This is a genomic window from Flavobacterium fontis (assembly GCF_900129405.1).
GTDB lineage: Bacteria > Bacteroidota > Bacteroidia > Flavobacteriales > Flavobacteriaceae > Flavobacterium > Flavobacterium fontis.
Genome location: NZ_FQVQ01000004.1, coordinates 173,015 through 230,685, shown reverse-complemented (window position 1 = coordinate 230,685; position 57,671 = coordinate 173,015). Strand labels below are relative to the sequence as shown.

Here is a 57,671-nt window from a genome sequence, read left to right as displayed (position 1 = left end):
TCATGATTGAATACACCCAAAGACCAAAAATGAGACATAGTAAAAATCCCAAAATGAGGGAAGTATACACTTGGTATAACACATTGTCGCCTTGTCGAGAGACCAAATATATGTTCCAATTGCCTTCGGGGACGGTTTGTTTGATTAAGAATTTGTTCTTTGTTATTTCTTTTGGATTATAATGAAATACCTCTTTGCCCGTGCGCGGGTCTGTTTTTGAAAATTGAAAGAAGTATTTGGTATCATCAATGTCGGCAATTCCCGATTCCCGTATGAGAGTTTCCATGCGAATGACCACGGCAGAAAATCCCCAAAAGACATTCTTTTTATATACGGGCAAACGTCCCACGATTCCGATTCCCCCTTGGCGGAGCGGAAGCGGACCGGCAAAATAAAAGTTGCGATTTTTCATCGATTGCAAAGCTTCTTGCCGCACTTCGGGTGAATGCAGTATGTCATAGTTCATTGCAGGTTCGTTGCCTTTCATGGGGTAGATGTATCGAATGACTCCACCGGGTACGAGTTGCACTGCATCGACGGCGGGATTGGATTCGATCAATTGCTTTCCCACTTTTTCAAAGTCCTCGGGATTACCTTGATCATTGATTGTAAAAGCCAAGGTAAGGGTAGTTGTATAGCTGTTTTTATACATCTGCGCGATATTGCGCTGGACAACATTAAGAATATTGGACATTTCCCGTTGTTCGTTTTCGCGAATGATTTTATAGCGAAGGGAAATGGCAAAATAGACGAAAGGCACTAAAAAAAAGAAGGCCAAAATCCCTGCTAAACGCGGTTGCTGTCCCAACCATGATGCTATCTTTTTCAAATCCTCGGGTTGTTTTCGGGTTATCGATTAAGTTTTCTAAAGCTAAATGTACGAAAAATAGGGCTGAATGGTTACTTTTTTTTTATTCATCTTTAAAAATAAGTCGTTTATCGATATTTTGCATACGTACATTTACGTGTTTTTTTCGCGTATTTTCGTGGCCAATAAAACGATGGATATGAACGATGGGGAGCAGGATATGCGCATTTATTGTTTGGAGGGAATGGGGGCTTTGCCAGGGGTTTCTGTCGAAACAATTTTGGCCCAATGGGCTTTGGATTTTGGGTTGACCAGTATTCACGGACCGTGTGAGAGTATGGAAATGATGGAATCGTATTGGCACCATTGGGTGCGCGAAGATCGGCAGAGCGGAAGGTATCCCGCGCTGTATTTTGTGGTTGGGGGTCACGGCTCGGTGCTCGAAGTCGATGGATATCAGTACGATTTGTATGAATTGGCCGATGCCTTTGAAGGCAAGTTAACGGGCAAGCGGTTGCACTTTGCCAATACGAAGCAGTTGGTATTGGACGAAGAAACGGCACAGTATGTACTTGATGTTACCGGGGCCCAATCGATTTCAGGTTATGCCCATCGTGTTCCTTTGTTGAGTTTTGACTTAGACGGTTTGTTTTTTGCCTTATCCCAACAGTATGCGTCGGTGGTTGAACTGACCGAAGTCCTCCATGAAAAACAGTATGCGGCCTGTAAAATGTTGGGGTTTACATTGTATTATTAAGTCTTCTACACCCCATAAAAGCAATCATGGGTTGAACTAGGGACTTCTCTTAATAAAAAGAAGGTTTTAGCGACCTCCCACCGGCCCGGGTGGAAGCGGCATCCCCCGATTCCTATCGGGGATACAGCGGACGACCGGAAGTTGCCGGCCAAAAACTTATTTTCCGATACAGAAATTCGCAAAAATATTACCTAACAACTCATCGTTTGTTACTTCGCCTGTGATTTCGCCCAAGAAGTACAAGGCTTCCCGGATGTCGATCGCTACCAAATCGGAGGAAACTCCGGTATCCATGCCCCATTGGACTTTCTGTAAGGCTTCCAATGCTTTTAGTAGGGCGTCGTAGTGCCGTGTATTGGTTACGATGGTTTCGTTGTTGCGAAGGGCGCCTGTTTGCACCAGTGAAAACAAAATTTGTTTTAACCGTACCACGCCTTCTTGTTGCTTGGCCGAGAGTCCGATGACCTGTACTTGCATTGATTCGAGTACGCGCAACAAGCTTTCGGTAGTCGCCTCGTCAAGCAAATCGATTTTGTTGAACACCACTACCAATTGCTTTTGGGGATACTGATTTTTGATTTTCTCCAAGGCTTGGCGGTAGTTTGTGGGGTCTTGTTGAAACGCCACGCTGTCGAGTAAGTACAAAACAACTTGGGCTTGGGTAATCTTTTCAAACGTTTTTTGAATCCCCATTTGCTCCACATAATCTTGGGTTTGGCGTATGCCCGCGGTGTCTATGAATCGGAAGCCAATGCCGTCAATCACGAGCTCGTCCTCAATCGTATCGCGCGTAGTACCCGCAATAGCAGAAACGATGGCGCGCTCTTCGTTGAGTAACGCGTTGAGCAACGTTGATTTCCCCACATTGGGTTCGCCCACAATTGCTACGGGAATGCCGTTTTTGAGTACATTTCCCACGGCAAAAGAGTCGATCAATCGTTTTAAAACCAAGATAATACGGGCAACGAGTTGGTTGAATTGGGTTCGGTCTGCAAACTCCACATCCTCTTCGGCAAAGTCCAATTCCAGTTCGATCAACGATGCAAAATTGAGTAACTCTTGGCGTAAGTGTTGTATTTCACTACTAAAACCGCCGCGCATTTGTTGCAGGGCAATTTGATGAGCGGCTTCATTGTCGGAAGCGATGAGATCAGCTACGGCTTCGGCTTGGGATAGGTCGAGTTTACCGTGTAAAAAAGCCCGGAGCGTAAATTCACCCGGTTGCGCCATACGGCACCCGTTGCGCAAAAAAAGTTGGATAATTTGTTGCTGAATAAACGTCGACCCGTGGCAGTTGATTTCCACCACATCTTCGCCGGTGTAGGAGTGGGGATTGCGGTAGAGTGCCACCAAGACTTGATCGATAACCTTGCCGTGGTCAATGAGCGTGCCGAGATGAAGGGTGTGCGACTTTTGAGCGCTTAGTTTTTTTCCTTTGATGGAAACAAACACGGCTTCGGCTTGCGCTATAGCTTGGGGACCCGACAAACGAATAATCGCGACTGCACCAGCTCCAGCGGGTGTAGCTAACGCGACAATAGTATCAACATGCATGAGGTAAACGTTTTGGGGCAAAGATACCAATTTCTGAAACGCAAAGAGGGGCGTTATTACAGCCTCCTTCAGTAAAAGAATACCATGATCTCTGGGGCTTTCACGATAAAATATTTTTTAAGGTTCGTAGGCCTTCGAGAGGGAATTTGTATTTTTACCCGAAATAGCCTTTATGAACGTTATTGCAGTAATTCCAGCGCGCTATGCGTCTACGCGATTTCCTGCCAAATTGGTGCAGGATTTGTGTGGTAAACCCGTTATTGTGCGCACCTATGAAGCGGCACTACAAACCCAACTTTTTGATGAAGTTTTTGTGGTAACCGACGCCGACGAAATTGAAGCCGCGGTAAAAGCCCACGGGGGTAAAGTAATTCGAAGTCAACGGCACCACGAAAGTGGAAGTGATCGAATTGCTGAAGCGGTGGTCGATTTGAAAGCCGATATCGTGGTGAATGTACAAGGCGACGAACCCTTTATGGCACGGGAACCTTTGGAGGCCTTATTGCAAGCTTTTCGTGAGGATGTTGACCAACAGATAGATTTGGGATCTTTAATGGTTGCCATAACCGATACCACGGAAATTGAAAATCCAAATGTCGTAAAGGTGGTCACCGACCGAATGGGGTATGCGTTGTATTTTTCCCGATCGGTAATACCCTATCCTAGGGAGCGTGCTGAAGGACTAAGGTACATGCGTCATATTGGAGTGTATGCCTTTCGCAAACAAGCGTTATTGGATTTTGCGCAATGGCCGATGCAACCGTTGGAAGCTACCGAAAAATTGGAGCAGTTACGGTATTTGGAATTTGGGAAGCGTATAAAAATGGTCGAAACCTCGCATGTAGGCATTGGTATTGATACGCCTGAAGATTTGGAGCAAGCGCGGCTGATGTTTTCGCGACAGTAATTTTGAATCCAAACTTTTAAAAATCACATTTAAAGTAATGGGGGGGGCTTGTCACCTCTTTATTCACTCTCTTCATTGTCAAAATACCCTTTGCTTTTCACTTTGGTAGAGAAAAAGTTCAGGAAGAGTAAGACAAACGATAAGAAGAACATGGCTTGAATGCTCACTAAGATTTTTCCGTAGGTGGTCATGGGATAGTAATCTCCAAATCCGATAGAATTGGCGCTCACCAAGCTAAAATACACCGCATCAAACCAGTGGGTAAAAGGTTTGTTCATATTATCGCCCAAGGTATAGAGTACGCCAAACGCCACCACAATTTCGATATAATTAAAAAACAAAAGAAGCATTGAGCGTTTGTAGGAACGTGGCCGCACAAATAAATCGGAGGCAAAAATGAGTGTGGGTATGTAGAAGACCGTTTCCAAAAGCATATAAATCATTAGGATTAATAGAATTTGGTGGTGTTGCCAACCGTATATTAAAATGGTCCACGGTAAGGCCATTTTCGCCAACACATAAACGTCCATGGCTAAATCTTGGTATTCATGTCCGATTTTACAAGCTAAGTATTTGATGTAAACGCCTGGAAACAACAATTGCGACGAAGAGAGAAAGAGCCGTACTATTTTTTCAATCCCGTTATCGTATTGATGGTCATTATTCCAAATCGCTCTAATGTTCAAAATGCGCCGTTGGATAGGATTAAATTTGGGACGATCACGGTAGGTAAATTTGCCTACTAATAGTTTTTTTACCACACTCATCACGCTAATTTTTTAATGGTAAACAATTCGTTATGTTCCTCGACTTTGGGGTACATGCGTACAGAGTAATTGTCAGAAAACTTTTGACGGTACAATGCATTGCGCTTTGAATCTTCTGGAGATAAGACCATGGTGTTGAACAAAATGAACCCATCGATATTAAGGAGTCGGTTGATGTGTTGCATAAAAAAATCTTCAAAAAGAAAAGGCGGCATTTGCGTATCCTGAAAGATATCAATGATAATCAAATCGTATTTTTTTTGGGAACGCAACACAAACGAAAATGCATCTTCGACAATGAGTTCTAATTGCGCATAGCGGTCGATTTTAAAATAGTCTTTGGCGACTTGCAACACCTCGGCATCGAGTTCAACGCCCGTTATCTTCCCTCGAAATCGAATTTCTTCCACTAGCGTAGCAATAACACTGCCACCTGCTACGCCCAATACCAGTACTTCTTGAAAGTTCCGAATACGTTCGAATCCGATATATTTTAGCCCTTTTCGTAAAATGCGTTGCAGACTTCCAAAAGAATAGTTGGTTTGTGCACTGTCTAATACTAATTGCCCGTTATTCCATGTTACTTCAAGACTTTTGCTCAACGTCGACTTGCGTTTAACAACAGGGATCGGAAAAAAATAGCTTAGGTATTTGGCTAGCATTGGGTTAGGTTTAGTCCGTATTATGTTCTAAATTTACAGCAAATTAATGGGATGCGAAAACGACTTTACGAATTTATTTTTTTTCGTGTAATGCGATGGCGTTTGGTGGGTGCTTTTGACCCGGCCATTACCAAATGTGTGATTGCTGTGATGCCGCATACGTGCAATTTCGATTTTTTCATCGGTCTCTTGGTGCGGGGAATTGTCAATCAAAAAATGAATTTTGTTGGTAAAAAAGAGTTGTTTGTCTTTCCCTTTGGGTATTATTTTAGAGCCATTGGAGGAGCCCCTTTGGATCGGAGTGGGGGAAAAAATTTGGTTGATGCCATCGTTGATATTTTTAATGCGCGGGAGGTGTTTCGACTGGGAATCGCTCCAGAAGGAACGCGCAAACACGTCGATACTTTACGCACGGGGTTTTATTTTATTGCCCACAAAGCCCAAGTTCCTATCATCCCCGTAGCTTTTGATTTTGGCAAAAAAGAGGTTCGCATAGGAGCACCCTTTTATCCGACAGGGGAGGTCGATAACGATATGCCTACCTTTCTAGCGTTTTACAAAGGAGTGCAAGGACGCTATCCTGAACGACAATTTTCAGGTTTATAAAACCCTATCTTCTCGTTTTTCGTAAATAAGGGAAAACAACTTCAAACCTTATTATTTATGAAAAACAAATTTCTTTTGTTGGCCTTCGTAAGTGCTTTTTATGCCTGTAGTGACAACGATTCCCCAACAGCTCCTGCCGCCACTCCTGAATTACGTTTAGTTACCTCTAGTAATACTTCTGGCAAAGTAAGCTATACCGATTTATTAGCCAGTACCCCCAATCCGATTTCGTTTACCATTGGTTCGCTGGATACTGATGGTGTCTACTACGACAGTACTCGTGACGAAATTTTGGTAGCTTCTCGTTCCCAAAACAAACTGGAAATATATGGTGGAATACAAAATGCCCTTACTGCTAATGCTACCTCACTTTCGCTTAGCTTGGCATCGGCGTCAGAGTTTACCAATGCGCGGGAAGTAGCCGTATCTGGTGATAAAATTGTCGTGACCCAAGACCAAAGTCCGAGCAATGCCAATACCAACAAACTTCTCGTATACCAACGTACGGGAGCTTCGTTGAGTTTGCTTCATGCCTACACCGTAAACTTTAAAACTTGGGGGATCGCGATTGAAGGGAGCACCTTGTATGCCGTTGCCGATTTGACAGGAGATCTTTTGGTTTTTGAAAATTTCTTCAACCTGCCTTCAGGTTCAATTATGCCTACCAAACGAGTAACCATCGCTGGATTGGTTCGCACGCATGGTATTGCTTATGCGGCTAGTGACGATCGCATGGTATTGACCGATGTGGGTGCTGCCGCTTCCGACAGTGATGGTGGTTTAATTGTGATCAATAATTTTAGTAGTGTGATTGCAGCGACTCCCAATGGCGGCACCATCGCCTTGACCAATCAAGTACGCGTCTATGGTTCGTTATCAACCCTTGGAAATCCAGTTGATGTGGCTTATGATGTGGTTTCTCAACGTATTTATGTCGCAGAGCGTGCCAATATGGGTGGTCGTTTGCTCACTTTTGGATTACCCAGTACGACAGCCGATGCAGCTCCCGTTGCGGCTCGACTAGAACCCGGAATAAGCAGCGTTTATCTACATCGCAAATAGTTTGTTTTTTGTTTCATTTGACAGTGAAGGAAAGCTCCCGTCGCCTCTGGCACGGGGCTTTTTTTTTGGTACCTTTGTACGTATAATTTCCGCTATGGATTACCTTGCTTTATTTCAAATCTATAAACAACATTCGCTTTTTGGTCGCTATGTTCCCTTGGCGGCGGTTGAACGTGTGGCACAAGAACTTGGACTGTCTTTAAACGTCAAAGGCTATTCTGTACAGCAAAGACCTCTGTATCATCTCGAAATAGGGAGCGGAAATTACAAGGTGTTGCTGTGGTCTCAAATGCATGGAAATGAGAGTACCACAACCAAAGCTTTGTTTGATTTCATCGCGTTTCTTGGCAGTGAAGCACCCGAAGCAAAACGCTTGTGTGCTCATTTTCGTTTTTGCATTTTACCCTTAGTGAATCCCGATGGGGCAGAAGTATACACCCGGGTGAATGCCAATGGTGTCGATTTAAATCGCGATGCGGTGGCACTAACCCAACCTGAAAGTCGCTTTCTTCGGGAGGTTTTTGAAGCATTTCAACCCGATTTAGCCTACAATCTTCACGACCAGCGAACTATTTTTGGAGCAGGGGATAGTGGATTGCCGGCTACGGTTTCCTTTTTGGCTCCTGCCTATGATGAAGAGCGTTCGGTCAATGAGGTTCGAACCCGTGCCATGCAAATAATTGTAGCAATGAATGCCGAGTTGCAGCGTCATATTCCCAATCAGGTAGGGCGTTTTGATGATGCGTTTAATTTGAATTGTATCGGTGACTATTTTACCCATCGCGGCGTGCCTACGGTTCTTTTTGAGGCTGGACACTATCCAAACGATTATCATCGTGAATTTACGCGAAAAATGATTTTTATCGCTTTACTTTCAGGTTTAAAGCACGTTTACGAAAACGATGTAGTTAGCAACAAAATCGACCTTTATTTACAAATTCCTCAAAATAACAGCGTTTTTTATGATTTTATTTATAAAAATATTAAAATAAATTATGATGGTAAGGAAATAATTACGAATTTTGCGGCACAATACCGTGAAGAGTTAATCGACGGAAAAATTCACTTGAACGCTTACATTAGTGCGGTGGGCGATCTAGAAGGAAAACGAGGACATTACAACTTTAATGCGCATAAAATGTCGTATTCCGATGGAAAAGAGGATATTCCGAAAATTGATGAAAAAGCGGATTTCTGTTTAGGAAAAACGATAAATTTTGTTAATGGTATAAAAATATAACATTGTTTTTTCGTTTTTACTGAATAAAATGTATTAATTTGCAATCGTATAAATAAACATTATAAACACGCTGCTATGAGTAAGTTTCGTTTGGATGAAGTGGATCATCAAATTCTCGACATGTTAATTGATAATACCCGTGTACCTTTTACGGATATCGCCAAGAAATTGTTGATTTCCGCGGGAACAGTCCACGTACGGGTTAAGAAAATGGAAGATGCTGGTATCATTATGGGCTCTTCACTTACTTTGGATTATGAAAAATTGGGGTATTCCTTTATCGCTTATGTTGGGGTATTTTTGAACAATACTTCGCAAACCAAATTTGTTTTGGAGCGAATTAATGAAATTCCCTTTGTTACTGTGGCGCATGTGACTACCGGAAAGTTTAATATTTTCTGTAAAATTCGTGCCCGCGACACCAAACATGCTAAAGACGTCATTTTCATGATTGACGATATTGAAGGCGTATACCGTACTGAAACCATGATTTCATTGGAAGAAAGTATTAACGATAAAAAACGCTTGATGCACACGATCTTTAAAGATATTTAAGCATTTAAATGTTATTTGATTTTATGAAAACCTCAAGATTTACTTGGGGTTTTTTTGTGTAATTTAACGCAAAAGCTATGTACACTTCACCGCAATCGGAACAATTTCACCAACAGGTTAGATCCAAATACCATTTGTATAACAGTGTTTTTATCACCTTGCCTTTTGATGCTATTGATAATACAGGGGCCTTGTTGCCTTTGTTTAGCGAGGCTTGTGCCAAAGGGCTGCAACAACAAATGACACCTATTGCTATTGTGACCTCCTTTGCGGCCAAGTATTTAGAGCGTTCTGATGCCGAAACGGTGGTTCCGCTCTTGTTTCGGTTTATTCAATACGTTGAACGGCAAATTGTTCTTTTTGATGCTATTGAAGACGCCGCTTTTTCTTCCCTAAATAATCTCGAAGGGACAGGGTCGTTGCGTGAAATTAAAGAGCGTTGTGATACTGCCGAGCGGCAACAACAGCTGCAAGAATTTTTGCAACGATTTCGCGTGCGTACGGTGTTGACAGCACATCCCACTCAGTTTTACCCTGGGGCTGTATTAGGCATTATTACCGATTTGACCGAAGCATTGCGGCAAAATGATTTACACCAAATCGAGCAGTTGCTCGCGCAATTGGGTAAAACCCGTTTTATAAAAAAAGAAAAGCCCACTCCTTATGATGAAGCAGTGAGTTTACTATGGTATTTGGAAAATGTATTTTATAGTACCACTGGGTTGATTTTGCAAAATCTTTATGCCACATCTCATGAAACCGACCTTCAACGACAGCCCGTTATTCAATTGGGATTTTGGCCTGGGGGTGATCGCGATGGAAATCCGTTTGTCACGCCCGAAATCACATTGCAAGTAGCACAACGATTACGTACCTCCATTTTGAAATGCTATTATAACGATATCCGAAAATTGAAGCGTAAGTTGACATTTACAGAGGTAGATGTTATTATCGCCAAAATTGAACAACAGTTGTACCGTTCTGTTTTTTATTCACAGGGGGAATTATATATCAACTTACCGGAGTTAATCGCCGATTTGCAGGCTATAAAATCCGTATTAATCGAAAAACACCAAGCCCTATATCTCGATGAAGTGCAAATGCTTTTGTGGAAAGTGCAAACGTTTGGCTTTCATTTCGCTTCCCTCGATATTCGTCAAAACAGCGCCATACACAATCAAGTCGTAGATGCCGTAGTGCGACATTTGGGGCAAAATGCATATGCAGAAGGAGATGAAAAATTTAAAATTGATCAACTTGCTGCGGTGCGAGGAAAAGTGCACTCGTCTGATTTTGAGAGTCCAATTGTTATGCAAACTTTGGCTTCCATTGAAGCTATGCAAACTATTCAAAATCAAAATGGTGAGTTAGGTTGCAATCGCTATATTATCAGCAATAACGAGTCGGCATTGAATGTGCTTGAAACCCTTGCTATGTTCCGTTGGGTGGGCTGGGAAAACCCATCGGTTGATATTGTTCCTTTGTTTGAATCGGTAGACGACTTGCAACAGGCCGCTTCAATAATGGAACAGTTGTATCTGCATCCAGAGTATCAGGTGCACTTGGAACGTCGACATAAAACACAAACCGTGATGTTAGGGTTTTCCGATGGCACCAAAGACGGTGGTTACTTGATGGCCAATTGGTCTATTTTTAAAGCCAAAGAAGCCATCACGGGGATGTCTCGAAAATACGGGATCGAAGTTATTTTCTTTGACGGTCGGGGTGGACCTCCAGCTCGGGGAGGTGGGAAAACTCATAAATTCTACGCTTCGTTGGGTTCAGGAATTGAGCATAAAGAAATTCAACTTACCGTGCAAGGACAAACCATTAGTTCCAATTTTGGAACCCTTGATTCGTGTCGTTTTAATTTAGAAAATTTGTTAAGTGCGGGTATATCCAATGGGTTGTTTGCCCAAAAACAAAATGATTTAACGGACACCGATAAAGCTATCATCGATGAATTAGCTCAATTGGGATATGAAAAGTACCTGGCTTTCAAAAACCATCCGCAGTTTATTCCCTATTTGGAGCAACGCAGTACGTTGAATTATTATGCCAAAACGAATATCGGAAGCCGACCTGCTAAAAGAAAAGCAGCTGCGCAATTGGATTTTTCCGATTTACGAGCGATACCTTTTGTCGGGTCATGGAGTCAGATGAAGCAAAATGTTCCTGGGTTTTTTGGCGTAGGTACTGCCTTGCATGCCTTTGAAAAAGCCGGCCGTTGGGATGAAGTGCAAACGCTGTACAAACATTCTTTATTTTTCCGTACCTTATTGGAAAACAGTATGATGGCTTTGGCAAAGTCATTTTTCCCTTTAACACAGTATTTGCAACATGATCCAATATTTGGTCCCTTTTGGGAACTCATTTATGAAGAGTTTTTATTGACCAAAAAATTGCTTTTAAAAATTGCCGGTCATCAAGAGTTGATGGAAAACTACCCCGAAGGCATTGCTTCTATAAAAATGCGTGAAGAAATTGTTTTACCCTTGTTGGTCATTCAGCAATATGGCTTAATGCAAATACAACAAATTAGAGAAGGAAAAGGGGAGGTGACTTGGTTGGAAATCTATGAAAAATTAGTCATTCGCTCGTTGTTTGGCAACACGAATGCCAGTCGTAACTCGGCTTAATGTATTAATTTGTAAAAATTTAAAGTATTGATAATAAGGATTTTAAAAAATAATTTTTGTTAAAGTTTTAAAAACCTCTTGTGTATTCCAAAAAACCTTTTGAAGTTTGCAGTGTTGAAAAACGAAAAAATCAAATTCATATTCTAATGAAAAAATTAATGTGTCAAATGTGTCGTATGATGTGGGAAACTTCCCCGCAGAGGACATGTATGGCATAACTTGAAAAAGAAATTATAACGCTCAAGTATACCGAAAGCCTCTGCCAACGCAGGGGCTTTTTTTATGCCTAACCTGAAACCTTAAACTTTAAACCTGAAACTTTACACAATGTCAACCACCGCAAAACATAACAACCACCGCCGTATGATGCACATGATGATGTGTTGTTGTGCTATGCTTTGTTGCCAAAGGTGATCCTTATGTTATTCCTATATAGTGTTCAGGTCCTTTTGGTTACAAATCAAAAGGACCTTTTTTTTGGAGTCGTAAGTCAAAAAAGTCGATAAGTCGTAAGTCAATACACAAATTCTAATCACTAGTCACTAGTCACTAATCACCAATCACTAGTCACTAATCACTAATCACCAATCACTAGTCACCAATCACCAGTCACTAATCACCAGTCACTAATCACTAATCACTAATCCCTAAAATTCATAAAAATGAGTACAACAAAATTTGCCACCAAAGCCCTTCATGCCGGACACGATGTTCAACAAACTTCAGGAACACGCGCCGTGCCGATCTACCAAACCACTTCCTACGTGTTTAACAATGCCGATCATGCAGCCAATCTGTTTAGCTTGAGTGAAGCAGGGTACATTTATACCCGACTCAACAATCCCACCAACGATGTGTTGGAACAACGCTTAGCCCAACTCGAGGGCGGCATTGGAGCCGTGGTAACCGCCTCAGGAACCGCAGCACTCGCCACAGCCTTGTTAGTATTGCTAAAAGCAGGCGACCATATTGTGGCTTCCAACAGCCTCTATGGAGGAACCTACAACTTACTCAACGTGACCTTGCCGCGTTTGGGAATCACCACCACATTTGTCGATCCTTCTGACCCTACAAATTTTACCCAAGCCACCCAAGAAAACACCCGCGTATTCTTTGCCGAAAGTCTCGGGAATCCCAAATTGGATGTCCTCGATCTAGAAGCCATCGCCCAAGAAGCTCAAGCGTTCAAAGTGCCCTTCATCGTGGATAATACGGTCGCTTCTCCCTATTTACTTAACCCTATTCAATACGGGGCCAACATTGTGATTCATTCCCTTACCAAATACATCACTGGAAACGGAACCTCATTGGGCGGAGTAATCATCGATGCCGGAACATTTGACTGGAGTAATGGAAAATTCCCTGAGTTCACCGAACCCGCAGCGGGTTACCACGGTTTAAAATACTACGAAGCCCTTGGAGCCGCTGCCTTTATTGCCAAAGTGCGTATCGAAGGATTACGCGATTTTGGCGCCGCCTTGAGTCCGTTTAATGCCTTCCAAACCTTGCAAGGACTCGAAACCTTAGAAGTGCGTATCCTCAAACACAGTCAGAACGCCTTGGCTTTGGCCGAGTGGTTGAGCGAACAAGAAGCTGTAGCCTGGGTCAACTATCCCGGATTGAAAACATCCAAGTATTATGACTTGGCTCAAAAATATTTACCCCAAGGGCAGAGTGGCATTGTGACATTCGGACTCAAGGGCGGATTCGAAGCGGCGAAAAAAGTCGCCAACGAATCCCAATTATTCTCTCTGCTGGCCAACATCGGCGATACGAAGTCGCTAATTATTCATCCAGCCAGTACTACGCACCAACAATTAACACCCGAGCAGCAAGAAAGCACGGGAGTAACTCCTGACCTCATTCGTCTCTCAGTAGGCCTCGAGGCTATTGATGATTTAAAAGCGGATTTGGCTACCGTTTTCGCGGCTTTACCCGTCGAAAAAACAGTCTAGGTTTTAGTTTGTATGTGGAACCCCCCGGATGCGCCACATTCGGGGAGCTTTCCACAGTTTTTTGGAGCTATTTCCCGCTTTCGCCTTTATCACTTCGCTAGCGCTACGTGGATATCGGCTCTATCGGGGCTAGGGATAAAGTGCTTCTATGAAAAGCGATTCAACAACAAAAACTGCTATAACAACACGAGAAAAAATGAAAAAATTAGCCAAAATAGAACTTTACCAATTCCTCTTGGAAAACGGAAAAACCACTCCTTTTTTGCCCTTGTACTTCGAAACCTTTGGTCAGTCCCTCGGTTCGGCGCCCGTTGTCGTAGTCAATCATGCACTTACCGGCAACTCCACCGTAACCGGGGAAAAAGGGTGGTGGAACGAACTCATCGGAATTGGGAAAGTAATCGATTTGGAACACTACACCGTCATTGCGTTTAATATTCCCGGCAACGGCTACGACGGAATTTTAGGTAACCTGATTTCCAATTACCAAGATTTTACCGTTCGGGATATCGCCCGCATGTTTTGGCAAGGATTGCACGAACTCCGGGTTCAAGAAGTTTTTGCTATTATCGGTGGAAGTCTCGGTGGCGCGATTGCATGGGAAATGGCAGTTTTGCAACCGACTTCAATACAGTATTTGATTCCGATAGCGACCGACTGGAAAGCCACCGATTGGGTGATTGCGAACGTACATGTTCAAGAACAAATTTTGCAACATTCGACTCAACCCATACAAGACGCCCGTCAACATGCGATGTTGCTCTATCGGACCCCAATGTCCATCAATGCGCGTTTCAAACGAGCAGTAGTGTTTCCTGGCGTGTTTGCCGTTGAACGATGGCTAAGCAATCACGGGGAAAAATTACGCGATCGCTTTCGATTATCGGCCTATCGATTGATGAATCATTTACTAAAAACCCACGATATTACGCGTCAACGGGGGACTTTTGCCGAAGTGATCCAATCCATTCAGGCGTCAATACATGTTGTTGGGGTTGATTCGGATTTGTTTTTTACCGCTGTTGAAAATCGTCAAACCGTTCAAGACGCACAAGGTTTTCACGCTCAAATACAGTATTATGAAATCCAATCTCCACATGGTCATGATGCGTTTTTCATCGAGTTCGATCAGTTAATTTCTTTTTTACAACCGGTGTTTCACACCCATAAACAACTTCACTATGTCAACATTCAGAATTAATATCGTACTATTTGGAATCGGTAATGTGGGGAGTACTTTAATTCATCAAGTACTTCAAGCGCAAGATTTTTTTGAAAAGTACCATCAAATTGAATTGCGATTTCCCATTATCACCAATTCAACCCTAGCTTTTTTTGAAAAAGAGGGCATCAAAAATCAGTGGGAAGCCAATTTTACAACCTCAGCCATTCCTTACCAATTGGAGGATATTATTGACTATGTTCATACGCAAGAATTAGAAAATTTAATCGCTGTAGATGCCACGGCGAGTGAGGATATTATTAAAAATTATATTCCATTAATTCAGTCAGGATTTCATATCGTGGCGGCCAACAAAAAAGCCAATACCTTGCATTTTGATTTTTACGAAGCGTTGCGATTGCATCTCAAGCGATTTGATCGTAAGTTTTTGTATGAAACCAACGTGGGAGCGGGGTTGCCCGTTGTAAATACCTTGCGCGATTTGTTTGAAGCGGGTGAAAAGGTGCACCGTATTCGTGGAGTGTTTTCAGGAACGCTCAGTTACTTGTTCAATCGTTTTGGGGAAGTAGCGGTCCCTTTTTCCTCTTTAATAAAAGAAGCCGAGGAACTTGGGTATACCGAACCCGATTCAAGAGAGGATTTGTCGGGAAATGATGTTGCACGAAAACTATTGATTTTAGCCCGAGAATTGGGTTCTAAGGCTGAGTTGCAAGAGGTGGAAGTCGAGTCATTATTGCCGCCAGTGTTGCAAACCTCCCTTTCTTTGGCCGAGTATAAAAGTCAGCAACAGGAATTCAATCAACCGTTTCATATTGCCAAAATCACCCAAGCGGACAATCATGTTTTACGGTATGTAGGCGAGTGGGATGTGGTGCGGGATACCTTGGCCGTGAAGTTGATATCGGTTCCCCAAAATTCGGCTTTAGGGCAATTAAAAGGAGCAGATAATTTGATCGAAATTTACACCGCTTCATATGGAACACAACCTCTTGTGATTCAAGGCGCTGGTGCAGGAAAAGCAGTAACAGCGCGCGGGGTCTTATCGGATATACTTCGCATTGCTAAACTAGAAAAAGAAAAACGAACCCGTTGGGCTGATTGGGCGAGCTAGATAAAATTATTATCTTTGACAGAAACCCCTTGCTATGCGAATAAACGCTGTTGATCGTTCAGAGTACGCTGATTTTTATGCAGGCTACCTCGCCCAAGTAGCTACTGAATATACACTGGTAGAAGAATTGGAAATTTCCCTTCATCGGTTAATTCATTTTGTACGGGATATTCCCATGGATAAATTTGATTACCGTTATGCCGAGGGAAAGTGGACAATTAAAGACATTTTACAACATCTTTTGGATTCTGAGCGGGTCTTTGCCTATCGTGCTTTGTGTATTGCACGCCACGATCAAACGGCTTTTCCTGGTTTTGATGAAGATTTTTATGTAGCCAATGCCGAGGCCAACCGCCGAAGTATACAGGATTTGTTGACGGAATTTACAGCTTTACGGCAAGCGAACTTGTGTTTGTTTAAATCCTTTTCCCAAGAAGTAATGCAACGAATGGGAACCGCTTCCGGTCATCCCGTATCCGTTCGAGCCCTAGGTTTTATGATCATTGGTCATCAAAACCATCATCTTAACGTGTTTCAGCAGCGCTACCTCAAGGAGTAATTTTAAATTGTATTATTTTAAATTATAAATGAAGCATAATAAAAAATCCCGAGTGCTGATTACTCGGGATTTCATTTATAATTTAAAATTTATAATTAAAATTTGAACTACTCGTCTTCCTCTTCGTCGTCATAACTTTCAGAAGCTTCAAAATCGTCATCCTCATCGTCATCTTCATCGTCATCCGAGCCGCCTTTGTCTTTTAACAAATCAACATCCTCATCGTCATCCTCACCAGCGATGTCGTCATCATCCAAATCGACACCTTTTACAGGGGCAATGGGTTCAATTACAGCATCCAAATCTTCTTCTTCATCTTCAAATTTTTCCATACGAGAAGCCAATTTGGTACTCACTTTTACCAAATAAATAGTGTCTTCTGTACGAACTTCTACGGCTTCAATCAATTCGTTTTGGGCATTTCGAAAACGAATGATATCAGAATCATCATATCCATCAGGAAATTTTTCGACCAAAAGGTTCAAAATATCGCTGGTTAGTTTGGCGTAATCAACAATAACTCGTCTCATAAGTAGGTTTTATAAATCTAACAGGTAAGCAAAGATAAGCGGTGCAACAATAGTAGCATCAGATTCTACAATAAATTTAGGAGTTGTGATATCCAATTTCCCCCAAGTGATTTTTTCATTCGGCACAGCTCCAGAATAGGAACCGTAACTCGTCGTTGAGTCAGAAATCTGGCAGAAATAACTCCAGAAGGGTACGTCGTGCATTTCCATGTCTTGATACAACATCGGAACAACACAAATAGGGAAGTCACCCGCTATACCACCTCCAATTTGGAAGAAACCAACCCCTTTTCCAGCACAGTTTTTAGTATACCAATCGGCCAACCACATCATATATTCGACCCCACTTTTCATGGTAGTTGGTTTAAATTCTCCTTTTATACAATATGAAGCAAAAATGTTCCCCATAGTGCTATCTTCCCATCCGGGGACAACAATCGGTAGGTTTTTTTCAGCTGCAGCAACCATCCATGAATTCTTTGGGTCAATTTCATAGTATTGCTCCAAATCCCCCGATAAAATCATTTGGTACATGAATTCATGCGGAAAATAACGTTCATTATTTTTGTCGGCTTTGTTCCAAATGTCAAACAAATGGGACTGTAAGCGGCGAAAAGCTTCTTCCTCAGGAATACAAGTATCTGTGACTCGGTTGTAGTGGTTTTCCAATAAATCCCACTCCTCTTGGGGAGACAAATCCCGGTAGTTGGGGACACGTTTGTACGAATTGTGCGCCACTAAGTTCATGATGTCTTCCTCCAAATTGGCTCCGGTACATGAAATGATGTGCACTTTATCTTGACGGATCATTTCGGCTAATGATTTACCTAATTCTGCGGTACTCATCGCTCCCGCCAAGGTGATCATCATTTTTCCGTTTTCCAACAAATGGGCTTCATACCCCTTGGCAGCGTCAACTAAAGCTGCGGCATTAAAATGCAAGAAGTTGTTTTCAATAAACTGACTAATAGGCCCTTTACTCATAGTATTGCTGTTCTAGGTGTGATGGTTTGCTTGGGGTCAAAGAAAAACTATTTTTTTAAAACTTCAAACGAAAATTTATTTTTTATCGTACCCCAGTATTTTCAACACATCATCGGAGGTTTGTTGGGGTGAAAAGACCTCTGTGGCAATGATGCCATTTTCATCCCGATCGATCAGAATATGTTTGGGTTGCGGAATCAAACAGTGGTGTAAACCGCCAAAACCACCAATCGTCTCTTGGTATGCGCCCGTATTGAAGAAACCAATGTACAGCGGCTTTTCCTTATTGTATTTGGGTAAATATACCGCGTTCATGTGTTGTTCGGAGTTATAATAATCGTCGCTATCGCAGGTCATTCCTCCCAATAATACACGTTCGTATGTATCATTCCAACGGTTGACGGCCAACATCACAAAGCGTTTGTTGATGGCCCAAGTATCGGGTAGGGTGGTAATAAACGAGCTGTCAATCATGTTCCAATTTTCCCGGTCGTTTTGTTTCTTTTGGTAGAGGACTTGGTAAATTGCACCTCCGCTTTCGCCTACGGTAAAGGAACCAAATTCGGTGAAAATATGGGGTACTTCTACCTCAGCATCGTCACAGGCAATTTTGATTTGATTCAAAATTTCGTCAACCATATATTGGTAGTCGTACTCGAAAGCCAGCGAATTCTTAATCGGGAATCCACCGCCAATATTCAAGCTGTCAAGGGTAGGACATTCTTTTTTAAGTGCAATATACACTTTCATACACTTGAGCAATTCATTCCAATAGTAGGCCGTATCGCGAATGCCGGTATTGATAAAGAAGTGTAGCATTTTTAACTCCACTTTTTTATTTTCCTGAATTTGCTTACGGTAAAAAGGAACAATATCCTTGTATCCAATGCCGAGACGCGAGGTGTAGAACTCAAATTTTGGTTCTTCTTCGGCGGCAATGCGAATCCCTATTTTGAATTTTCCTTTGATTTGCTCTTGCAACAAATCCAATTCCTCATAATTGTCTATGACAGGAATTGTTTTATTATGACCGTTGTTGATCAAGCGCGCAATATTTTCCACATACGCATCACGCTTGAATCCGTTGCACACTACATAAGTGTTTTTGTTGATTTTGCCATTTTCCAAAAGCTTTTCTACAATATTAATATCAATGGCAGAAGACGTTTCGATATGAATGTTGTTTTTGAACGCTTCATTCATGATGAATTCGAAGTGCGAACTTTTGGTACAATAACAATAGTAGTATTTTCCTTCGTACCCAATTTTTTCCATGCCTTTACGAAACCAACCTTTGGCTTTGTTAATGTTGCTGGAAATTTGAGGCAGGTAGGTGAATTTAAGCGGAGTGCCGTATTCCTCTACCAACTTCATCAAGTCGATGTTGTGAAAAAGAAGGGTGTCTTTGTTCAGTGTAAACTCTTCTTGTGGAAAATAAAAGGTTTGGTTTATTAAGTCGAAATATTTAGTATTCATTTTACCGTTTGAAAAAAATTAAATTAAAAACAAATGCAAATGCTTAGTAAACGTTTTTAATTTTTCAAACGCGTAAATTTTCATAGACAATCGATAGGTCCATGGTGTAATCAGAAAGTTGAATGTGGAAAAAACAGTCGAATTTGGGAATAAAAAAGGAAGCAACGGCACCTTGAGGTATCGATTTACATAGGTCGATACGGTGCGAATTTACTGTGGCTTTAACATTTTTATTCATCCCCGCAAATGTAAAAAATAATAAAATCGATTTACAATTATTTTTACAAAAAAATATTAGTTGTTTAAGAAGTCGAAAGCCGCTGTAATTAATTCGTTTTCAACCGTTTCGTGAAGGCGCGTTTTACCGATTCCTTCCAGCAAGGCAAACTGAATTTGACCGTATTCATTTTTCTTGTCGTGAATCAAATACTCACGTATATATTGTTGGTCTTCCTCTGTGATAGTGAAAGGAGGAAAAATAGTTTGTAACCCCGTTTTTATCGCTTGTAAATCAGCTGCTGTAAGGTACCCTTTTTGGTGCGAAATAAAAGCCTCCATAAGCATTCCGAGCGCAATGGCTTCTCCGTGCAATAGGGGCGTGTCTGAATTTAAAAAATGACTTTCAATAGCATGTCCCAACGTGTGCCCAAAATTGAGTGCTTTGCGAATTCCATTTTCGGTCGGATCTTGTGAAACGATTTCATTTTTAATAGCGACCGAACGATGAATCAAAGCGTCCAAGTCGTTTACATCCAAATCGCTCAAATGACTCAATTGTGTCCAATAGTGGGCATCGTGAATCAAGCCGTGTTTGAACATTTCTGCCAAGCCTGATCGCATTTGTCGTGCGGGAAGCGTTTGTAAATACGTGCTGTCAATCAGAAGAAGTTTGGGATTGTGGATGACACCCACTTGATTTTTGAGTAACCCTAAATCTACCCCATTTTTCCCGCCAATCGAAGCATCGACCATACCCAATAAGGTTGTGGGAATATGAATGAAGTCAATCCCTCGTTTGAACGTCGCCGCTACAAATCCCCCTAAATCGGTGATCACACCACCTCCCAAATTGATTAACAAGGATTTCCGGTCGGCACCCATTTCGGTGAGAAGGGTCCATAATTCAACACAAGTTTGTATCGTTTTCATCGATTCTCCCGGTTCGATTTCTATAATTTCAACCGGCGCTGTCGTTTCTAATAGCGATAAAAAGTGAGGTGCACAGTATTCATGGCTGTGAGCGTCAGTCAATACAAATACGGTTGAATATTTTTTTTGGGCAATGTATTGATTCAGCGCGGAATATCCCGCAGCATTAAATTCAATGGGATACCCATTAGCCATGATTGCTTGCATTATTGTCAATTTTGAGTCCAAAAATACACCATTTTTTGGTTTTTTTTCACTTAGAAATTGATACATTTGTGTACTTTCAAACCACTATGGAAAAGATATTTAACAATACAGAAGTTGCCTTCAGTTTGAAGACCGACACCGAATTGGATCGGGCTTATTTTTTGTTTAAAATGATCGCTAGTGAACCCTTAGTTCGCATTGGAACAGCGGTTACCAATTTTGCCATCAAGGCTCATTTGCCGGTAGAAGGATTGATTCGCGCGACGGTTTTTGATCATTTCTGCGGCGGCACTACCGAAGTTGATTGCCTTTCTGTGGTCGACAAAATGTTTACCAAAGGCGTTTCATCCGTATTGGATTATTCTGTCGAGGGAAAAGAGGAAGAAGCTCAATTTGATGCCGCGTTGAACATGACGTTGAAAACCGTTGATTTCGCCAAAGAACGCCAAGCTATTCCATTTGCCGTATTTAAACCTACGGGTTTGGGTCGTATCGCTTTGTATGAAAAAGTGGGGTTAAAACATCCGCTCACCGAAGCTGAACGTGCTGAATGGAGTCGCGTGCAAGAGCGATTCGATATCATTTGTAAAACGGCCCATGAGAAAGATGTCGCCTTATTGATTGACGCCGAAGAAAGTTGGATGCAAGATGCCGCCGATGCGATTGTCGAAGAAATGATGCGTCGCTATAACCAAAAGAAAGCCATCGTCTTCAATACCTTGCAATTATACCGCTGGGATCGTATGGACTATTTAAAACAATTGCATGCCAAAGCAGAAACTGATGGGTTTTACATTGGAATGAAGTTGGTGCGAGGCGCCTACATGGAAAAAGAAAACGATCGAGCGCAACAGCACGGCTATCCAACGCCAATTTGTAGGGATAAAGCGGCTACCGATGCCAATTATGATACTGCTGTAGACTATATGATGACGCATTTGGAGCGTATGGCGATTTTTGCTGGAACCCACAATGAAGAAAGTTCGTATAAACTCATGGCCTGTATGGAACAAAAAGGGATTGCCAAAAATGATCCTCGTATTTGGTTTGGTCAATTGTATGGCATGAGTGATAATATCAGTTACAATCTGGCAGCACACGGGTATAATGTGGCAAAATATCTGCCTTTTGGCCCCGTTCGCGACGTGATGCCCTATTTGATTCGTCGTGCTGAAGAGAATACCTCAGTGGCGGGACAAACAAGTCGGGAGTTGAATCTGTTGAAGACCGAACGTGAACGCCGAAAATTAGATAAATAACATACGATTAGATAAAGCGGTTTTTTTAAGCCGCTTTTTTTGTTTTCCATCGTTGTAAAAAAGGAGTATTCCCCGATAACGGATAGACATAAAAACGGCGGCAAATCTCCCATAAAGGCGAGTTTTCTACAGGGTCAATAATCACTCCGATCTTGTCTTTGTAATACGAATGAATAAAAACCATTTGATTGCCCTTGCGGTAAATAAATCCAACGTGTAGGTCGCCAAATCCGATGAAATGAATGCCTTCGGGAATTTTTTCGGCGAGTAGTTTTTTTCCTGAATCCACATCAGAAAAAGATAGGGTAAGAATAGCGTCTTTTTCACTCAAATAGCGCGCCTCATCTTCGGGACCCAATTGTGCCATTCGATAGCGATTGCTTACCACACCTGCATCACGAAGCACTGTGGCAACAAAATAGCTACATGCTACCGGTTGCGTTCCGGGTTGCTCGGGATGACCTTCAAAAGACCAAGGTGTTCCAATCCAATGCGGAATGAGGTGCTGCACCATTATGGCCGTAAAAACCCGAGAGGTTTCGTTGTTGGAGTCCGAAGGACGTAGCCCCTTTCTCATGTCTTGCACCACTTTCTTTTGTTGCGAATAGCTCCCTTCAGCGGACTTTGGAAAAAGCAAGGTGTCAGTTACGGGAGTTTCCTTGGCTACCGTTATTGGCGTTGTGGGCGTATTTTGGCAGCTTATCCACAACGGCAGGCATAAAAGTAAAAGTCGGAATTGCATCGTTGGTTTATGTATAGAAACTCCGACTTTACCATTTTAGTATTACAAACGGAAGTTCATCGCCAAGATTACCCGATGTTCTTGTTTACGCAAATCGGCTTTCCAGTCCGCTGTAATTGGGTCTGTGGTAAATCCAGTGGGCGAAGTTGTACCACCACGGCCCGCAAAATAAGGCACATTGGACTGACGGTAGTTGTATTCCAAGCGGAAAGTCACAACATCGGAAGGCATCCAATCCAAAGTGGCACTGGTTTGAAACATTCGTAATTTTTCGCCATTGGCCATTGCTAACTCATAACCATTGGGCATAGTACTATTACTTTGGGCGGGAGTAAAGGCCAAATAACTTCCGGGATTGGTCACATAATCGGCTCGAGTGGTTAACGCCAAATGGTTGTCGTTCCACCAAATGCGGTGGGCTAGCGAACTTCCGGTCATGAAATTGGATTTGCCTGAAACACCAGAGCCATTTTGAATACCGTAATGATTATTCAAACTAAACGCGGCTTGGGTAATTCCGTGTTTTTTATTTTCGGGATGATAATAGCGATACACAATACTATTATCATGGTGAAAGCGCACCACATCGGATAAACTACCATCGGGATTGCGACTGTCACGACCCAAATAGAAATTGGCGACTAACTGAATGTTCTCGTTAGGTCGGTAGTAGTTCGAACTCCCGATCCCCGGACTTTTGCTCCAGCTGTTGTAGGATTGCCATCCATTGAGGAGCCACAACTCGGTGCGGTAATTTTTGGTTGGAAAATATTGTACACGAGCCCCTTGAAAATAAAACGGCGTGAAGTCGCACACCATACTGCGTTGGTAGCTCCAATTTTCTTGGGTAATATAGCTCTCCAGTCCGATGTAGCTCATAAAAATTCCCATTTCAACATTCAAGCCATAATTTACATCAAAGTGATAACCAGCTGCGGCTTCGCGAATAAATTTTAAATTCCCAGTTCCTGTATTGCGTCCACGAGCAACAGACCCATCCGTTTCTTGAATAATATGCAGCATACTTCCGGTTTGTAACCACAATCGACCGATAGCGTTTTTATAATTGGTTTCCAATCCGATGCTTGCAAGTGCAATGCTAAATTCGTTGGCCCGACCCGTTACCGCAGAAATCGTTTGGGTATTGTCTTTAGGGCGGTTAAAATTATAATTAAAATACCCATCCAAATACACGACACCCGTAACGATGGTTTCCCCGTTTTTGTCTTTTAATTGTAAGGGAAAATCTTGTTGGCGATTTTGACCGTTGATCCAACGGAGGTTGTAATTTTCAAAAGGAACTTTGGTAGAATTCGTTTGTGCTTGGATGGAAAAGGTGAAAAGTAAACTCCCAAGTATGTGTTTTATCTTCATAAATGATAAATTGAATTATAAATAGATATGTGTTTGATTTTCAATTAAAAAAAACAGAATATAAATCTTCATGTTTTAATGTAATGCCTTCTGATTGCGCAAGAGACAAAACGGAAGGCGTGGGTTGTAAAGGATCCACTTCATGAAAGTCCCAACGCTCTACAAAATGCCGTGCTCCGTGATAAAATCCGGTGAAAACGCCGCATAATTTTTCCCCCGATTGCAATTCGATTTGGACTTTTACATCCGTTAACTGATCCAGTTGATCGTACAAGACTTTTGATTTATCGGTTTTCATAGGTTTCACGTTGAAGTTCAATCGGTGCAGCAGGTTGATAGACAAGTGGCACATCTTCTACAATCACATCGCTTTTGTCCAATCCAAATGCTTTTTCGTCGCTAATGCCCAACTGTTTCATATGATAATAGCTATTTAATAATAGACTGTCACGAATTGAAAATTCATTTTCAACCGATAAATATTTCTCAATGACAATAAATTTGAAATCAGGTTCGCTGTTGTATTTGGTCGAACCGTCGGGACGAATGTGCAGGTTGAGTTCTTGGCATTGCACCAAATCCTGTACAATTTTCTTGAAAAGCAATTCGGTTTTGGGTTGGATGCGAAACCCAATATTGATATTTACTTTTATTACTTTATCATCGATAAGCTCCGATACTGTATAGCTTAATGTATATGGGTCATTGGTGCGATTGAGATGCAAAAACCAATACACGTCAGCCCGTTTTGGTTTTTTACTGAAAATTGATTTAATAATTTTTTCCTCAATTTGTGCTCTACGATCTGCTTTCGTGAGATAAATTAGATGGGTAGCGGTTTTCGGTATTGAATCATCTTCACTAAGTTCTTGTAGCATATGAGTATACTGACCCAATTCAGCAAAGCGAGTATACCGATTGTGAATTTTTCGGGCTTCATACCAAATATACATCACAATAAAAATTCCTAGTTCGAAGAATAAAAACATCCAACGTTCTTTAATTTTCGCCACATTGGCAATAAAGAAGGACGTTTCTACAATACTGAATAAGGTCAAAATTCCGATCACTTGCCAACGTTGCCATTTCAATCGGTAATACAAGAAATAACCCAGTAAAACCGTAGTCATCATCATGGTAATGGTAATTGAGAATCCGTAAGCCGCTTCCATGTGTTCGGAAGAACGGAAATACAAAATCATCAGCACACAACCAAACCACAAAACAGTATTCACAGACGGAATATAAATTTGTCCTTTCATTTCAGAAGGTTGACGCACCGCCACTCGAGGCCAGAAATTCAAGTTCATGGCTTCATTAATGAGGGTATAACTTCCACTGATTAAGGCTTGGGAGGCAATGACGGTAGCCATGGTTGCGATAATAATCGACGGCACCAAGAACCAATCGGGGACAATTTCATAAAACGGATTTTTTCCGTCCAAGAAATCACTTTTTTGATGCATCATCCAAGCAGCTTGCCCGAGATAATTCACTACCAAACTGATTTTGACAAAAACCCAACTGATGCGAATGTTTTTCAAGCCACAATGGCCCAAATCGGAATACAAGGCTTCGGCCCCCGTGGTACAAAGGAAAACCGAACCCAACAACCAGAACCCCGCGGGATACTGACTCAACATTTCATAGGCATAGTAGGGGTTTAACGCTTTTAAAATTTCGGGATGATATGTGATTTGATGTACCCCCAACAGAAACAGCATACTAAACCAAACCAACATCACGGGTCCAAACGAGCGTCCGATAATGTGTGTGCCAAACCGTTGGAAGAAAAAGAGCAAAGAGAGAATCACGATAACAATTCCAATGGTCAAGGAATTACCAGCGACAATTGTATTTTCCAAGCCTTTCACCATGCCTAATCCTTCTACAGCTGATGCGACAGAGATGGGTGGCGTGATAATTCCGTCTGCTAATAATGTTGTTGCGCCTAAAATAGCAGGAATCACCAGTTTTTTACCATAGCGACGAACCAAGGCGTAAAGAGAGAAAATCCCGCCTTCTCCATTATTATCGGCTTTTAAGGTGAGCCAAATGTACTTGATGGAAGTTTGGAGTGTAAGGGTCCAAAAGATGGCCGAAACGCCACCGTAAACGAGTATTTCCTCGATTTTTCGATTGCCCATGACAGCGCGAAGGGCGTAGAGTGGACTCGTTCCGATGTCCCCATAAATTATTCCGAGCGCCACTAAAACCGAGGCCAAGGTAACTTTTTGCGTAAGCGAATGCTTTGAATTCATAATAGTAAACTTTGATGAGGCAAAGTTCGCTCGCTATCTATCGGTAAAATCTAAAGAAAGAGGGGATGGGTGTAAAGATTTTATAAAGAAAAGAGAATGAAATTATGAATTATGAATTATGAATTATGAATTATGAATTAACTTATTACTCATAACTCATAACTATTAAATAAACCGGTAGCCCACACCACTTTCCGTCAATATGTGTTCGGGTTGGTTGGGGTTGGTTTCAATTTTTTTGCGAAGGGTACCAATAAAAACCCGTAAATACTGGGTTTCCGTTTGGGCACCTACGCCCCAGATTTCTTTCAAAATGTATTGGTGGGTGAGTACCCGACCTTCGTTTTTCAGCAATAAAACCAATAAAGAAAACTCAGTGGCGGTGAGTTTGATCCCTTCGCCAGCCTTTTTAACAGTATGCGCTGTGAGATCAACTTCTAAGTCGCCCGAGGTAAATACAGTCGTTCCATTGTTGGTTTGCTGACTGCGTAAAGCCGACCGAATACGGGCTTGCAATTCAGCCGTGCGAAAGGGTTTGGTCAAATAATCGTTTGCCCCATTATCCAAGGCCTTCACAATATCTGCTTCTTGATCCAACGCTGACAAGATAAAAATGGGTTTGTTGTACCAAAGTCGGAGCTCCTTCAAGACCTCATGGCCATTCATATCCGGCAAACCCAAATCCAATAAAATCAAATCGGGCGTATGATTCGCTGCCAAGAGAATCCCTTGCTTGCCATTTTCTGCCAAGATCACTTTGTAACCACTATTCTCTAACGTGATTTCCAACAAGCGCCGAATCTGGGGTTCGTCATCAATGATTACGATACGGGCGTTATTCATTTTTCAATTGATTCAAATAATTGGTTTTTACTGGGATTTGCATCAATAGCTGTAATCCCGAACGGTCACTGCGGTTCTGGGCTTTTACCGAACCTTGTAAGGCTTCGATATAACCTTTGACAATCGACAATCCCAATCCTGTTCCTCCCGTTTGGGTCTGCGGTAAACGGTAAAACTTTTCAAATAAGGTTTCCAATTGTGCATCGGGAACACCCGGACCCTCATCGGTAATGCTGATTTCTAATAGATCATTTGAAATGGCAACTTCAATGTAAACGTTACCTTGTGTATAAAGTAGCGCATTTTTCACAACGTTCAACACAATTTGATCCCACAATCCCGCATCCGTTTGGCACAACGGCAACTGTTCGTTCGGAGTGAAATGTATTCTTCTTTGATCGGGAAAATGATGCTGTAACGTGCCGTGTATGATTTCGTTGATGTCGCACCATTCCATTTTTGGCGCAAGCAAACCCGATTCAAGGCGGCTCACATTCAAAATATTATTCACTTGCAAATGCAGTTGGAGTCCGGCCGACTCTATCTGTTGCAATAAATCGGTTTGTTCTTGGGGAGCCAACTTTTCTTTCAATTGTTGCAAGGTTTCTGCCGAACCGATTATCGTGGCTATCGGTGTGCGCAACTCGTGCGAAAGTGAATTGAAGAAAGTGGAGTACAAGGTTAAGGTGCGTTCTTTTTCAGCTTGTTCCTGATTTTTTTGCTCTATTTTCCGAATGCGACGCATGAACACCACATTGACCATTGCGATTACAAAATACATGGTGAAGAGTAAAATGTCTTCCGGACTGGAAATGTGGAATGTGAATAGGGGCGGAATAAAAAAGAAGTTCCAAACCAACGCACTCAAGGCCGCCAAAATCAAAATGGGTAAGATTTCAAAGGTCATAGCCATAATCGATACCGTCATCAGCAAAAGCAAGGCGACCACACGATAGCCCAAAACGTCCCGAAAAATAAAGCACGGCAAACAAACCAACAGTAGTATGACTACGCCAGTACCCAATTGTTTAATCCATGGTTTGGTTTGCATTCCACAAAGGTACGGACTTGGATATAAAGAAAAAGTAAATTTTAAGGCACGATTAATGAATATTTTTTAGGCAGCACAAGCCTGGTTTTCAAAGGCACAAGGGTCCCGCTTTCGCCTTTATCTCTCCGCTACGCTTCGAGGATATCGGCTCTATCGGGGCTGTATCGACGTTTTGTGTATTTAAGAAATTATCTATTTAATAAAAAGGATTTCAATTGCGCATACGTTGCTATACGTGTTTTTACCTTTTCCAAGGGTAAGAGCTGGGCAATAGCTTCGGGCAATGGCAATTCAATCGATAACGTATTTTCAACTTCTTCTAAAAACTTAACAGGATGCGCAGTTTCCAAAAACAAACCTATCGCGTAGGGATGATTTTTTAAGGTCTCCTGCAATCCCAAATAACCCACCGCGCCATGCGGTTCGGCAATGTACCCGGTTTGGGAATAGAGGGTTTGCATTACAGCACGTGTTTGTTCGTCGGTATAGGAGTAGGAGGAAAAGTCGTTCAATATAGCTTCTAGACTGTGATCATACATGGCTTGAATGCGCACAAAATTACTCGGATTCCCTACATCCATAGCATTGGAAATGGTCGGTTTTGAAGGTTTTGGAATATACTTTCCGGTTTGTAAAAATTCGGGAACGGTATCATTTACATTGGTGGCGGCTACAAAGTGGGCAATCGGCAATCCCATTTTTTTAGCCAATAAACCGGCACAAATATTCCCAAAATTACCACTCGGACACGAAACGATGATTTCTTTATGGTGCTTTTTCAATTGTTGCCACGCAAAGAAATAATACAACATCTGCGGCAACCATCGCGCCACATTAATGGAATTGGCTGAGGTGAGTCCACTACCTTTTAAATCCGTATCCAAAAAAGCGGTTTTTACCATGTCTTGGCAATCGTCAAAAACGCCATCCACTTCAAGCGCATGAATGTTTTGTCCTAACGTTGTCAATTGCCGTTCTTGAATATCACTCACTTTTCCCGAAGGGTAGAGAATAACGACATTCACGCCTTTTACCCCTAAAAATCCACTGGCAACCGCACCACCGGTATCACCGGAAGTAGCTACCAAAACCGTTACTTTTTCCTCAGAATTTCGGTTGAAATAGCCCAAACAACGCGACATGAATCGGGCGCCCACGTCTTTGAAGGCGAGGGTCGGACCGTGGTACAGTTCCAAGCTAAAAATACTATCATGTACCGCCACACACGGGAAATCAAAGCACAGAGTTTCTTCTATGATTTGCCGTAATTCCGCTTCAGGAATACTTTCACCCACAAAAGGCGCCATCACTTGAAAAGCCACTTCCTCACGGGAATACTGCTCTAAGTTGGCAATAAATTCGGGTGATAAAGTTGGAATCTGTTCGGGATAATAGAGTCCGCGATCGGGAGCAATACCCGCAATAACGGCTTCTTTAAACGATACTTTATGGTTGGGGTTGTTGAGACTGTAGTAGTTCATGGTGGAAGTTTCAGGTTTCAGGTTTAAAGTTTCAGGTTTCAGGTTTCAGGTTTCAGGTTTCAAGTTTCAGGTTTCAAGTTTCAAGTTTCAGGTTTCAAGTTTCAGGTTTCAAGTTAAGCGATAGATTCTAAAATACGAACGCCTTCGGTATCAATGGCTGAAATGTGGATGTCAAAAGCAATTCCGGTTTCCAAATAGGCCTGACTCATGGCAAAGGCGGTTTTTTCCGCTTGGGAAATGCCTTTGCACAAGGCAAAAACGGAAGGACCTGCTCCCGAGATTCCAGCACCCAAAGCGCCACTGTGTAGTGCAGCCGACTTGAGTTCGTCAAAAAACGGAATGAGTCCCTTTCGCAAAGGTTCGATGACCACATCTTGCAACGAACGTCCAATCAACGCATAATCTTGGGTACATAGTCCGGCAACCAGTCCGCCCACATTGCCCCATTGGGTAATGGCCGATTTTAAGGAAATGTTGGGTTCCAAAACAGCCCGTGCATCGGCAGTTTTTAACTCAATTTGCGGGTGGAGTACAACGGCAAATAGTTCGTTCGGTGCTTGAATTTCGACCACATCCAACGGCCCGTAACCGCGAATTAAGGTGAAGTTGCCCAACATACAAGGGGCAACATTATCCGCATGTTCACAACCGCTTGCAATGGCTTCGCCTTTCATCGCTGCATTAAGCAATTCTTTTTTGGAAAGCGGATACCCCAAAAGGGCATTGATTCCAAACGCAGCTCCTGAAGCACTTGCCGACGAACTGCCAATGCCGCTTCCGGCTCGGATTTTTTTATGGATTTCGATTTCAATACCAAAATCGGGTTCGCCCACTTCATCCAATACGGCCTGTGCGGCTACTCCGGCAACATTTTTATCAATTTCGAAAGGCAAAGTAGCGCCTGTGATTTTGGTTATTCGCAAACCTTTTTCAGCTACTTTTCGAAAAATCATTTCATCTCCAATGGCTTGCAAGCAAACACCAATGACGTCAAAGCCACAATTCAAATTGGCAATCGAAGCCGGAGCAAAGAGTTTGAGTTCGGTCATCACTTTTTATTTAAAAATTACCAATTCGGATTACATCGGCAAAAATTCCAGAAGCCGTAACCGCAGCTCCAGCGCCCGCACCTTTGATCAATAAGGGTTGGTCGACATAACGGTCAGTGTAAAATAAGACAATATTATCTTTTCCTTCCAAATTATAAAACGGATGATCTTTGGGGATAAACTGCAATCCTACCGAAGCTTTTCCTTGGTCAAATTCGGCGACAAACTTAATGCGACAATCTTTGGCTTTGGCTTCATCCAATAACACATTGAAATGCGCTTCATGTTGAATCAACGAGGCAAAGAAATCGGGATTGTTGGTCGTTTGCATGCAGGCTTCCGGTAAGAAACAACGGTTGTCAATGGCTTCCATATTCATTTGATACCCACTTTCCCGAATAAGAATAAGTATTTTTCGGGCCACATCTACACCACTCAAATCGATTTTAGGATCGGGTTCGGTAAATCCTTGAACGCCCGCTTCTTTTACCACATCATGGAAACTATAGGTCGAACTGAAATTATTGAAGATAAAATTCAAACTCCCCGATAAAACAGCCTGAATTTTATGCACTTTATCTCCGGAGGCGATGAGGTGTTTTAAGGTGTCAATGATGGGTAATCCGGCACCCACATTGGTTTCAAACAAAAAGGGGGCATTGTATTGACGGGACAAGTCTTTGAGTTTGCGATAATGTGGATAATCCGACGAACAAGCAATTTTATTACAGGTCACCACCGCTACGGATTCTTTTAGAAAATGTTCATACAACATCGCCACCGATTCATTGGCGGTATTGTCCACAAAAATACTGTTACGCAGGTTAAGTGATTTAACCTTAGCGATAAACTGTTGTGCATCTGCTGGAACTCCTTGTTCAAGTGCAGATTTCCAATCTTTTAAAGCAATTCCTTCTTCTTCAAAAACCATTTTCTTGGAATTGGCTAAAGCCACCACGCGCACGTTCAGTTTCAAATTTTCTTTTAAAAACTTTTTCTGTTGGTGAATTTGATCCAAAAACTTTTCCCCCACATTGCCAACGCCCATCACAAATAAATTCAACTGTTTCAGATTGTCTTCAAAAAAGCGTTCGTGCAATGTATTCAATGCTTTTTTGACATCTTTTTCATTGATCACTACAGATATGTTTCGTTCGGAAGCCCCTTGGGCAATGGCGCGAATGTTGACGTTGTTTTTTCCTAAAGTACTAAACATTTTTCCTGAAATACCCTGATGGTTTTTCATGTTTTCACCTACCAAAGCGACAATGCAAAGTTCAGTTTCCACTTGGCAAGCATCAATTTTACCTTGCGTAATTTCGAGCGCAAATTCAGTGTTAATTGCAGCTTGTGCTTTGGAGGCATCTTGTGCTTGAATCCCTACACAAATCGAATGTTCTGAAGAAGCTTGTGTAATGAAAATCACGTTGATTTGTTCGCGAGACAATACTTCGAATAAACGTTTGGACGAACCTGCAACGCCAATCATTCCGGAACCTTCCAAGGTTACCAAAGCAATTTTATCGATATGAGAAATGCCTTTGATGGGGTTAGTTACGCCATCAGGATAGGCGCAAATGAAAGTGCCTTCTGCATCGGGTTCGAAAGTGTTTTTGATCCAAATCGGAATTTCGGATTTCAAAACAGGTTGAATCGTTGGCGGGTAGAGGACTTTGGCACCAAAATGCGATAATTCCATCGCTTCTTGATACGAAATTGTTGCGATAGGTTGGGCTTGTTTGACCAGTTTTGGATTGGCGGTATACATGCCGTTTACATCGGTCCAAATTTCCAAATCACGGGCCTGAATACCATTGGCAATTATAGCTGCGGTATAATCAGAGCCACCGCGACCCAATGTTGTGGTGTTGTTATTTTGGTCACGGGCAATAAATCCCGGTAATAGTGTAACTTTTTGATTAGATGATGAAAAGAAATCCTGAATTAAAGTATTGGTTGTTTCAAAATCCACTTGAGCTTTGCCGTAATTAGCATCGGTGACGATCAACTCCCGGCTGTCTTTGAAGTTGCTTGCAGGCAATTGGAGTTGCAGCGCTTTGGCTATAATTTGAGCAGAAAGTAGTTCGCCCATTCCTGCAATGGCATCGGCGGTTCTCGGACTTCTTTCGCCCAACAAATAACAGCCGTCCAATAAGGTTTTTAGTTGTTGCAATTCTGATTGTACAGCTGCAATGATTTCCGCTTGTTCCACCGCTGGAATTAGTTCGTCAATAGCCGTTTTGTGTTTGCCTTCAATTTCTTGAAAAAGTTGCCGATACGAAGTGTCTTTCAAAGCCGCTTTTTCCGAAGCTTGCAACAGTAAGTCGGTTACCCCGCTAAAAGCAGAAACGACCACGGCTAAACGATGGTGTTTTGCTTTTTCTGTAATAATCGAAAGGCATTTTTGTATGTTGGCGGCGTTGGCTACAGAGGTTCCGCCGAATTTAAGGGTTTTCATGTTAAGGTTTCAAGTTTAAAGTTTTAAGTTTCAGGGAACTGATTACAATGAATTTGTTTTGAATACAAGAGTTGGCATGCTTTTAAAAAGCATCCGCGAAAGGACGATATGTGTACAATGAACCCCTTATGGGGTCGTGGTGGTTGTGCCATAGAAAACAACAGCCGAAGTTGTGGCTGAAAAAGTATAAAACGTTGTTTTCAATGCTAATTTCATAATGACAAAGTTAAAACAATGCGGTAAACAACAAAGTTTGGCCTAAACTTTTGCGAATATTAAAATAGTATATCGTTATCGGAATTTGAATTGTCAACAAATTCTTTTTTTTAGGACAGTTTTTACAGATATGTCAATAAAAATCCAAAGTTTTTGTTGCATAATCTAATGGGTTTGTTGAATTTTGGACGCAAATCAGGTTTCATGGATACCCTACATTACATTAGTTCAGAGGTTTTAACACTAGAACAATTGCACGAAATCATTCATCAAGGCAAAACAATCGCATTGTCGGAGGATGCCAAGGTGAATATTCAAAAATGCCGTTCCTATTTGGATGCCAAAATGGCGGCGCAAAGTGACCCCATTTACGGAATCAATACCGGATTTGGATCGTTGTGTAATGTGAAAATTTCCAATGACAACTTGTCTCAATTGCAGGTCAACCTGATGAAGTCGCATGCCTGTGGCACCGGACCCGAAGTACCGCACGAGATTGTTAAATTGATGCTATTGTTGAAAGTACAATCCTTAAGTTATGGACATTCGGGCGTGCAATTGGCCACGGTAGAACGTTTGATTGACTTTTACAACCATGATATTCTTCCTGTAGTTTACGAACAAGGCTCGTTGGGCGCCAGTGGTGATTTAGCCCCCTTAGCGCATTTGTGTTTGCCCTTGATTGGTGAAGGTGAGGTGTATGCAGATGGTTTCCGTCAACCTGCGGCTAAAGTGTTGCAAAACAAAGGTTGGGACCCCATCGTTTTGCAATCCAAAGAAGGATTGGCCTTGTTGAACGGTACCCAGTTTATGAGTGCTTACGGTTGTTTTGTGCTTTTGAAAGCCATGAAACTGACCTATTTATCCGATGTTGTAGCGGCCATTTCTTTGGAAGCCTTTGACGGTCGTATCGAACCTTTTGATGATTTGATTCATTACGTTCGTCCGCACAAGGGACAGGTGACCACGGCCGAACGCATGCGCGATTTATTGGAAGGCAGCGAAATCATTGGGCAACCCAAACAACACGTACAAGATCCGTATTCGTTCCGTTGTATTCCACAAGTGCATGGGGCGAGTAAAGATGCCTTGGAGTATGTGAAAAAAGTGTTCAAAACCGAAATCAATTCGGTGACCGATAATCCCAACATCTTCCGCGAAAGCGATAAAATTATTTCCGGCGGTAATTTCCACGGACAACCCTTGGCGTTGGCGCTTGATTTTATGGGCATAGCCTTGGCCGAAATTGGTAGTATTTCTGAACGCCGTACCTATCAATTGATCTCTGGTTTACGCGGATTGCCTGCGTTCTTGGTCAATGATCCCGGACTCAATTCGGGGTTCATGATTCCGCAATACACGGCGGCGAGTATTGTTAGTCAGAACAAACAATTGGCGACACCTGCTTCGGTTGATAGTATTGTTTCCAGCAACGGACAAGAAGATCACGTGAGTATGGGATCCAATGCCGCCACTAAAGCCTTACGCATTGTGGACAATTTGGAGCGAATTTTAGCCATCGAACTAATGAATGCTTCGCAGGCGATTGAATTCAGAAGACCCCTTCGCAGCAGCGAATTTTTAGAAAGTTTCTTGAAATCGTACCGGGAAGAGGTGCCGCTCGTAGAAGTGGACCGCATTTTACATTACGATATTGAAAAATCGGTGGCGTTTTTACGAAGTTTTGTGATTGATTTAGAGTAAATCAGTCTACAACGGCTCTTCTTTTTTCCGAAACCAATCTCCAATGCGTTGCCAAAGACTTCGGGGTCCGTTGAACTCTTTTCCATCGACCCAAAAATGACTTTTTTCCGAGAGATAATAGGTGTTTCTTCCGTCGGGACGTACTGTTTTGGTGCAACTTGTTAGTGGAAAACTCAATTCATGTTCGAGGCCATTTTTTCTAAATTTCCCTTTGAAATACCCCGATTCTTGTGTAGTTAACCCCACAAATTGGTAGATTTTTTGGTTTCTTTTCTCTTCCACCGCTGAAAAATCAGCCTCCGTGAGTTCAACATCCAAAACATCAATATTTTTATATAATGAAATTTCGATTTCCATTTCCGAAACAGGTCGGTTTTTATCAATGTTTAACCCGCGTTCTCCGCGTAAATAAATACAATTCATCACAACTTCATAGCAAAAGGAATTCGGATTAAAACGCACAGGAACCACAGTTTCTCCCCAACGTTTTTCGCCTTTTTCATTAAAAACCAATCGCCAAACTTTCATGTCGGGATCATATTTTTTACCTTTTGCCAAAGGAAAACAAAAGCGAACGACGGTGTTGGCGTTAACGGTTTTAAACAAGTCTTCATTCGGTTCAAACAAATACATTCCCGCTGTTTTGATTAATTTTTCGTGTATATCAATGGCAAAAACGCGATCGCGAATCATGCTTTTGGTGTCGAAATACGCCGCAATGTTTTTGAAATAGGGCGCTCCAAAGGCAATCGTATCCATCGTTTCCTCCATCAATCCACAACCCCGAATACGGCGGTGCTCAACTGCTACGCTTCGTTGTTTTGCATTCGAATCTAAAAAGGAACATATTCCGTCACCTTTGCAGACCAAAGCAAATTCTTCAATTCCTTTTTGAAGTAAATAATCCGCTACCGAAGTAGCTCGTTGCGTGGAGAGCCATTGGTTATAAGCCAGCGGACCCGTTTCATCCGTATAGCCTGTAACGTGAAACTCATGTTTTAACCCTATCCCATTGTCATAGGGAAAAAGTGAATCCAATTGCTTTTGGTGCCATGAAGTAAGTTGAAACTGGTTGGTGTCAAAATACAATGTAGCTTCCGATTTTTCGGTGGGGTGTTGAGCCATAACCGAACCCAAAACAAGGCTGTTCAATAGTAGCCGAAGGACGAAGTTCCTCATGATACCTTAGTTTTGTTTGATTATTTTTCCATACAAGCTTTGGTCCCCAACGATGACCTTAACGTAATATATGGCATTGGGTAATCCGGTTAGGTCCAAGGTATATTCGGTAGCCGATTCCGTGCGGTAAAAAATTAGTTTTCCCTTGGTGTCAAATAGAAAGACTTCGCTTGCGGGCTGATCTATGCGAAGGGTCACCACATCGGTAGTTGGATTGGGCGCATAGGTAAAGGTAATGGGTTTGTCTTGGGTACTTTGTTCGTTCAAGAGTGTATTTTGTGCAAAGTCCTTTTCCTCTTGATCGCAATGATTGATGGCGCTAAATTGCTGTATGATGCGAAGCAACAGTTCGTTGAGCATTTCCACTTTGGTGCTTTCTGCAGAAGGCGCAATGTGGTTATCTCCAATACCGCTATGGTTGGTCAATGTGAGATACGTTCCATTGGTTTCCAAGGCCAAAGCACGCATCAAATACTCGGTAGATTTGTCAATACCACTGGCGGCTAGGGGAATAATACGAATGCCTTTTTCAGCCGCCTGTCGTCCCAAGAGTTGTAGTTTTTTTATGGTTGCATCTGAATAATGGGGTGGCGCATCCAATACCACAAAAAGAAGTCTTGAAGTCGCATCGTCCTCCCAACTCATTTGATGGATGGCATTTTCCAAGCCTTCAATAACCGCCTCGGGATAATCGCCGCCGCCGCCGGCCCTTTGTTTTTTGATAAATTCTATTACGTTGGGAATAGCCGTCGTAAAATCAAAGTTTTTTACCACATAATCGTCGCCATTGTCGCGGTAAAATAAACTACTCATCGCCACCGTGGCGTCAGGGAGCTGTTGTTTGGTTCGTTCGATCACATCAAACAATTCCGATTGCAAATAGCTGATTTCGTCGCCCATAGAACCGGTGGCATCGATCATAAATCCGATATTGATTTTGGATTGCGAGGTACATTCTTTTTGAAAGGTATAACTGTTGATTCCGTCTAGAAATTCTTTAGGATGTGGGCATAATACGGTCCCTTTTTCATCCGTAATTTGGAAGCCGCCCCCCAAACTAGTACGATCTGTTTCCGGCGAGTCCCACAACTCAGCGCGACCGGTATTGTCGGTTCGACCCACCCAAAGTGTTGTTTCGCCCGATTTAAGAAAAACCTTTTTATTGACCACGGGAAAGCCTTTTTCATTTTTTAAAACCAAGGAATACCGCTTTGTGGGACAGATTTTCCAGTAATTTTTCCATTGATTGAGTTCGTTTTCTGTAAGGCCTTGCCAATAGGTATAATGGCTAAAATCATTGACTTCAGTAGCGGTCAATTGTCCCGCCTTGGGTAGGGTAGCGCTACTTAAACCTGAGGTAGAAGGGGCTGCGTGTCTCGCTTCTTCAACGGCAGCAGCAACAGGTTTGGCCGCCATTGCCAAATCGGGAACGCGGTCAATTTTTTTCGATTTTCTCGAATGATAGGGCAATATTACCACCTCTTCCAAAGTCACACTTGCGTCTTCAAGGACAACATTCATAATCGGATGCGTTACTTTAATTTCAATGGATTTGTAGCCCAAAAATGAAATAAGCAACACATCACCAATTTTTGCGTCGATGCCATAATAGCCCTCGATATCAGTATGCACCCCTTTGGTAGTTCCTTTAATTTGAACTGTGGCCCCAGGGAGCGAACCCGAGGCATCAAACACTCGTCCGATCACAGGTTTTTTAAACGGATTGTCATACCGTTCATGGTCGTTGATTTCAATGCGTTGGGGTTTTTTAACCCGAGCGGAACGGCGATGATTACGTTGATTGGCACGTCGATAGAGACGATCTTCTTTAGCTTGTTGTTTTCTTTCCTGTTTGATGATTTGACGTTTCAACTTTTCAAGATCAATCGTCCAGTGGTCTACCGCTTTTGCTTTAACCCGGTAGTTTCGATAGGGCGTAATCAGCCGAAGGACATCGTTTTTTTGTCCTTTAATCACAAACGTTCCCGTTGCCGTGGTAACCGTAGCGTGATTGTTATTTACATTGATAATCTCGATACCTGAGAAATCTTGCGGGTTATTGCTTACAATGGTACCGCTAAGCGTTTGACACCAAGCCGAGGGCATTACTAAAAGCCCCCACAAAAGGCCGCATAAATAGAGTAGGGAAGTCGGAGTTCGTTGCATACATTCGTTTTTTTGTAAAGAGTGTAACGAACACCAAAAGGTTGGAAAGTGCTGTTTTTTTTGAGGCAGCAACTCATTTTGTCGTTCAAAGGCATACCCACCCGCTGTCCGCTATATCCCCGATTGCCATCGGGGGATGCCGCTTCCATCGGGGCTGAATCGAAATTCGTCGTGCAAATCCAATAAAAAGGAGTTTAGGTAGAATTGCAATTTTTGTGCAACAGAATGATATACTAATAATCGATATGCATGTAATTCAAGCGTTGATTCACAAAACTGAATTTTACATTCTTCAGTTTAGAAAACATACCCTATACGGAAATGCAAATAGGGAACGTATTGATGTCTGTTTTGAATCCCATCATTGCTGTATTGCGACCCTTGATTACGGTTTGCTTTTAAGTAAACAATTCGATACCCGAATCCGAGACCCGTCTCGTAGGTAAAATTGGATCCAATTTGACGTTTAATTCCCCAAGTTGGTACAATGGATAAGTCTGCTGTTTTCGTAAAATTAGCGTCTAAATTGAGTACAAACCAATCGGGATGGTAGCTCGTTTTTATCGAAAGAAAATCCCCACTATTGAAGCTGGTTTTCCTGCCTTGAGCATTTCTCTTACGTAAATTGTAGTATAACCTTGGCTCTACAGTCAAAACGGGTTGTAAAATAAATCCAGCATTATCATAATGTTGCCCCACTGTAAAATCGTGTTCTAATCCAATTTCACTTCGTAAAGCGATAGCATTTGAAAGTCGCGTTTCATTCGTTATCCAAATCCCCGCAATTCCAGTTTGAATGCTATAGAAATTTTTTTCTACTCCAGCTGTGGTCTGACTCGTTATGAGTTGATGTAACCCCAAAAGAAGTAGCACAAGTCCTTTTTTCATATTCTTTTAACCTTTAAATCTCCCGAAACAACACACTCAAAATTCCCAACAAGGCAGGAACACTTTGTACATAAAAAATCCGTTTGCTGGCCGTGGCTGCACCATACAATCCAGCGATAAATACACAGATTAAGAAAAATAAGGCCACATTTTTGGCCCAATTGGGATCCGTAATGGCCAGCGACCACAGTAATCCGGCGGCCAAAAATCCATTATAAAGTCCTTGGTTGGCGGCCAACACCTTTGTTTTTTCAAACAAATCTTCGGGAATGCTTCTAAAAACTTTTTTCGCTTGGGTGGTCCAAGCAAACATTTCCAACCATAAAATGTAGCCGTGCAACAGCGCTATGGCTGCAATAAGGCCTTTTGAAACTACTTCCATTTGAAATTCTTTTCTATTGATTTAATCATTTCTCCCGCAATATCTTTGTTCGTCGCCCCCTCTATACCTTCTAATCCTGGCGATGAGTTCACTTCGAGCAATAACGGCCCTTTGGAGGAGCGAATAATGTCGACACCCGCTACTTTCAAATCCATCGCTTTGGCGGCTTTGATGGCAATCCGTTTTTCTTCGGGCGTTACTTTGACCACAGAGGCGGTTCCCCCCATGTGAATGTTGGCTCTAAATTCTCCCGGTGCTGCTTCTCGTTGCATGGCGGCCACTACTTTTCCATCCACAACAAACAAACGCAAATCCTTTCCATCGGCTTCTTTAATGAATTCTTGGACCAAAATGTTCGCATTCAAACTTTTGAACGCGTTAATCACCGATTCTGCAGCTTTTTTGGTTTCGGCCAATACCACTCCTTTGCCTTGGGTTCCTTCCAAAAGTTTGACAATCAACGGAGTTCCGCCTACCATTTTTATCAAATCATCGGTATCCAAAGGCGAATTGGCAAAACCCGTCGTGGGAATATCAACCCCGTGATGGAGGAGAAGTTGCAACGAGTACAGTTTATCTCGGGATTGTGTAATCGCTTTGGCCGAATTTAAGCAATACACTTTCATCGCCTCAAATTGTCGGGTGAGCGCACAACCATAAAAAGTAATGCTGGGACGAATGCGCGGAATAATCGCATCAAAATTGTCCAATATTTTCCCGCCACGGTAATGAATTTCAGGCTTAACCGCATCGAGTTTCATATAACATTCTTTGATATTCAAAAAATGCATTTCATGCCCCCGTGCTTCTCCCGCTTCCATAATCCGCCGGTTGCTGTAAAGTTCAGGATTACTGGCCAACAAACCAATGCGTAAACCGGTTCGTTGGGCTACGGCTTTTTGGTAAACTTCTTTGAGGTATTCTGTGGTGGGTTCGCCCAACAAGTATTTCTGCTCGGGATCGACCAAAATTCGGCCACTCATGGCTTCACGACCCAGTAGCATGCGAAATCCCATCGAATCGCGATTGGTCAAGGTTACTTCTACCGACCAACATTCGTCACCCAATTGCAAATCGGTTTGAATCACATAGCGCTGTTCGCGATAGCCGCTCGAACTTTTGACGACGCGTTTGTCGACCACTTTGGCTTCACAATGAATAATTGTTTTTTGATTTTTTTGAATGGGATTGATGTCAAATTTTACCCAAGTTTCACCTTCTTTTTGAAAAGGAGCAATATTGACGGCATGAAGCGCAGAGGTTTTAGCACCCGAATCGACGCGCGCTTTTATGGTAGGGAGCCCCAGTTGGGGAAAGCCGCACCATTCTTCCGAACCTAAGATGAGTTTTTGCATGATAAAAAATAAACCACGAAGAAACGAAATAAATGATTTCGATTACTCGTGGTTCGTTTTTAAAGTTATGAAATGATTAATTTGTCGTTTCGCCCTTTTTTTGAACAGTCACCGATAATTCTTCGGCTCCTTCTTCAATGTCCATGTGAATCTCGTCGCCCGAATTAATCTTGGCGGTGATGATTTCCTCGGCAAGCGCATCTTCGACATATTTTTGAATCGCTCTCTTCAACGGACGCGCTCCAAATTGTTTGTCAAATCCTTTGTCGGCAATAAATGCTTTGGCAGTATCCGATAATGTAAGGGTGTATCCTAAATCGGCAATACGTGCGTACAATTTGGACAATTCGATTTCAATAATTTTATCGATATCTTCTTTTTCTAGCGAATTGAAGACAATTACGTCATCAATACGATTCAAGAACTCAGGCGCAAAGGTTTTCTTCAACGCATTTTCGATAATACTTTTGGAATGGTCGTCGGCTTGAGCCACTTTTGCAGCGGTACCAAATCCAACGCCTTGACCGAAATCCTTCAGCTGTCGCGCTCCCACATTGGAAGTCATAATAATAATCGTGTTTTTGAAGTCGATTTTTCGTCCCAAACTATCGGTCAAATAGCCGTCATCCAAAACCTGAAGCATCATGTTGAACACGTCGGGGTGTGCTTTTTCAATTTCATCCAAAAGCACTACACAATACGGTTTACGACGCACTTTTTCGGTCAATTGACCTCCTTCTTCATACCCAACATAACCAGGAGGCGCTCCAATCAAACGAGAAATGGCAAATTTTTCCATATATTCACTCATGTCAATACGAACAAGGGCATCTTCAGAATCAAACAATTCTTTGGCCAATACTTTCGCCAGTTGCGTTTTACCTACCCCTGTTGATCCTAGGAAAATAAAGGAACCAATAGGACGATTCGGATCCTTGAGCCCCGCGCGGTTTCGTTGAATCGAACGCGCAATTTTCAACACGGCATCATTTTGACCAATGACCTTACCTTGAAGTAATTCAGGCAGATGCGCTAGTTTGTTACTTTCCGTTTGTGCAATACGATTGACAGGAATGCCCGTCATCATCGATACCACATCGGCGACATTGTCTTCGGTGACTTGAATACGATTGTTTTTGGAATCCTCTTCCCATTGTTCTTGGGCGATCGCTAGTTCCTTTTCTAACTTTTTCTCGTCATCGCGCAATTTTGCAGCCTCTTCGTACTTCTGCCGTTTTACGACCGAATTTTTAAGTTCGCGGACTTCTTCCAACTGACGCTCCAAGTCCAAAATTTGTTTAGGGACATCAATGTTGGTGATGTGAACGCGTGAACCAGCTTCGTCAAGAGCATCAATCGCTTTGTCGGGAAGGAAACGTTCAGACATGTATCGATCGGTCAATTTCACGCAAGCTTCAATTGCTTCGGGCGTATAAATGACGTTGTGGTGATCTTCGTATTTATTTTTGATGTTATTCAAAATCGTGATGGTTTCGGGCACTGTCGTAGGTTCAACAATTACCTTTTGAAAACGACGTTCCAAAGCCCCATCTTTTTCAATATATTGACGGTATTCATCTAGCGTGGTGGCACCAATACATTGAATTTCGCCACGGGCCAAAGCCGGTTTGAACATATTGGAGGCATCGAGCGAACCCGTAGCACCACCCGCGCCGACAATCGTGTGGATTTCGTCAATAAAAAGAATAATGTCGTCATTTTTCTCCAACTCATTCATCACCGCTTTCATACGCTCTTCAAACTGGCCACGGTATTTTGTTCCCGCTACCAGAGACGCCAAATCTAGCGTTACTACGCGTTTGTTGAATAAGATGCGGGAAACTTTCTTTTGAATAATGCGTAAAGCCAATCCTTCTGCAATAGCTGATTTACCCACCCCGGGTTCACCAATCAACAGGGGATTGTTCTTTTTACGGCGGCTGAGAATCTGAGAAACCCGTTCAATTTCCTTCTCACGACCCACTACAGGGTCCAGTTTTCCTTCTTCAGCCAATTCGGTTAAATCCCGACCAAAGTTGTCTAAAACAGGCGTTTTTGACTTTTTATTGGATTTGTTCGTGGGATTATTAAAATTTTCTCCCTTCAAGCTGTCGTCTTGACCTGAATCGTCATTGTAGGATTCGTTTTTGGGGAGGTTATCCATGAAATCTTCGTCTTTCGGTGTCATTTGTAGATATTGTTCTTTGGCTGTTTCATAATCGATTTTCAATTTGTTTAACAGCTTGGTTGTGGGATCGTTTTCATTGCGAAGTATACACAACAACAAATGTGCCGTGCTAATCGAGGTGCTTTGAAAAACTTTAGCCTCCAAGAAGGTTGTTTTCAAAGCGCGTTCGGCTTGGCGTGTTAAGTGTAAATTCTTTTTTTCGATACTGTGGTCAGCCGAGGGGTTAGGGGGACTTAATACTTCAACCTTACGGCGCAGATGTTCTAAGTCCACCGAAAGATTATTTAATATAGTGATCGCTTTCCCATTGCCATCGCGTAAAATCCCCAGCATCAGATGTTCCGTACCAATAAAGTCGTGTCCCAAGCGTAAGGCCTCTTCTTTACTGTACGTGATTACATCTTTGACTCGAGGTGAAAAATTGTCATCCATAGCAATCCGATTAAGGGTTTTGGTAAAATTACTAAATCTAAGCTGGAATTGCAAAAATCATTCCGATGCTACCTATGGTTGTAAAATGACAAAAAAAAGTGCAATAGTTGTCAGGGATGTCAGGGGATTTATTAACCGTTTCAACCCTTGATTTTGTTAATAAAAAGTCGAAATATGCCGCGGGAATTTCTTTTCAAAAAAACAAAATGATGTATATTGCACGTTTGAATAATTGAACCAAAATTTTATAAAATATTTAGCATATGTCTGACGGAGAGAAGTTAATTCCTATCAACATTGAAGACGAGATGAAAAGCGCGTACATCGATTATTCGATGTCTGTAATTGTTTCTCGTGCCTTACCCGACGTTCGTGACGGTTTAAAACCCGTTCACCGCCGTGTGTTGTATGGAATGTATGACTTAGGAGTTTTTTCAAATAGAGCCCACAAAAAATCGGCGAGAATCGTAGGGGAAGTACTCGGTAAGTACCACCCGCATGGGGATAGCTCGGTATATGATGCCATGGTGCGTATGGCGCAAGAATGGAGTTTACGTTACTTATTGGTAGATGGTCAAGGAAACTTTGGTTCCATCGATGGTGACAGTCCAGCAGCCATGCGTTACACCGAAGCGCGCATGAAAAAAATGTCAGAAGACATAATGGCAGATATCGACAAAGAAACCGTTGATTTTCAGTTGAACTTTGACGATACCTTGTATGAACCCAAAGTCATGCCTACCCGTATTCCCAATCTATTAATTAATGGAGCTTCGGGAATTGCTGTAGGGATGGCAACCAACATGCCACCGCACAACCTCACGGAAGTCGTTGATGGTACGTTGGCCTACATTGATAACAATGCGATAGAAATTGACGAGTTACTTCAATACATCAAAGCACCTGATTTCCCTACAGGAGGGGTGATTTATGGCTACGAAGGGGTTCGCGAAGCCTTTAAAACCGGTCGTGGACGTATCGTTATTCGCGGTAAAGTTAATTTTGAAGAAGTCAATGGCAAAGAAGCTATCGTAGTCACTGAAATTCCGTATCAAGTCAATAAAGCTGAGATGATTAAAAAGACAGCGGATTTGATCAATGAAAAGAAAATTGAAGGGATTTCCAATATCCGTGATGAATCCGATCGTAGCGGAATGCGCATTGTATATGAGTTAAAACGCGATGCGGTGCCCAATGTGGTGCTCAACATGTTGTTTAAGTACACACAATTGCAGAGTTCGTTTAGCGTAAACAATATTGCCTTAGTGAACGGTCGTCCTGAGATGTTGAATTTGAAAGATTTAATTCACCATTTCGTAGAGCACCGTCATGATGTAGTGGTGCGACGCACGCAATTTGAATTGCGAAAAGCGGAAGAACGTGCACACATCTTGGAGGGATTAATCATTGCGTCCGATAATATTGACGAGGTTATTGCCATTATTCGTGGTTCGAAAGACGGCGATGAGGCACGTACCAAATTGATGGAGCGCTTTAGTTTGTCGGAAATTCAATCCCGTGCCATCGTTGAAATGCGTTTGCGTCAGTTGACCGGATTGGAGCAAGATAAGTTGCGTGCTGAATACGAGGATATCATGAAATTGATTCAGCGTTTGAAAGACTTGTTGGCCAATAAAGACTTGCGAATGGCCTTGATCAAAGAAGAATTGATCGAAGTCCGCGAAAAATATGGTGATGCACGTCGTTCTGAAATTGTATATGCAGGCGGTGATGTGAGCATTGAAGATTTGATTGCCGATGAAAATGTGGTGATTACTATTTCGCATGCGGGTTATATTAAACGAACGTCTCTTTCGGAATATAAAACGCAGAATAGAGGCGGGGTGGGACAGAAATCGGCGGCTACGCGAGATCAAGATTTCTTAGAACATTTGTTTGTAGCCACCAACCATCAGTATTTATTGTTCTTTACACAAAAAGGAAAATGTTACTGGATGCGCGTTTATGAAATTCCTGAAGGATCGAAAGCCAGCAAAGGACGTGCGATTCAGAACTTAATCAACATCGAAAGCGATGACAAGGTTAAGGCATTTATTTGTACGAAAGACTTGAAAGACGAAGAATACATCAACAATCACTATGTCATCATGGCGACCAAGCAAGGTCAGGTGAAAAAGACCCCGCTTGAACAGTATTCGCGTCCCCGTCAAAATGGAATTAATGCCATTACGATTCGTGAAGACGATGAATTATTGGAAGCAAAACTAACCACAGGAAACAGTCAGGTTCTTATCGCTGTGAAGTCCGGTAAATTGGTGCGCTTTGAAGAAAGCAAAACGCGTCCCATGGGCCGTACAGCTTCTGGAGTTCGCGGAATCACTTTAGCCGACGAAAAAGATGAAGTGATCGGAATGGTAGCGGTTGACGAAAAAGAAGTCAATGAGAAACAGATTTTGGTGGTTACCGAAAATGGATACGGGAAACGTACCAAATTGGTGGATGACGATGGCGAAGATGTGTATCGTATTACCAACCGCGGTGGAAAAGGAGTTAAAACCTTAAATATCACCGATAAAACCGGACAGTTGATTTCGATTTCTGATGTTACCGATGAAGATGACTTAATGATTATCAACAAGTCGGGATTAACGATTCGAATGATGGTTTCCGACTTACGCGTTATGGGTAGAGCCACGCAAGGAGTTCGTTTAATCAATATCAAAAACAACGATTCCATTGCTGCTGTAACCAAGGTGATGCGTGAGGAAGAATCGGAAGCGGTAGAAGACGACGAACTAAACGAGGGTATCGAATTAAATGACGATACTACTCCCGAAAATGAAGAATAAAAAGTAAAATAATTGTGTAAAAGCCATGTGTTGAATTTCAATCGTGGCTTTTTACGTTTTTAAATCAAATCGTATGAAAATCAATCATTTATTTTTAGCGGGAACCCTGTTCTTGGCTACAGCTTCATTCGCACAAAAAGACGAATTGAAAGCTTTAAAAAAATTATACGCAAAAGACGCGTTAAAAACCGAAGAGTATACGGAATACAAAAATTTGGTTCAAAAGTTGGAAGGATTAGCCACTGAAGAATCCGATAAAGTATACCTAAAGTTCTACAAAGCCATGGTTCCTATGATGGAAATGTCGACTTGGGATAAAAATATGTCCCCTGTGGTGATGCAAGCGCAAATGACTAAGCTGTTTTCCCCTAATTTAATTGAAGCGTTAGGAGTAGCCATGCGGGAAACGTTGGATTACGAAGCTAAATCGGGAAAAAAGGTGTATACCGACGACATTAACGAAACCATTCAAACGTTCAAAGGGCAGTTATTGAATGTAGCCATTAGTTTAGGTAACGCCAAGCAATATGCAGAATCATCCAAAATTCTTTACAGCATTTATTTGATGGAACCTAAAGAAATGGAAAACCTCTATTTTGCTGCAAATTATGCGGTTGAAGGCAAGGATTACGACAGCGCTTTGAAATATTATGAAATTTTGAAGTCTAAAAATTATACCGGAGAAGGCACGAAATATTTTGCCAAAAACAAATTAACGGGACAAGTAGAAAGTTTTACCGATAAAGGCATCCGAAATAAATTTGTGGAGTTGGGTCAGTATTCCGATCCTACAGAAGAAAAAGTGCCTTCCAAACGCGGTGAGATTGTTAAAAATATTGCCTTGATTTATTTGCAACAAGGTAAAACGGATGCAGCAAAATCAGCCATAGCCGATGCCAAAAAGGAATTGCCCGGGGATACCAATTTATTGTTGTCGGAAGCAGAGATTTATTTAAAGTTAAACGACGTTCCCAATTACCAAAAAACCATTAAAGAAGTATTGGAGAAAAATCCCAATGATCACATTTTGATATACAACCTTGGGGTAACAAGCGGGAATAACAATCAATTTGATGAAGCCGAAAAATATTACCGCCGTGTCATTGAAATTAAGCCCGATTATGTCGATGCCTATGTTAACCTAGCCGACATGATGTTGAAACCCGATCAAAAAATTGTAGACGAAATGAATAAACTAGGCTACACTGAAAAAGACCAAAAACGATTTGAGTTTTTAAAAGGGGAGCGTCAGAAGTTATTCAATAAAGTACTTCCAATTCTAGAAAGTGCTTATAAACTACAACCGAACAACGAAGGTGTAATCAATGGATTGCTTACCGTGTATAAGTTTTTGGAACGCAATGATAAAGTAAAAGAGTTAAAAGCTCAATTAGGAAAATAAAAAAAAAGTGCTCTAGTTAAATAGAGCACTTTTTTTATATCACTTTTTTAATTACCCGTAAACGGTGGGTGTGTCGATTTTCCTCAGCGTTGTAGATGCCGAGATGATCCAATCGATCGACGCGAACTTTACCACTGGCGTGGATGATGTAATTGTTTTCTAAAATAATCCCAACGTGGATGATTTTACCTTCTTCATTATCAAAAAATGCCAAATCTCCCGGTTCACTTTCTTCAATAAAACTTAATACCTCGCCCTGGGTAGCTTGTTGTGAAGCATCGCGTAAAAGAGCGTATCCATTGAGTTTGTAAACCATCTGTGTAAATCCAGAACAATCGATGCCAAAAGGTGATTTTCCTCCCCACAAATAAGGGGCATTCAAATACATAAAAGCGGTGGGAATCAATTCTGATTTCGGTTTTTTCCCTGTAATCTTTAAGCCTTCAAATCCGAATTGCGCCCGATTGACGTCCCCATGGTTTAAAAACGTCAATGACGCACCCAGTAATAATGGAATTAATTGGTTTTCGGGAGTGACGGCATATTCAACCAAATCTGCATTTAAGATTAATGCATCTTGAGATAACTTTTCAAACTGGTCTTGTGTTATTTCCTGGCATTGTTTGCGGTCAATCCATCCCTCGTATTGATCGAAATGAAGTTTGATTTTTAGCCATTGTTTTTCTTTGTCTATAATTTCAAAATGTTCCCCAAACAACACTTGTGACACCATTTCACTTCGGTCACTCGGTTCGGCGCGCAGCGGAATTACAGAAAGGGTACAAAGGGCAAACTTCATTCTAATTAAGCAATTCGTTCAATAACTAAAGCAGATGCGCCACCACCACCATTACAAATAGCTGCAGCTCCAATTTTTGCATCATTTTGTTGTAAGACATGGAGTAGCGTAACGATGATGCGTGCTCCTGAACATCCAAGCGGGTGGCCCAATGAAACAGCACCGCCATTTACATTGACTTTGTCATTGGGTAAATTTAAAATTTTTGCATTGGCAAGTCCCACCACTGAAAACGCTTCATTGAATTCAAAAAAGTCGACTTCATCAAGAGTCAATCCTGCTTTGGCAAGGGCTTTAGGTAAGGCTTTTGCTGGTGCAGTGGTAAACCATTTTGGTTCTTGTGCTGCATCGGCATATCCGCGGATAACCGCTAAGGGTTGCAATCCCAATGCTTCAGCTTTCTCAGCACTCATCAAAACTAAGGCTGCAGCCCCGTCATTAATGGTTGATGCATTGGCTGCGGTAACCGTTCCATCTTTAGTAAAAACGGCATTAAGTGTTGGAATTTTGTCCAAACGAACATTGGTATACTCTTCATCGCGGGTAACCATAATGGGGTCCCCTTTACGTTGAGGAACTGCCACAGGAACAACTTCTGCATCAAATTTACCCGCGTCCCAAGCTTGCGCTGAACGCTGATAGGATTGTATTGCAAAATTGTCTTGCTCTTCACGAGTAATGTTGTATTCGGTAGCACATAAGTCGGCACAAACCCCCATGGCATTGTGGTCGTAGGCATCGGTTAATCCATCTTTTTGCATCCCATCGACTAGGGAAGTAGGACCAAATTTAACACCATTACGCAGGTGAACGTAGTGGGGAATCATACTCATATTCTCCATACCTCCTGCAACAACAACTTCGGCATCCCCAGCCATAATCGCTTGTGCACCTTGCATGATAGCTTTCATCCCAGAAGCGCACACTTTGTTAACCGTTGTACACGCTACATTTTCTGACAATCCAGCAAATAAAGCCGCTTGTCGTGCGGGAGCTTGTCCAACACCTGCTTGTACGACATTACCCATTAAGACTTCATCGACAAGATTGGGGTCGAGTTGAATTTTTGCTAAAGCACCTTTAATGGCAGCTGCTCCTAAATGGGGTGCAGCAACCGAGGATAGGGCGCCCATAAAACTTCCGATGGGAGTTCGAGCTGCCGAAACGATGACCACTTTTTTACTCATGTTAATTTTAAAATTTCAATTGGTTTGTTTGTAGTGCAAATCTACTATTTTTTAGGAAATAGCCTGATTTTCCCCTTGTATTTTCACGGTTATTTTACTTTTTTAAACGCTATTGAATTGATAACGAATGGATTTATTTTGGGTTAGCATAAATTCATAAAAAATACGTGCAAATAGTTGTATTTTTTACTTTGTTGCGTTACATTTGCAACCGCTTTAAGCGAAAGTTCTTTATTTTTAAGAATCAGGAGAGGTGCCGGAGTGGTAACGGAGCAGATTGCTAATCTGTCGACGGGTAACCGTCGCCAGGGTTCGAGTCCCTGTCTCTCCGCTTCTTTTCGGGGTGTAGCGTAGCCCGGTTATCGCGCCTGCTTTGGGAGCAGGAGGCCGCAGGTTCGAATCCTGCCACCCCGACTAAGGTCCAGTAGCTCAGCTGGATAGAGCAACTGCCTTCTAAGCAGTAGGTCTCAGGTTCGAATCCTGACTGGATCACAGTAAAGCCTCTGTTTTGGGGCTTTTTTTGTTTGAAAATATACGGTCTCAGGTTCCCCCGATAGCTATCGGGGCTGACGGATCACCCTAAAGTCCCTGTTTTGGGGCTTTTTTTGTTTGAAAATATACGGTCTCAGGTTCCCCCGATAGCTATCGGGGCTGACGGATCACCCTAAAGTCCCTGTTTTGGGGCTTTTTTTGTTTGAAAATATACGGTCTCAGGTTCTCCCGATAGCTATCGGGGCTGACGGATCACCCTAAAGTCCCTGTTTTGGGGCTTTTTTTGTTTGAAAATATACGGTCTCAAGTTCCCCCGATAGCTATCGGGGCTGACGGATCACCCTAAAGTCCCTGTTTTGGGGCTTTTTTTGTTTGAAAATATACGGTCTCAGGTTCTCCCGATAGCTATCGGGGCTGACGGATCACCCTAAAGCCTCTGTTTTGGGGCTTTTTTTGTTTGAAAATATACGGTCTCAGGTTCCCCCGACAGCTATCGGGGCTGACTGGATCACCCTAAAGCCTCTGTTTTGGGGCTTTTTTTGTTTGAAAATATACGGTCTCGGGTTCCCCCGATAGCTATCGGGGCTGACGGATCACCCTAAAGCCTCTGTTTTGGGGCTTTTTTTGTTTGAAAATATACGGTCTCAGGTTCCCCCGATAGCTATCGGGGCTGACTGGATCACAGTGAAGCCTCTGTTTTGGGGCTTTTTTTGTTTGAAAATATACGGTCTCAGGTTCCCCCGACAGCTATCGGGGCTGACTGGATCACCCTAAAGCCTCTGTTTTGGGGCTTTTTTTGTTTGAAAATATACGGTCTCGGGTTCCCCCGATAGCTATCGGGGCTGACGGATCACCCTAAAGCCTCTGTTTTGGGGCTTTTTTTGTTTGAAAATATACGGTCTCAGGTTACAAAAAACAATTGCATCCTTAAAAAAGACGAGCTACATTAAAAAACACTTTTCATTTTACCCCAAAAAAGAACAAGGGCATTTTCGAAAAAACACCCCTGTTCCAACAGAAAACCAAAAAAAAACAATTCAATCTATTGCGAGGTCTCAAGACTTCCTCCCAATGCTTTAAATAATATAATCGTATTTAATGTGGTATCCAATTCGAAATGCAATAAATCTAAATCGGCTGTAAGTTTATTTTTTTGCGTATTAATCAATTCCATATAATTAGCATATCCTGTGATATACAAATCGTTGGCTACTTCCACCGCACGTTTCAAATGCCCGACCTCTTGCGCTTTCAATGCCAATGTTTTTTGATAAATTTCGCGTTTTCCCAATAATGTTTGCAACTCCGTGTAGGCTTGAATTACGCTTTTTTGGTAGCCCCAAAAGGCAATTTCTTGTTCTTTGGAAGCCACATTAAATTCCAATTTCAATTGAGAACGATTTAACAAAGGCGTGAATAAACCGCCTAGAAGTTGGTAGGTTAATGATCCGGGAAGGAAAAGGGTTTCGGCAGAAAAAGCATTATATCCAAAACGGGAGCCCAGAACTAATCGGGGGAGAAAGGCCGCTTTGGCTGCTTTGGCATCGGCCTGACTCGCTTGTAACTCAAAATAGTGTTGCAACACATCGGGACGATTGAAAAGCAAACGTACATACTGTTCTTTTGCTTTGGAATCTTCATTATTGACCGTCATTAACGTATTGCCACGATCAATACGATACGTATATTTTCCGAGCAGGGCATTGAGCGCATTTTCAACTTCGAGCACTTCAATTTTCAATAACGAAATTTCAGTTTCCAGATTTTTACTTTGGGCTTGAAACTGTTGAACGGCCAATTCAGTCGCTTTTCCTACGCTTCGTTGAGCGGCAATAATTTCATACGCTTTTTGTTGCAAAGCATAGTTTTCCTCATAAATCGTAAGCTTCTTGTCTAAAGCAATCAATTCAAAATACAGTACAGCAATATCCGTAAAAAGCGTTGCTCTCACTAAGCGTTCCCCTTCACGTGAAGCCAAATAACGATTTCTAGCCGCTTCTGAAAGTTTTTTGAGTTTTCCCCAAATATCGGCTTCCCAAGCACTTTGTAAGCCCACAAAATAGTTTGGGGTAAGATTCGTATTGATGATTTGTCGCTCATTAATATTGGACGACAAGTTGGTGTCGAAGTTACCCACGCCCTCCATAGTATAGTCCCCAAAACGCGTACCACTCGCCGAAAGTTCAAGATCTAAATTGGGTAATCGAACTTTCTTACTGCGCACCAAATAACTATTAGCAATGGCAATACGCTCTTTTGCTATTTGTATATCGGGATTGGAGGCCAACGCTATTTCAAACAATTGTACCAACTTTTTGTCACTAAAGTAGGTTGAAAGTTTGGGGGTTTCTTTTAATGTGACACTATCTGGAACGATGGCCATCTCACCTTCAGGTAGTGGAGCTAGGGTCTTCGTGGGTGCTAATTTTGGACTAGCACATGAAGCCAAGCAGCCACATACTAAAATAAATATGACCTTACGCAGTTGTTGTTTCATTTTTGAATTTTTTTTCTAAGGTTGCAAAAAAGATATAAAGCCCAGGAATGATCAGTAACCCAAAAACAGTACCCAGTAGCATTCCACCAGCCGCCGCCACACCGATGGATTGATTTCCAACAGCACCCGCGCCAGAAGCAATACAGAGAGGAATCAAACCGGCAATAAAAGCAAAAGAGGTCATAAGAATGGGGCGTAATCGTTGTCGGGAGCCTTCAATGGCCGCCGAAACAATCGACTCTCCTTCTTGGTTACGAGCCATAGCAAATTCTACAATCAGAATCGCATTTTTGGCCAACAAACCAATCAACATGACCAAGGCGACTTGCGCATAGATGTTATTTTGAAGTCCTGCAAGACTCAATGCAAAATACGATCCGAAAATCCCTGTAGGCAAACTCAACAAAACGGGTAGGGGAAGTAAAAAACTTTCGTATTGGGCGGCCAATAAAAGATATACGAACAACAAACAAATCAAAAAGATAATCGTCGTTTGATTTCCGGATAAAATTTCTTCCCGCGTCATTCCCGACCACTCAATGGTGTATCCTCGGGGAAGTTGTTTTTCGGCAACGCGTTCTACCGCTTTAATCGCATCTCCCGAACTGTAACCCGGCGCTGGTTCACCATTAATCATTGCCGACATATACATATTGTAACGGGTAAGGATTTCGGGACCATACACACGTTCCAAACGCACAAAGGTCGAAAACGGAACCATCTGTCCTTGATCGTTTTTTAAATAAAGATTTAAAATACTTTCTGGCGCATTCCTAAATTCGGGTCCGGCTTGAACCATCACTTTATACATTTGCGTAAAGCGGATAAAGTTGGTTGCATAATACGAACCCAGCAAAGTCTGCAAGGTTTCCATTGCGTTTTCTACCGAAACTCCTTTTTTGGTAGCCATATCATAATCCATGTGGACAAGATATTGGGGATAGGTTGCATCAAATCCCGTGAAGTTGTTTTGTAATTCGGGTGCTTCATTTAAGGCTTTGATAAACGCTTTTGTGGTTTTATCCGTGTCGGTTAACGTTCTTCCTGATTTATCCAACAACCGCAATTCATAGCCACTCGCGTTTCCGAAGCCCGGTACGGTTGGGGGCGCAAAGACTTCAATATCGGCATCGGCAATTTTATCTGTTTCAACGGTCAATCGTGTAATTAGTTCATCGGCTGAGATATCGCGTTCTGACCAATCTTTCATGTTGATCATCGCCATTCCGTAGGATGCCCCCGCAATTTCGGTAACGATACTGTACCCCGCCAAGGTAGTTATATTCTCTACACCCTCCATTTCTTTGGCCAACTGTGTAATTTGCGTTAGTACTTTTTCTGTACGTTCAACGGTGGCGCCTTGGGGTGTGGTTACACTCACATACACCATTCCTTGGTCTTCAAGCGGAATAAAGCCGGTAGGAAGCAGTTTGCTATTGACTACCATTAATCCAATAAAGGCGATGAGTAAACCGAATGTTACCGCAGTTCTCGTGGCAAATCGGGACAACAAATTCGTATACCGCTGAGTCAAACGATCAAAACCGGAATTGAATTTTGTAAAAAAGCGTTGTAACCCTCCTTTGTGCGAGCCATGCTGGTGGGGTTTTAATAAAATAGCGCACAATGCTGGCGTGAGTGTTAATGCATTAACCCCTGAAATAACGATACTTATCGCTAAGGTCAGCGAAAACTGTCGGTAGAAAACACCAACGGGGCCACTCAAAAAGGCTACGGGAATAAATACCGCCGACATGACCAAAGTAATAGCCACAACAGCTCCAGCAATTTCTTTCATCGACGCCACAGTCGCTTCATAGGGCGCTAAGCCTTCTTCCATCTTTACGTGAACGGCTTCTACCACCACAATCGCATTATCGACCACAATTCCGATAGCCAACACCATGGCAAAAAGAGTTAATAAGTTGATCGAAAACCCAAGCATTTGCATAAACGCAAAGGTTCCAATTAAGGCCACAGGTACCGCCAAGACAGGAATTAAGGTGGAACGCCAATCTTGTAAAAACAAAAAGACCACAATACCCACCAACAAGAACGCCTCCAACAATGTTTTGATTACGGCACTAATCGAAGCGTCCAAAAATCGCGAAACATCGTAGGCCAGGTTGTAATTCATCCCCGGAGGAAAGGAAGTGCCTTTTAATTCGTCCATTTTGGCTTTTACCCGTTCGATTACTTCGGAAGCATTTGAGCCTGGACGCTGTTTCATCATGATAGAAGCCGAGGGTTTTCCATCTGTTTTTGAAACCATTCCGTAACTCATTGCTCCAAATTCAACTTTGGCGACGTCTTTGAGTTTTAAAATAGTCCCCGAAGCATCGGCGCGCAAGGGAATTTCTTCATATTGTTCGGGCGTGGCAAATTTACCCGTGTATTTGACCACATATTGCAACTGACTGGAAGTTTTTCCTGACGTTTCTCCCACTTTACCGGGAGCTGCTGCAATATTTTGTGCCCGTAAGGCAGCGATCACCTCTTGCGCTGAAATCGAATACGCATTCAATTTTTGGGGATCCAACCACACCCGCATAGAGTATTCTTTTTGCCCCATGATTTCGGCACGTCCCACACCATCGATACGTTTTAACTCTTGTAAAACGTTGATATCGGTAAAGTTGTAGATAAACTGCTCGTCCATGTTTTTGTCCTCGCTCGTAATATTGAGGTACATCAACATACTATTCACCTCTTTTTCGGTGGTTACCCCAGCACGGATTACTTCTTCAGGCAATTCGTCCAATACCGTGGTCACCCGGTTTTGAACGTTTACCGCTGCCACATCAGGATCGGTTCCTACTTCAAAAAACACCTGAATCATGGTCAATCCGTCGTTGGAAGTTACAGTCGACATATAGGTCATTCCGGGTACTCCATTGATGGCGCGTTCGAGAGGTAAGGCTACGGCATTGGCCGAAACTTCAGCATTCGCTCCCGTATATTTTGCCGTTACCGTTACCGAGGGAGGTACAATGTCGGGGAATTGGGTAATGGGCAATTGCAACAAGGCCATCACACCAAACAAAACAAAAAATATAGAGATGACCAAGGATAACACCTTGCGTCGTATAAATAGCTCGATCATGTAAAAAGATTTTGTCGTGGATCCTTAAATTTTGGAACTGATTTGAATGCGGTCCCCGTCACGAAGCGATTGCGTGCCTTCGTAGATGATACGATCGCCTTCTTCAATGCCGCGACTCACCAAATAATTGGAGGAAAGCACGGCTCCGATTTGAATCGTACGCATTCGAACTTTTTGGTTGGAATCTACCACAAAAACATAGGTTTTATCCTGAATCGAAAAGGTAGATTTTTTTGGAATGGTAATGACGTCTTTTCGTGTTTCTGAAATGACCAATTTACCCGATGTTCCATGTTTAATCAAGTGTTCAGGATTGGGGAAGGCTGCCTTAAAACGGATAGACCCTGTGCTTCGGTCAATTTCGCTTTCGGCCGATTTTAAGGTGCCTTTATAGTCGTAATGTACCCCGTTGGGCAACACTAATTCAATTTTTTGATGCTTCCCAAGCTTATCTTCAGCAATGAGTTGAAAGTAAAGACTTTCGGGAATGGAGAAGTAGGCATACACTTCTTCCAGTTGTGAAAACGTAGTCAGTAAGGCCCCGTTTTCAATCAAACTTCCTTCTTTAAAAGGAATCACGTCAATCACTCCATCAAAAGGAGCCGTGATTTTGGTGAAAGCAATTTTTTGCAACACGGTGTTTCGTTCCGCTTCCATAAAGGAACGTTGTGCTTTTTTGGCTTCCAATTTGGCTTTGATCATGTCCAATTCATTCTTGGCAATGATGGCTTTATTGAAAAGACTTTGGTGTTGGTTGAGTTCAATTTCAGCCATACGAACATCGGCTGTCGCTTGCTGTAAGCCTGCAGTAGCCTTGGAAAGTTCCATCCGCAATTCGGCATCATTGATTTTAAACAAAGGTTGTCCTTTTTTGACATATTGTCCTTCGTTGACATAGATATGGTGAAGGATACCCGAAATACGCGAACGAATTTCAATATTCTTTTTGGCTTGAATATCCGTCACAAAATCGTTGGAAATTAAGGTGTCTTTTTCAACAACTTCCAAAACAGGGTATGCTTTATTATCTTTGTTTTCAGCAGAATTTGAACGTTGACAAGCACTTACCAGCCCCAAGGCTAGAAGTCCTAAAACGAGATTTTTCATAGGTTATTTTTTGATTACAATTGATTTTCTGTTTAAAACGGGTACGAAAATCGGAATCAAAAAAGGTGAAAAATGTGTAAAAACCGTTGCGTACGGTGCAACAGTGAAGGCGTATTTTTGGCAAAAAGGGTCGAAGTGAAAACTACCAAATTTTCCTTTTGAACAGGAGCGCATGACTGTTTTTGGGTAACTTTTTGCTGTTGTAAACGAACTTGTTGTTGGGCTGTGGAAATCGGATTTTCTTCCGCGGTGTCTTGTACAGATTCAATCGCTTTTTTGACGCTCATGTCCAAAACTTCATCACAGTGCTTTAACCCGACAGACAGGGTCATCAACGCACTGAAGATGAAAATTAAAAACGAACGAAACGATTGCATCGGTTGCATTTCTTTGTTTTAAGTGCAGCAAAATTAATAGATAAAATAGGGGGGACTTGCGACTTTGTAATTAATTTAACATTTGAAAAGGTTCAATTGCTATTGGTTTTTTTTGTACTTTTCAACAGCTTACAAAGCTTGAAATTTACTACCGTAGT

At 42.2% G+C, this 57,671-nt stretch carries 45 protein-coding genes and 3 tRNA genes (1 of these 48 cut by a window edge); 18 read left to right on the top strand and 30 right to left on the bottom strand.

Annotated elements, in window-relative coordinates; translation table 11 throughout:
• Nucleotides 1-829: the 5' end (the start) of an ATP-binding protein gene (locus BUC17_RS05560; RefSeq protein ID WP_143161721.1), read on the bottom strand. Its footprint begins 1,127 nt before the window's first position; 829 of the gene's 1,956 nt are visible here — the first part of the coding sequence; its start codon is at nt 827-829; its stop codon lies off the left edge, out of view.
• Between the two features lie 67 nt (nt 830-896).
• On the opposite strand from BUC17_RS05560, the gene BUC17_RS05555 reads away from it, so the two are divergent.
• Nucleotides 897-1,565, top strand: coding sequence for a DUF6642 family protein (locus tag BUC17_RS05555; RefSeq protein WP_083544761.1), 669 nt, complete (start codon nt 897-899; stop codon nt 1,563-1,565).
• Nucleotides 1,566-1,721: 156 nt separating this feature from the next.
• Here BUC17_RS05555 and mnmE read toward each other — a convergent pair whose 3' ends face one another.
• Nucleotides 1,722-3,119, bottom strand: a complete 1,398-nt coding sequence (gene mnmE / locus BUC17_RS05550; RefSeq protein ID WP_073362427.1) for a tRNA uridine-5-carboxymethylaminomethyl(34) synthesis GTPase MnmE — start codon at nt 3,117-3,119, stop codon at nt 1,722-1,724.
• Between the two features lie 172 nt (nt 3,120-3,291).
• On the opposite strand from mnmE, the gene kdsB reads away from it, so the two are divergent.
• Nucleotides 3,292-4,026, top strand: coding sequence for a 3-deoxy-manno-octulosonate cytidylyltransferase (gene kdsB / locus BUC17_RS05545; protein WP_073362426.1), 735 nt, complete (start codon nt 3,292-3,294; stop codon nt 4,024-4,026).
• Nucleotides 4,027-4,085: 59 nt separating this feature from the next.
• On the opposite strand, the gene BUC17_RS05540 is transcribed toward kdsB, so the two are convergent.
• A complete protein-coding gene (locus BUC17_RS05540; protein WP_073362424.1) occupies nt 4,086-4,793 on the bottom strand; it encodes a potassium channel family protein in 708 nt (235 codons plus the stop codon).
• Nucleotides 4,793-5,455, bottom strand: coding sequence for a spermidine synthase (locus tag BUC17_RS05535; protein WP_073362423.1), 663 nt, complete (start codon nt 5,453-5,455; stop codon nt 4,793-4,795). Before BUC17_RS05535 ends, BUC17_RS05540 begins: the two co-directional genes overlap by 1 nt.
• A gap of 51 nt (nt 5,456-5,506) precedes the next feature.
• Here BUC17_RS05535 and BUC17_RS05530 point away from each other — a divergent pair, with 51 nt between their 5' ends.
• From BUC17_RS05530 to BUC17_RS05490, 9 genes are all read left to right on the top strand, one after another.
• Nucleotides 5,507-6,061 (top strand): 1-acyl-sn-glycerol-3-phosphate acyltransferase, encoded by a 555-nt coding sequence (locus tag BUC17_RS05530; protein WP_073362421.1) that lies wholly within the window; start codon nt 5,507-5,509, stop codon nt 6,059-6,061.
• A gap of 57 nt (nt 6,062-6,118) precedes the next feature.
• Complete coding sequence (locus BUC17_RS05525; RefSeq protein WP_073362420.1) at nt 6,119-7,123, top strand: hypothetical protein; 1,005 nt, start codon at nt 6,119-6,121, stop codon at nt 7,121-7,123.
• A 94-nt stretch (nt 7,124-7,217) separates the two neighbouring features.
• A complete protein-coding gene (locus BUC17_RS05520) occupies nt 7,218-8,363 on the top strand; it encodes a M14 family metallopeptidase (protein WP_073362418.1) in 1,146 nt (381 codons plus the stop codon).
• A gap of 75 nt (nt 8,364-8,438) precedes the next feature.
• Nucleotides 8,439-8,918, top strand: a complete 480-nt coding sequence (locus BUC17_RS05515) for an Lrp/AsnC family transcriptional regulator (RefSeq protein WP_073362417.1) — start codon at nt 8,439-8,441, stop codon at nt 8,916-8,918.
• Nucleotides 8,919-8,995: 77 nt separating this feature from the next.
• Nucleotides 8,996-11,557 (top strand): phosphoenolpyruvate carboxylase, encoded by a 2,562-nt coding sequence (locus BUC17_RS05510; protein ID WP_073362415.1) that lies wholly within the window; start codon nt 8,996-8,998, stop codon nt 11,555-11,557.
• Nucleotides 11,558-12,219: 662 nt separating this feature from the next.
• Entirely contained in the window at nt 12,220-13,512 is a 1,293-nt protein-coding gene (locus tag BUC17_RS05505; protein ID WP_073362413.1) for an O-acetylhomoserine aminocarboxypropyltransferase/cysteine synthase family protein, read from the top strand.
• A 196-nt stretch (nt 13,513-13,708) separates the two neighbouring features.
• Nucleotides 13,709-14,713 (top strand): alpha/beta fold hydrolase, encoded by a 1,005-nt coding sequence (locus tag BUC17_RS05500; RefSeq protein ID WP_073362461.1) that lies wholly within the window; start codon nt 13,709-13,711, stop codon nt 14,711-14,713.
• Nucleotides 14,694-15,806 carry a homoserine dehydrogenase family protein gene (locus tag BUC17_RS05495; protein ID WP_073362411.1) on the top strand — a complete coding sequence of 371 codons (1,113 nt, stop codon included), beginning with the start codon at nt 14,694-14,696 and terminating at the stop codon, nt 15,804-15,806. Before BUC17_RS05500 ends, BUC17_RS05495 begins: the two co-directional genes overlap by 20 nt.
• A gap of 34 nt (nt 15,807-15,840) precedes the next feature.
• A complete protein-coding gene (locus BUC17_RS05490; protein ID WP_073362410.1) occupies nt 15,841-16,365 on the top strand; it encodes a DinB family protein in 525 nt (174 codons plus the stop codon).
• 107 nt (nt 16,366-16,472) lie between these two features.
• On the opposite strand, the gene BUC17_RS05485 is transcribed toward BUC17_RS05490, so the two are convergent.
• From BUC17_RS05485 to aroB, 5 genes are all read right to left on the bottom strand, one after another.
• Entirely contained in the window at nt 16,473-16,895 is a 423-nt protein-coding gene (locus BUC17_RS05485; protein WP_073362408.1) for a DNA primase, read from the bottom strand.
• Between the two features lie 9 nt (nt 16,896-16,904).
• The gene (locus BUC17_RS05480) at nt 16,905-17,879 is read right to left on the bottom strand and encodes a deoxyhypusine synthase family protein (RefSeq protein ID WP_073362407.1); all 975 of its coding nucleotides are present in this window, start codon (nt 17,877-17,879) and stop codon (nt 16,905-16,907) included.
• A gap of 75 nt (nt 17,880-17,954) precedes the next feature.
• Nucleotides 17,955-19,355, bottom strand: a complete 1,401-nt coding sequence (locus BUC17_RS05475; protein WP_073362405.1) for a type III PLP-dependent enzyme domain-containing protein — start codon at nt 19,353-19,355, stop codon at nt 17,955-17,957.
• Nucleotides 19,356-19,419: 64 nt separating this feature from the next.
• Nucleotides 19,420-19,593: a hypothetical protein gene (locus BUC17_RS14065; RefSeq protein WP_159433929.1), complete on the bottom strand. Its 174-nt coding sequence runs from the start codon at nt 19,591-19,593 to the stop codon at nt 19,420-19,422.
• Nucleotides 19,594-19,649: 56 nt separating this feature from the next.
• A complete protein-coding gene (gene aroB, locus BUC17_RS05470; RefSeq protein WP_073362460.1) occupies nt 19,650-20,711 on the bottom strand; it encodes a 3-dehydroquinate synthase in 1,062 nt (353 codons plus the stop codon).
• An 86-nt stretch (nt 20,712-20,797) separates the two neighbouring features.
• Here aroB and BUC17_RS05465 point away from each other — a divergent pair, with 86 nt between their 5' ends.
• Nucleotides 20,798-21,970: a proline dehydrogenase family protein gene (locus BUC17_RS05465; protein WP_073362458.1), complete on the top strand. Its 1,173-nt coding sequence runs from the start codon at nt 20,798-20,800 to the stop codon at nt 21,968-21,970.
• A gap of 25 nt (nt 21,971-21,995) precedes the next feature.
• On the opposite strand, the gene BUC17_RS05460 is transcribed toward BUC17_RS05465, so the two are convergent.
• The 9 genes from BUC17_RS05460 to thrA form a co-directional block, all read right to left on the bottom strand.
• A complete protein-coding gene (locus tag BUC17_RS05460; protein ID WP_143161720.1) occupies nt 21,996-22,712 on the bottom strand; it encodes a hypothetical protein in 717 nt (238 codons plus the stop codon).
• A gap of 42 nt (nt 22,713-22,754) precedes the next feature.
• The gene (locus BUC17_RS05455; protein WP_073362402.1) at nt 22,755-24,086 is read right to left on the bottom strand and encodes an outer membrane beta-barrel protein; all 1,332 of its coding nucleotides are present in this window, start codon (nt 24,084-24,086) and stop codon (nt 22,755-22,757) included.
• 40 nt (nt 24,087-24,126) lie between these two features.
• Complete coding sequence (locus BUC17_RS05450) at nt 24,127-24,384, bottom strand: LSm family protein (RefSeq protein WP_073362401.1); 258 nt, start codon at nt 24,382-24,384, stop codon at nt 24,127-24,129.
• Nucleotides 24,371-26,347: a KUP/HAK/KT family potassium transporter gene (locus BUC17_RS05445; RefSeq protein ID WP_073362400.1), complete on the bottom strand. Its 1,977-nt coding sequence runs from the start codon at nt 26,345-26,347 to the stop codon at nt 24,371-24,373. The genes BUC17_RS05450 and BUC17_RS05445 overlap by 14 nt, the downstream gene beginning before the upstream one ends.
• A 165-nt stretch (nt 26,348-26,512) precedes the next feature.
• Nucleotides 26,513-27,190, bottom strand: a complete 678-nt coding sequence (locus tag BUC17_RS05440) for a response regulator (RefSeq protein ID WP_073362398.1) — start codon at nt 27,188-27,190, stop codon at nt 26,513-26,515.
• Nucleotides 27,183-28,241 (bottom strand): sensor histidine kinase, encoded by a 1,059-nt coding sequence (locus tag BUC17_RS05435; RefSeq protein ID WP_073362396.1) that lies wholly within the window; start codon nt 28,239-28,241, stop codon nt 27,183-27,185. The genes BUC17_RS05440 and BUC17_RS05435 overlap by 8 nt, the downstream gene beginning before the upstream one ends.
• Nucleotides 28,242-28,429: 188 nt before the next feature.
• The gene (gene thrC, locus BUC17_RS05430) at nt 28,430-29,722 is read right to left on the bottom strand and encodes a threonine synthase (RefSeq protein ID WP_073362394.1); all 1,293 of its coding nucleotides are present in this window, start codon (nt 29,720-29,722) and stop codon (nt 28,430-28,432) included.
• A gap of 113 nt (nt 29,723-29,835) precedes the next feature.
• A complete protein-coding gene (locus tag BUC17_RS05425; protein ID WP_073362392.1) occupies nt 29,836-30,771 on the bottom strand; it encodes a homoserine kinase in 936 nt (311 codons plus the stop codon).
• Between the two features lie 10 nt (nt 30,772-30,781).
• Entirely contained in the window at nt 30,782-33,229 is a 2,448-nt protein-coding gene (thrA, locus tag BUC17_RS05420) for a bifunctional aspartate kinase/homoserine dehydrogenase I (RefSeq protein WP_073362390.1), read from the bottom strand.
• 420 nt (nt 33,230-33,649) lie between these two features.
• Between thrA and hutH the strand changes: the two genes are divergently transcribed.
• Entirely contained in the window at nt 33,650-35,149 is a 1,500-nt protein-coding gene (gene hutH / locus BUC17_RS05415) for a histidine ammonia-lyase (RefSeq protein WP_073362457.1), read from the top strand.
• A 6-nt stretch (nt 35,150-35,155) separates the two neighbouring features.
• On the opposite strand, the gene BUC17_RS05410 is transcribed toward hutH, so the two are convergent.
• From BUC17_RS05410 to BUC17_RS05380, 6 genes are all read right to left on the bottom strand, one after another.
• Nucleotides 35,156-36,328, bottom strand: a complete 1,173-nt coding sequence (locus BUC17_RS05410; protein ID WP_083544756.1) for an OmpA family protein — start codon at nt 36,326-36,328, stop codon at nt 35,156-35,158.
• Nucleotides 36,329-36,334: 6 nt separating this feature from the next.
• Nucleotides 36,335-38,494: a carboxypeptidase-like regulatory domain-containing protein gene (locus tag BUC17_RS05405; RefSeq protein WP_083544753.1), complete on the bottom strand. Its 2,160-nt coding sequence runs from the start codon at nt 38,492-38,494 to the stop codon at nt 36,335-36,337.
• Between the two features lie 297 nt (nt 38,495-38,791).
• On the bottom strand, nt 38,792-39,382 hold the full coding sequence (locus BUC17_RS05395; RefSeq protein WP_073362384.1) for a hypothetical protein: 591 nt from the start codon (nt 39,380-39,382) through the stop codon (nt 38,792-38,794).
• Between the two features lie 13 nt (nt 39,383-39,395).
• Nucleotides 39,396-39,764, bottom strand: coding sequence for a DUF1304 domain-containing protein (locus tag BUC17_RS05390; protein ID WP_073362382.1), 369 nt, complete (start codon nt 39,762-39,764; stop codon nt 39,396-39,398).
• On the bottom strand, nt 39,755-41,119 hold the full coding sequence (gene rimK, locus BUC17_RS05385; protein ID WP_073362381.1) for a 30S ribosomal protein S6--L-glutamate ligase: 1,365 nt from the start codon (nt 41,117-41,119) through the stop codon (nt 39,755-39,757). Before rimK ends, BUC17_RS05390 begins: the two co-directional genes overlap by 10 nt.
• A gap of 76 nt (nt 41,120-41,195) precedes the next feature.
• Nucleotides 41,196-43,739, bottom strand: coding sequence for an ATP-dependent Clp protease ATP-binding subunit (locus BUC17_RS05380; protein WP_073362379.1), 2,544 nt, complete (start codon nt 43,737-43,739; stop codon nt 41,196-41,198).
• Nucleotides 43,740-44,002: 263 nt separating this feature from the next.
• Between BUC17_RS05380 and gyrA the strand changes: the two genes are divergently transcribed.
• Together gyrA and BUC17_RS05370 are read left to right on the top strand one after the other, a co-directional pair.
• Nucleotides 44,003-46,549 (top strand): DNA gyrase subunit A, encoded by a 2,547-nt coding sequence (gene gyrA / locus BUC17_RS05375; RefSeq protein WP_073362378.1) that lies wholly within the window; start codon nt 44,003-44,005, stop codon nt 46,547-46,549.
• Between the two features lie 73 nt (nt 46,550-46,622).
• Nucleotides 46,623-47,951: a tetratricopeptide repeat protein gene (locus BUC17_RS05370; RefSeq protein WP_073362376.1), complete on the top strand. Its 1,329-nt coding sequence runs from the start codon at nt 46,623-46,625 to the stop codon at nt 47,949-47,951.
• A gap of 34 nt (nt 47,952-47,985) precedes the next feature.
• Here BUC17_RS05370 and BUC17_RS05365 read toward each other — a convergent pair whose 3' ends face one another.
• Entirely contained in the window at nt 47,986-48,750 is a 765-nt protein-coding gene (locus BUC17_RS05365; protein ID WP_073362374.1) for a C40 family peptidase, read from the bottom strand.
• Between the two features lie 5 nt (nt 48,751-48,755).
• Nucleotides 48,756-49,937: an acetyl-CoA C-acyltransferase gene (locus BUC17_RS05360; protein WP_073362372.1), complete on the bottom strand. Its 1,182-nt coding sequence runs from the start codon at nt 49,935-49,937 to the stop codon at nt 48,756-48,758.
• A gap of 247 nt (nt 49,938-50,184) precedes the next feature.
• Here BUC17_RS05360 and BUC17_RS05355 point away from each other — a divergent pair.
• The 3 genes from BUC17_RS05355 (at nt 50,185) to BUC17_RS05345 (ending at nt 50,429) form a co-directional block, all read left to right on the top strand.
• Nucleotides 50,185-50,268, top strand: a tRNA-Ser gene (locus BUC17_RS05355).
• Nucleotides 50,269-50,276: 8 nt separating this feature from the next.
• Nucleotides 50,277-50,351: transfer RNA gene (locus BUC17_RS05350), tRNA-Pro, on the top strand.
• A gap of 4 nt (nt 50,352-50,355) precedes the next feature.
• Nucleotides 50,356-50,429: transfer RNA gene (locus tag BUC17_RS05345), tRNA-Arg, on the top strand.
• A 1,042-nt stretch (nt 50,430-51,471) separates the two neighbouring features.
• Here BUC17_RS05345 and BUC17_RS05340 read toward each other — a convergent pair.
• The 4 genes from BUC17_RS05340 to BUC17_RS05325 are packed head-to-tail and all read right to left on the bottom strand — an operon-like array spanning nt 51,472 to nt 57,522.
• Nucleotides 51,472-52,926, bottom strand: a complete 1,455-nt coding sequence (locus BUC17_RS05340; RefSeq protein ID WP_073362371.1) for a TolC family protein — start codon at nt 52,924-52,926, stop codon at nt 51,472-51,474.
• Entirely contained in the window at nt 52,907-56,029 is a 3,123-nt protein-coding gene (locus tag BUC17_RS05335; protein WP_073362369.1) for an efflux RND transporter permease subunit, read from the bottom strand. Before BUC17_RS05335 ends, BUC17_RS05340 begins: the two co-directional genes overlap by 20 nt.
• 24 nt (nt 56,030-56,053) lie before the next feature.
• Nucleotides 56,054-57,136, bottom strand: coding sequence for an efflux RND transporter periplasmic adaptor subunit (locus BUC17_RS05330; protein WP_073362367.1), 1,083 nt, complete (start codon nt 57,134-57,136; stop codon nt 56,054-56,056).
• Between the two features lie 56 nt (nt 57,137-57,192).
• On the bottom strand, nt 57,193-57,522 hold the full coding sequence (locus BUC17_RS05325) for a hypothetical protein (protein WP_073362366.1): 330 nt from the start codon (nt 57,520-57,522) through the stop codon (nt 57,193-57,195).
• Nucleotides 57,523-57,671: the final 149 nt, after the last annotated feature.

Excerpts from the sequence above, each read along its gene's own strand:
- BUC17_RS05500 (WP_073362461.1), top strand. The coding sequence starts at position 13,709 with ATGAAAAAATTAGCCAAAATAGAACTTTACCAATTCCTCTTGGAAAAC.
- gyrA (WP_073362378.1), top strand. The coding sequence starts at position 44,003 with ATGTCTGACGGAGAGAAGTTAATTCCTATCAACATTGAAGACGAGATG.
- BUC17_RS05370 (WP_073362376.1), top strand. The coding sequence starts at position 46,623 with ATGAAAATCAATCATTTATTTTTAGCGGGAACCCTGTTCTTGGCTACA.
- thrA (WP_073362390.1), bottom strand. The coding sequence starts at position 33,229 with ATGAAAACCCTTAAATTCGGCGGAACCTCTGTAGCCAACGCCGCCAAC.
- BUC17_RS05510 (WP_073362415.1), top strand. The coding sequence starts at position 8,996 with ATGTACACTTCACCGCAATCGGAACAATTTCACCAACAGGTTAGATCC.
- BUC17_RS05395 (WP_073362384.1), bottom strand. The coding sequence starts at position 39,382 with ATGAAAAAAGGACTTGTGCTACTTCTTTTGGGGTTACATCAACTCATA.
- BUC17_RS05435 (WP_073362396.1), bottom strand. The coding sequence starts at position 28,241 with ATGCAAACCAAACCATGGATTAAACAATTGGGTACTGGCGTAGTCATA.
- BUC17_RS05480 (WP_073362407.1), bottom strand. The coding sequence starts at position 17,879 with ATGAGTAAAGGGCCTATTAGTCAGTTTATTGAAAACAACTTCTTGCAT.
- BUC17_RS05495 (WP_073362411.1), top strand. The coding sequence starts at position 14,694 with ATGTCAACATTCAGAATTAATATCGTACTATTTGGAATCGGTAATGTG.
- BUC17_RS05365 (WP_073362374.1), bottom strand. The coding sequence starts at position 48,750 with ATGAAGTTTGCCCTTTGTACCCTTTCTGTAATTCCGCTGCGCGCCGAA.
- BUC17_RS05405 (WP_083544753.1), bottom strand. The coding sequence starts at position 38,494 with ATGCAACGAACTCCGACTTCCCTACTCTATTTATGCGGCCTTTTGTGG.
- BUC17_RS14065 (WP_159433929.1), bottom strand. The coding sequence starts at position 19,593 with ATGAATAAAAATGTTAAAGCCACAGTAAATTCGCACCGTATCGACCTA.
- BUC17_RS05535 (WP_073362423.1), bottom strand. The coding sequence starts at position 5,455 with ATGCTAGCCAAATACCTAAGCTATTTTTTTCCGATCCCTGTTGTTAAA.
- BUC17_RS05450 (WP_073362401.1), bottom strand. The coding sequence starts at position 24,384 with ATGAAAACCGATAAATCAAAAGTCTTGTACGATCAACTGGATCAGTTA.
- BUC17_RS05530 (WP_073362421.1), top strand. The coding sequence starts at position 5,507 with ATGCGAAAACGACTTTACGAATTTATTTTTTTTCGTGTAATGCGATGG.
- BUC17_RS05445 (WP_073362400.1), bottom strand. The coding sequence starts at position 26,347 with ATGAATTCAAAGCATTCGCTTACGCAAAAAGTTACCTTGGCCTCGGTT.
- BUC17_RS05360 (WP_073362372.1), bottom strand. The coding sequence starts at position 49,937 with ATGAGTAAAAAAGTGGTCATCGTTTCGGCAGCTCGAACTCCCATCGGA.
- BUC17_RS05485 (WP_073362408.1), bottom strand. The coding sequence starts at position 16,895 with ATGAGACGAGTTATTGTTGATTACGCCAAACTAACCAGCGATATTTTG.
- BUC17_RS05465 (WP_073362458.1), top strand. The coding sequence starts at position 20,798 with ATGGAAAAGATATTTAACAATACAGAAGTTGCCTTCAGTTTGAAGACC.
- BUC17_RS05540 (WP_073362424.1), bottom strand. The coding sequence starts at position 4,793 with ATGAGTGTGGTAAAAAAACTATTAGTAGGCAAATTTACCTACCGTGAT.
- BUC17_RS05520 (WP_073362418.1), top strand. The coding sequence starts at position 7,218 with ATGGATTACCTTGCTTTATTTCAAATCTATAAACAACATTCGCTTTTT.
- kdsB (WP_073362426.1), top strand. The coding sequence starts at position 3,292 with ATGAACGTTATTGCAGTAATTCCAGCGCGCTATGCGTCTACGCGATTT.
- BUC17_RS05505 (WP_073362413.1), top strand. The coding sequence starts at position 12,220 with ATGAGTACAACAAAATTTGCCACCAAAGCCCTTCATGCCGGACACGAT.
- rimK (WP_073362381.1), bottom strand. The coding sequence starts at position 41,119 with ATGCAAAAACTCATCTTAGGTTCGGAAGAATGGTGCGGCTTTCCCCAA.
- BUC17_RS05490 (WP_073362410.1), top strand. The coding sequence starts at position 15,841 with ATGCGAATAAACGCTGTTGATCGTTCAGAGTACGCTGATTTTTATGCA.
- mnmE (WP_073362427.1), bottom strand. The coding sequence starts at position 3,119 with ATGCATGTTGATACTATTGTCGCGTTAGCTACACCCGCTGGAGCTGGT.
- BUC17_RS05335 (WP_073362369.1), bottom strand. The coding sequence starts at position 56,029 with ATGATCGAGCTATTTATACGACGCAAGGTGTTATCCTTGGTCATCTCT.
- BUC17_RS05515 (WP_073362417.1), top strand. The coding sequence starts at position 8,439 with ATGAGTAAGTTTCGTTTGGATGAAGTGGATCATCAAATTCTCGACATG.
- BUC17_RS05455 (WP_073362402.1), bottom strand. The coding sequence starts at position 24,086 with ATGAAGATAAAACACATACTTGGGAGTTTACTTTTCACCTTTTCCATC.
- BUC17_RS05555 (WP_083544761.1), top strand. The coding sequence starts at position 897 with ATGGTTACTTTTTTTTTATTCATCTTTAAAAATAAGTCGTTTATCGAT.
- BUC17_RS05330 (WP_073362367.1), bottom strand. The coding sequence starts at position 57,136 with ATGAAAAATCTCGTTTTAGGACTTCTAGCCTTGGGGCTGGTAAGTGCT.
- BUC17_RS05475 (WP_073362405.1), bottom strand. The coding sequence starts at position 19,355 with ATGAATACTAAATATTTCGACTTAATAAACCAAACCTTTTATTTTCCA.
- thrC (WP_073362394.1), bottom strand. The coding sequence starts at position 29,722 with ATGAACTACTACAGTCTCAACAACCCCAACCATAAAGTATCGTTTAAA.
- BUC17_RS05380 (WP_073362379.1), bottom strand. The coding sequence starts at position 43,739 with ATGGATGACAATTTTTCACCTCGAGTCAAAGATGTAATCACGTACAGT.
- BUC17_RS05325 (WP_073362366.1), bottom strand. The coding sequence starts at position 57,522 with ATGCAACCGATGCAATCGTTTCGTTCGTTTTTAATTTTCATCTTCAGT.
- hutH (WP_073362457.1), top strand. The coding sequence starts at position 33,650 with ATGGATACCCTACATTACATTAGTTCAGAGGTTTTAACACTAGAACAA.
- aroB (WP_073362460.1), bottom strand. The coding sequence starts at position 20,711 with ATGCAAGCAATCATGGCTAATGGGTATCCCATTGAATTTAATGCTGCG.
- BUC17_RS05410 (WP_083544756.1), bottom strand. The coding sequence starts at position 36,328 with ATGAGGAACTTCGTCCTTCGGCTACTATTGAACAGCCTTGTTTTGGGT.
- BUC17_RS05425 (WP_073362392.1), bottom strand. The coding sequence starts at position 30,771 with ATGACCGAACTCAAACTCTTTGCTCCGGCTTCGATTGCCAATTTGAAT.
- BUC17_RS05390 (WP_073362382.1), bottom strand. The coding sequence starts at position 39,764 with ATGGAAGTAGTTTCAAAAGGCCTTATTGCAGCCATAGCGCTGTTGCAC.
- BUC17_RS05460 (WP_143161720.1), bottom strand. The coding sequence starts at position 22,712 with ATGCAATTCCGACTTTTACTTTTATGCCTGCCGTTGTGGATAAGCTGC.
- BUC17_RS05525 (WP_073362420.1), top strand. The coding sequence starts at position 6,119 with ATGAAAAACAAATTTCTTTTGTTGGCCTTCGTAAGTGCTTTTTATGCC.
- BUC17_RS05440 (WP_073362398.1), bottom strand. The coding sequence starts at position 27,190 with ATGAATAACGCCCGTATCGTAATCATTGATGACGAACCCCAGATTCGG.
- BUC17_RS05340 (WP_073362371.1), bottom strand. The coding sequence starts at position 52,926 with ATGAAACAACAACTGCGTAAGGTCATATTTATTTTAGTATGTGGCTGC.